Origin of the sequence: Paenibacillus sp. MMS20-IR301 (genome assembly GCF_032302195.1) — a bacterium.
Classification (GTDB): domain Bacteria; phylum Bacillota; class Bacilli; order Paenibacillales; family Paenibacillaceae; genus Paenibacillus_AQ.
Genome location: NZ_CP135275.1, coordinates 2,249,189 through 2,306,859 on the forward strand (window position 1 = coordinate 2,249,189; position 57,671 = coordinate 2,306,859).

Annotated in this window: 48 protein-coding genes and 1 pseudogene (2 of these 49 running past the window's edge); 21 read left to right on the top strand and 28 right to left on the bottom strand. The window is 51.9% G+C overall.

What is annotated here, in order from left to right:
* Positions 1-545: the 3' portion of an ABC transporter ATP-binding protein gene (locus tag LOS79_RS09960; RefSeq protein WP_315418850.1), read on the top strand. 163 nt of this gene lie to the left of the window's left edge; only the last 545 of its 708 coding nucleotides appear in the window; the start codon falls outside the window, past its left edge; its stop codon occupies positions 543-545.
* Between the two features lie 99 nt (positions 546-644).
* Positions 645-2,933 (top strand): preprotein translocase subunit SecA, encoded by a 2,289-nt coding sequence (locus LOS79_RS09965; protein WP_315418853.1) that lies wholly within the window; start codon positions 645-647, stop codon positions 2,931-2,933.
* A gap of 62 nt (positions 2,934-2,995) precedes the next feature.
* Here the strand turns inward: LOS79_RS09965 and LOS79_RS09970 are convergent, their stop codons facing one another.
* Entirely contained in the window at positions 2,996-4,972 is a 1,977-nt protein-coding gene (locus LOS79_RS09970) for a methyl-accepting chemotaxis protein (RefSeq protein WP_315418856.1), read from the bottom strand.
* Positions 4,973-5,197: 225 nt separating this feature from the next.
* Here LOS79_RS09970 and LOS79_RS09975 point away from each other — a divergent pair, with 225 nt between their 5' ends.
* Positions 5,198-6,583: a cryptochrome/photolyase family protein gene (locus LOS79_RS09975; RefSeq protein ID WP_315418861.1), complete on the top strand. Its 1,386-nt coding sequence runs from the start codon at positions 5,198-5,200 to the stop codon at positions 6,581-6,583.
* A gap of 62 nt (positions 6,584-6,645) precedes the next feature.
* Here LOS79_RS09975 and mnhG read toward each other — a convergent pair whose 3' ends face one another.
* The 8 genes from mnhG to LOS79_RS10015 form a co-directional block, all read right to left on the bottom strand.
* Positions 6,646-7,053: a monovalent cation/H(+) antiporter subunit G gene (mnhG, locus tag LOS79_RS09980; RefSeq protein ID WP_315422123.1), complete on the bottom strand. Its 408-nt coding sequence runs from the start codon at positions 7,051-7,053 to the stop codon at positions 6,646-6,648.
* Positions 7,028-7,321, bottom strand: coding sequence for a Na(+)/H(+) antiporter subunit F1 (locus tag LOS79_RS09985; RefSeq protein ID WP_315418864.1), 294 nt, complete (start codon positions 7,319-7,321; stop codon positions 7,028-7,030). Before LOS79_RS09985 ends, mnhG begins: the two co-directional genes overlap by 26 nt.
* Complete coding sequence (locus LOS79_RS09990) at positions 7,318-7,797, bottom strand: Na+/H+ antiporter subunit E (RefSeq protein WP_315418867.1); 480 nt, start codon at positions 7,795-7,797, stop codon at positions 7,318-7,320. The genes LOS79_RS09985 and LOS79_RS09990 overlap by 4 nt, the downstream gene beginning before the upstream one ends.
* A 5-nt stretch (positions 7,798-7,802) precedes the next feature.
* Entirely contained in the window at positions 7,803-9,281 is a 1,479-nt protein-coding gene (locus LOS79_RS09995) for a Na+/H+ antiporter subunit D (RefSeq protein ID WP_315418871.1), read from the bottom strand.
* Positions 9,278-9,613, bottom strand: coding sequence for a Na(+)/H(+) antiporter subunit C (locus tag LOS79_RS10000; protein WP_315418873.1), 336 nt, complete (start codon positions 9,611-9,613; stop codon positions 9,278-9,280). The genes LOS79_RS09995 and LOS79_RS10000 overlap by 4 nt, the downstream gene beginning before the upstream one ends.
* On the bottom strand, positions 9,613-12,483 hold the full coding sequence (locus LOS79_RS10005) for a Na+/H+ antiporter subunit A (RefSeq protein ID WP_315418876.1): 2,871 nt from the start codon (positions 12,481-12,483) through the stop codon (positions 9,613-9,615). Before LOS79_RS10005 ends, LOS79_RS10000 begins: the two co-directional genes overlap by 1 nt.
* Positions 12,484-12,550: 67 nt before the next feature.
* A complete protein-coding gene (locus LOS79_RS10010; RefSeq protein ID WP_315418879.1) occupies positions 12,551-13,186 on the bottom strand; it encodes a universal stress protein in 636 nt (211 codons plus the stop codon).
* A 169-nt stretch (positions 13,187-13,355) separates the two neighbouring features.
* On the bottom strand, positions 13,356-14,468 hold the full coding sequence (locus tag LOS79_RS10015) for a metallophosphoesterase (RefSeq protein ID WP_315418882.1): 1,113 nt from the start codon (positions 14,466-14,468) through the stop codon (positions 13,356-13,358).
* Between the two features lie 142 nt (positions 14,469-14,610).
* On the opposite strand from LOS79_RS10015, the gene LOS79_RS10020 reads away from it, so the two are divergent.
* The gene (locus LOS79_RS10020) at positions 14,611-16,206 is read left to right on the top strand and encodes a hypothetical protein (RefSeq protein WP_315418884.1); all 1,596 of its coding nucleotides are present in this window, start codon (positions 14,611-14,613) and stop codon (positions 16,204-16,206) included.
* 71 nt (positions 16,207-16,277) lie between these two features.
* Here the strand turns inward: LOS79_RS10020 and LOS79_RS10025 are convergent, their stop codons facing one another.
* Positions 16,278-18,182 carry an FAD-dependent oxidoreductase gene (locus LOS79_RS10025; protein ID WP_315418886.1) on the bottom strand — a complete coding sequence of 635 codons (1,905 nt, stop codon included), beginning with the start codon at positions 18,180-18,182 and terminating at the stop codon, positions 16,278-16,280.
* Positions 18,183-18,307: 125 nt separating this feature from the next.
* Here LOS79_RS10025 and LOS79_RS10030 point away from each other — a divergent pair, with 125 nt between their 5' ends.
* Complete coding sequence (locus tag LOS79_RS10030; protein ID WP_315418889.1) at positions 18,308-19,228, top strand: LysR family transcriptional regulator; 921 nt, start codon at positions 18,308-18,310, stop codon at positions 19,226-19,228.
* 169 nt (positions 19,229-19,397) lie between these two features.
* Here the strand turns inward: LOS79_RS10030 and LOS79_RS10035 are convergent, their stop codons facing one another.
* Both LOS79_RS10035 and LOS79_RS10040 read right to left on the bottom strand, forming a co-directional pair.
* Positions 19,398-19,901, bottom strand: coding sequence for an ABC-2 transporter permease (locus LOS79_RS10035; protein WP_315418891.1), 504 nt, complete (start codon positions 19,899-19,901; stop codon positions 19,398-19,400).
* Between the two features lie 234 nt (positions 19,902-20,135).
* Positions 20,136-20,416 (bottom strand): annotated as a pseudogene (locus LOS79_RS10040) (GntR family transcriptional regulator); the annotation flags it as partial.
* Positions 20,417-20,528: 112 nt separating this feature from the next.
* Between LOS79_RS10040 and LOS79_RS10045 the strand changes: the two are divergent.
* Positions 20,529-21,788 carry an MFS transporter gene (locus tag LOS79_RS10045; RefSeq protein WP_315418895.1) on the top strand — a complete coding sequence of 420 codons (1,260 nt, stop codon included), beginning with the start codon at positions 20,529-20,531 and terminating at the stop codon, positions 21,786-21,788.
* Positions 21,789-21,867: 79 nt separating this feature from the next.
* Here LOS79_RS10045 and LOS79_RS10050 read toward each other — a convergent pair whose 3' ends face one another.
* A complete protein-coding gene (locus LOS79_RS10050) occupies positions 21,868-23,823 on the bottom strand; it encodes a helix-turn-helix domain-containing protein (protein WP_315418898.1) in 1,956 nt (651 codons plus the stop codon).
* A 221-nt stretch (positions 23,824-24,044) separates the two neighbouring features.
* On the opposite strand from LOS79_RS10050, the gene gdhA reads away from it, so the two are divergent.
* Positions 24,045-25,430: an NADP-specific glutamate dehydrogenase gene (gene gdhA / locus LOS79_RS10055; protein WP_315418901.1), complete on the top strand. Its 1,386-nt coding sequence runs from the start codon at positions 24,045-24,047 to the stop codon at positions 25,428-25,430.
* Positions 25,431-25,620: 190 nt separating this feature from the next.
* On the opposite strand, the gene LOS79_RS10060 is transcribed toward gdhA, so the two are convergent.
* Entirely contained in the window at positions 25,621-26,604 is a 984-nt protein-coding gene (locus tag LOS79_RS10060) for a diaminopimelate dehydrogenase (protein ID WP_315418904.1), read from the bottom strand.
* A 213-nt stretch (positions 26,605-26,817) separates the two neighbouring features.
* Between LOS79_RS10060 and LOS79_RS10065 the strand changes: the two genes are divergently transcribed.
* Positions 26,818-27,681: an alpha/beta fold hydrolase gene (locus tag LOS79_RS10065; RefSeq protein WP_315418907.1), complete on the top strand. Its 864-nt coding sequence runs from the start codon at positions 26,818-26,820 to the stop codon at positions 27,679-27,681.
* 7 nt (positions 27,682-27,688) lie between these two features.
* Here the strand turns inward: LOS79_RS10065 and LOS79_RS10070 are convergent, their stop codons facing one another.
* Complete coding sequence (locus tag LOS79_RS10070) at positions 27,689-30,073, bottom strand: polyprenyl synthetase family protein (RefSeq protein ID WP_315418910.1); 2,385 nt, start codon at positions 30,071-30,073, stop codon at positions 27,689-27,691.
* Between the two features lie 219 nt (positions 30,074-30,292).
* Here LOS79_RS10070 and LOS79_RS10075 point away from each other — a divergent pair, with 219 nt between their 5' ends.
* The 3 genes from LOS79_RS10075 to LOS79_RS10085 all read left to right on the top strand — a co-directional run bounded on the left by LOS79_RS10075 (position 30,293) and on the right by LOS79_RS10085 (position 33,400).
* The gene (locus LOS79_RS10075; protein WP_315418912.1) at positions 30,293-31,264 is read left to right on the top strand and encodes an iron-hydroxamate ABC transporter substrate-binding protein; all 972 of its coding nucleotides are present in this window, start codon (positions 30,293-30,295) and stop codon (positions 31,262-31,264) included.
* A 103-nt stretch (positions 31,265-31,367) separates the two neighbouring features.
* Entirely contained in the window at positions 31,368-32,390 is a 1,023-nt protein-coding gene (locus tag LOS79_RS10080; protein WP_315418915.1) for a FecCD family ABC transporter permease, read from the top strand.
* A complete protein-coding gene (locus tag LOS79_RS10085; RefSeq protein ID WP_315418918.1) occupies positions 32,387-33,400 on the top strand; it encodes a FecCD family ABC transporter permease in 1,014 nt (337 codons plus the stop codon). Before LOS79_RS10080 ends, LOS79_RS10085 begins: the two co-directional genes overlap by 4 nt.
* Before the next feature lie 62 nt (positions 33,401-33,462).
* Here LOS79_RS10085 and LOS79_RS10090 read toward each other — a convergent pair whose 3' ends face one another.
* From LOS79_RS10090 to LOS79_RS10110, 5 genes are all read right to left on the bottom strand, one after another.
* Positions 33,463-33,834 (bottom strand): hypothetical protein, encoded by a 372-nt coding sequence (locus LOS79_RS10090; RefSeq protein ID WP_315418920.1) that lies wholly within the window; start codon positions 33,832-33,834, stop codon positions 33,463-33,465.
* 222 nt (positions 33,835-34,056) lie between these two features.
* Complete coding sequence (locus LOS79_RS10095) at positions 34,057-35,646, bottom strand: ABC transporter substrate-binding protein (RefSeq protein WP_315418923.1); 1,590 nt, start codon at positions 35,644-35,646, stop codon at positions 34,057-34,059.
* A 251-nt stretch (positions 35,647-35,897) separates the two neighbouring features.
* Positions 35,898-36,197, bottom strand: a complete 300-nt coding sequence (locus tag LOS79_RS10100) for an iron-sulfur cluster assembly accessory protein (RefSeq protein WP_315418926.1) — start codon at positions 36,195-36,197, stop codon at positions 35,898-35,900.
* 85 nt (positions 36,198-36,282) lie between these two features.
* Positions 36,283-37,668: an MDR family MFS transporter gene (locus LOS79_RS10105; protein ID WP_315418929.1), complete on the bottom strand. Its 1,386-nt coding sequence runs from the start codon at positions 37,666-37,668 to the stop codon at positions 36,283-36,285.
* Positions 37,669-37,887: 219 nt separating this feature from the next.
* Positions 37,888-38,586 (bottom strand): Crp/Fnr family transcriptional regulator, encoded by a 699-nt coding sequence (locus tag LOS79_RS10110; RefSeq protein ID WP_315418931.1) that lies wholly within the window; start codon positions 38,584-38,586, stop codon positions 37,888-37,890.
* Between the two features lie 136 nt (positions 38,587-38,722).
* Between LOS79_RS10110 and LOS79_RS10115 the strand changes: the two genes are divergently transcribed.
* Genes LOS79_RS10115 through LOS79_RS10125 form a run of 3 tightly spaced genes read left to right on the top strand, consistent with a single transcriptional unit; the run spans position 38,723 to position 40,194 of the window.
* A complete protein-coding gene (locus tag LOS79_RS10115; RefSeq protein WP_315418934.1) occupies positions 38,723-39,061 on the top strand; it encodes a cupin domain-containing protein in 339 nt (112 codons plus the stop codon).
* Positions 39,062-39,077: 16 nt separating this feature from the next.
* Positions 39,078-39,461, top strand: coding sequence for a cupin domain-containing protein (locus LOS79_RS10120; RefSeq protein WP_315418937.1), 384 nt, complete (start codon positions 39,078-39,080; stop codon positions 39,459-39,461).
* Positions 39,439-40,194, top strand: a complete 756-nt coding sequence (locus tag LOS79_RS10125; RefSeq protein WP_397386788.1) for a class I SAM-dependent methyltransferase — start codon at positions 39,439-39,441, stop codon at positions 40,192-40,194. Before LOS79_RS10120 ends, LOS79_RS10125 begins: the two co-directional genes overlap by 23 nt.
* A gap of 58 nt (positions 40,195-40,252) precedes the next feature.
* On the opposite strand, the gene LOS79_RS10130 is transcribed toward LOS79_RS10125, so the two are convergent.
* The 8 genes from LOS79_RS10130 to LOS79_RS10165 form a co-directional block, all read right to left on the bottom strand.
* Positions 40,253-40,573, bottom strand: coding sequence for a hypothetical protein (locus tag LOS79_RS10130; protein ID WP_315418941.1), 321 nt, complete (start codon positions 40,571-40,573; stop codon positions 40,253-40,255).
* Positions 40,574-40,609: 36 nt separating this feature from the next.
* Entirely contained in the window at positions 40,610-41,143 is a 534-nt protein-coding gene (locus tag LOS79_RS10135) for a metalloprotease family protein (RefSeq protein WP_315418944.1), read from the bottom strand.
* Positions 41,144-41,161: 18 nt separating this feature from the next.
* Complete coding sequence (locus tag LOS79_RS10140; RefSeq protein WP_315418946.1) at positions 41,162-42,208, bottom strand: tetratricopeptide repeat protein; 1,047 nt, start codon at positions 42,206-42,208, stop codon at positions 41,162-41,164.
* Positions 42,209-42,408: 200 nt separating this feature from the next.
* Positions 42,409-43,866 carry a glycoside hydrolase family 1 protein gene (locus LOS79_RS10145; protein WP_315418948.1) on the bottom strand — a complete coding sequence of 486 codons (1,458 nt, stop codon included), beginning with the start codon at positions 43,864-43,866 and terminating at the stop codon, positions 42,409-42,411.
* 40 nt (positions 43,867-43,906) lie between these two features.
* Positions 43,907-45,805 carry a beta-glucoside-specific PTS transporter subunit IIABC gene (locus tag LOS79_RS10150; protein ID WP_315418950.1) on the bottom strand — a complete coding sequence of 633 codons (1,899 nt, stop codon included), beginning with the start codon at positions 45,803-45,805 and terminating at the stop codon, positions 43,907-43,909.
* Positions 45,806-45,922: 117 nt separating this feature from the next.
* A complete protein-coding gene (licT, locus tag LOS79_RS10155; RefSeq protein WP_315418952.1) occupies positions 45,923-46,756 on the bottom strand; it encodes a BglG family transcription antiterminator LicT in 834 nt (277 codons plus the stop codon).
* 861 nt (positions 46,757-47,617) lie between these two features.
* Positions 47,618-48,571: an EamA family transporter gene (locus LOS79_RS10160; RefSeq protein WP_315422125.1), complete on the bottom strand. Its 954-nt coding sequence runs from the start codon at positions 48,569-48,571 to the stop codon at positions 47,618-47,620.
* 271 nt (positions 48,572-48,842) lie between these two features.
* Positions 48,843-50,057: a hypothetical protein gene (locus LOS79_RS10165; protein ID WP_315418955.1), complete on the bottom strand. Its 1,215-nt coding sequence runs from the start codon at positions 50,055-50,057 to the stop codon at positions 48,843-48,845.
* Between the two features lie 148 nt (positions 50,058-50,205).
* Here LOS79_RS10165 and LOS79_RS10170 point away from each other — a divergent pair, with 148 nt between their 5' ends.
* The 7 genes from LOS79_RS10170 to LOS79_RS10200 all read left to right on the top strand — a co-directional run.
* Positions 50,206-50,958, top strand: a complete 753-nt coding sequence (locus LOS79_RS10170; protein ID WP_315418958.1) for a hypothetical protein — start codon at positions 50,206-50,208, stop codon at positions 50,956-50,958.
* A 14-nt stretch (positions 50,959-50,972) separates the two neighbouring features.
* Entirely contained in the window at positions 50,973-52,661 is a 1,689-nt protein-coding gene (locus tag LOS79_RS10175; RefSeq protein WP_315418960.1) for a vWA domain-containing protein, read from the top strand.
* Between the two features lie 32 nt (positions 52,662-52,693).
* The gene (locus tag LOS79_RS10180) at positions 52,694-53,833 is read left to right on the top strand and encodes a toxic anion resistance protein (protein ID WP_315418963.1); all 1,140 of its coding nucleotides are present in this window, start codon (positions 52,694-52,696) and stop codon (positions 53,831-53,833) included.
* Between the two features lie 166 nt (positions 53,834-53,999).
* Complete coding sequence (locus LOS79_RS10185) at positions 54,000-54,716, top strand: L,D-transpeptidase family protein (RefSeq protein ID WP_315418965.1); 717 nt, start codon at positions 54,000-54,002, stop codon at positions 54,714-54,716.
* A gap of 108 nt (positions 54,717-54,824) precedes the next feature.
* Positions 54,825-55,670, top strand: a complete 846-nt coding sequence (locus LOS79_RS10190) for an ornithine carbamoyltransferase (protein WP_315418969.1) — start codon at positions 54,825-54,827, stop codon at positions 55,668-55,670.
* Positions 55,671-55,832: 162 nt separating this feature from the next.
* The gene (locus LOS79_RS10195) at positions 55,833-56,414 is read left to right on the top strand and encodes an RNA polymerase sigma factor (RefSeq protein ID WP_315418971.1); all 582 of its coding nucleotides are present in this window, start codon (positions 55,833-55,835) and stop codon (positions 56,412-56,414) included.
* Positions 56,383-57,671, top strand: partial view of a DUF4179 domain-containing protein gene (locus LOS79_RS10200; protein WP_315418973.1) — the 5' portion only. 298 nt of this gene lie beyond the right edge of the window; 1,289 of the gene's 1,587 nt are visible here — the first part of the coding sequence; it begins with the start codon at positions 56,383-56,385; the stop codon falls past the right edge of the window. Before LOS79_RS10195 ends, LOS79_RS10200 begins: the two co-directional genes overlap by 32 nt.

Consider the following 57,671-nt stretch of genomic DNA (forward strand, 5'->3'; position numbering starts at 1 on the left):
ATACCGGCGGGGTTATAACGGGGCCGGGGCTGAAGCTTTCCTATGTGTTTCAGGAGGATTGTTTACTTCCGTGGTTTACAGTGAGTGAGAATATCGGTTTTGTTAAGGAAAATGAAGCAGGCGCAGCAGCGGAAATTGCCGGATTCCTGGAAGATGTCGGTCTCTCCGCTTATGGTGATCATTATCCCCATCAGTTGTCTGGCGGGATGCGCCAGCGCTGCTCGATTGCCCGGGCATTCTATCATGGCGGCAATGTGCTGCTGATGGATGAGCCGTTTCATTCCCTCGATTACCATCTGCGGTTTGATCTGGTCAAGAAGCTGATTATGCTCTGGGAGCGTAAGCTATGTGCTGTAGTTTTTGTAACCCATGATATTGATGAGGCGCTGCTGCTGGGCGATGAGATTGTCATTCTGGCCCGGCATCCGGGCAGGATTGTAAAGCGGATCGGGCTTAACACCCCGCAGCGCAGCAGGTCCCTGAAGGACCCGGAGCTGACTATGATCCGCGCGGATATTCTTGATCAGCTGCTAAGTGTACAATAGGTGAACGAGCATCAGTGAAATGCGGTAGTTCATTTACTTTTGGCTGCAAAGCAGTTACAATCTTTCCCAACATGACCAGTGAGGGGAGAGCAAAGTCCGATGAAACTAGCCACGAACCTGATCCATAGATTCCAAAATTACGATAATCAGAATAAGCTGAACATCTATCAGGATAAAGTGAGACTGATCCGGCAACGGAATTTGGAAGCTTGGACGGATGCGCAGCTCCAGACGGAATCCCGGCGGCTGCAGCAGCAGGCCCAGTCAGGCATACCGCTGAATGAACTGCTGGCTGATGCTTATGCGTTAGTCTGTGAAGCAGCGAAGAGAACGCTCGGACTGTGTCCTTACGATGTTCAGATCATAGCAGGTATCGCCCTGCATGAGCGGCACTTAATTGAGCAGCAGACCGGTGAAGGCAAAACACTCTCTGCAGTTATGCCTGCCTATCTGAATGCGCTGGCCGGTGAAAGCGTTCATGTGCTGACATTTAATGATTATTTGGCGAGGCGTGATGCCGAGTGGATGGGTCCGGTCTACCGGTTTCTCGGATTAACGGCCGGCTTTGTCCAGGCAGGCATGAGCCTGCCCGCGAAACGGGAGGCTTATGCAAGCGACATTACTTATGTTACTGCCAAAGAAGCCGGATTCGATTACTTGCGGGATACCATTGCCCTCAACGAAGCGGACACCGTGCACCGCCCTTTCCATTATGTCATCGTCGATGAGGCTGATTCACTGCTGCTCGACGAAGCACGGGTGCCGCTGGTCATCAGCGGGGAGCCGGGTACTGTTAATCATGACAGCTTGCTGTATGCTGAGGTAGCCCGGCAGCTGCAGCAGTTGGAGCATTACGACTTCGACGAATTCCAGCGGAATATATATCTGAATGAAGCAGGTGCTGCACAGGCGGAATCCATCCTGGGCTGCGGCAATTTGTACGAAATGCATAACAGTCAATTATTATCGTCCCTCAACTGTGCGCTGCATGCGGAAGCGTTATTGCACAAAGACATTGACTACATCGTCCGTGACGGCAAAATCGAGCTGATCGAAGAATATACCGGGCGTGTGGCGGATAACAGATATTTGCCGGACAGGCTGCAAGCCGCACTTGCAGCCAAGGAAGGGCTGCATTCCTATACCGGCGGGAAAATCCTCGGGACGATCACGCTGCAGCACTTTATCAGCCTGTACCCGGGAATTTGCGGAATGACAGCCACGGCTTATGCTTCTGCAACAGAATTTGAAGATATCTATGCACTGCAGGTGGTGCAGATTCCGCCGTGCCGGCCGAACATACGGATAGATCACCCGTACCGGATTTACAGCCACAAAGAAGCCAAGCTTAAAGCACTTGTACAGGAGATCTCATCCGTCCATGCAGCGGGCCGTCCGGTCCTCATTGGCACAGCAAGCGTTGAGGAGTCTGATCAGCTGGCGCAAGCGCTGGCGGATGCCGGTGTGCCCTGCCACGTTCTGAATGCGAAGAATGATGCAGAAGAAGCCGAAATTATTGCCAAAGCCGGGATATATGGTGCTGTAACAGTGTCAACGAATATGGCGGGCCGCGGTGTTGATATCCGCTTAGGCGGCGGTGACCCGGTGCAGGCCGAAGCTGTCGCACGGCTTGGCGGATTATACGTCATTGGTACGCATGTGAACGAAAGCGTGCGGATCGACCATCAGCTGCGCGGGCGATCCGGCCGTCAGGGCGACCCGGGTGCTTCTGTAATATATGTAAGTCTGGAGGACGATCTAATGCTCCAGTTCGGCTTCAATAAGATCTTTCGTGCCCCCTGGCAGAAAGAAGCGCTCGATGAGCCTGCACTGCGCGGCCGGATCGCGCATATACAGCGTGTTGCAATGAGCCAGAATTTAGAGCTTCATAAAGAACTGAATTGTTATTCGGATATGGTGGAGGACCAGAGACGGATCCTGTACGCGGAGCGGCTTCGGATTCTGAATGGCAGACAGCCGATGAGCCCTGCGGAGCAGCGGGTGCGTCTGTTCTATATCGACGAGCTCTGGGCAGAACATCTGGCCTATGTTTCTTACCTTCGCGAAAGCATCCACCTGGAGGGCATTGCCAGCCGCAATCCGGCCGATGAATTTCATCTGCAAATTACCCGGGCTTATGAACAGATCCCGGCCGCAGTCAACAGAGAGTCGGCATTGATGCTTGCCAGGCTTGGAGGATCCAACGATCCGGCCGAGTGGGAACGGCTGGGTCTGAAGAGCCCTGCCTCCACCCGGACTTATATTATCAGTGATCAGTATCTTGAGAATAAACGCAGTTCATGGACCGGAACAACCGTATTTGCGTATTGGGGCCGGAAGTTGTTCAGGCGGATCTTATGGCCGGTGTACAAGCTGCCTGAATACTGACAGCTTGAACTTAAAAGGAGCTGAACCCGGAAAACGGGCACAGCTCCTTCTTGTGCTGGGACTTAAGCTTGTGTTTTGAACATGTTTATTTCCTGCAGCAGTTGTGCTGCGCTCTCGGCAAGCTGCTTGGCAGCATCAGATATACCGCCGATGGTTGCAGACTGCTCCATCGTAGAAGAGGCGGCTTCTTCCGTGGATGCAGCGCTTTGCTCAGCAACCGCCGCAAGTCCGGTAATGACATCAGACACCTGGACCGAACCTGCTTTTATCTCCGTCATGCCATTAGTTACATATTCGATCTTGGCAATAATATCATCAACGGATTGGCGGATCCGGTTAAATGCCCCCGAGGTCTCTTCCATCGAGCTTTGTTGTGCCGTACTGTTCATTTGAAGCTGCTCCAGTTCAGCGGCGCTTTGCTGCCCTGCCTCATGCAGTTCCTTCAGAAGCTGGTCAATTCCTGTCACAGAATGCGAGGACTGCTCCGCCAGCTTACGGACTTCACCTGCAACTACGGCGAAGCCCCGGCCATTCTCCCCGGCACGTGCTGCCTCAATAGAAGCATTCAGTGCAAGCAGATTGGTCTGGGAGGCAATGGACTGAATGCTTCCGGTAATCTGTGAAATCTCGTTAATCTTATCTAGCAGCAGCTGATTAGCCGCTTCGACCCGGTCCGCATTCTGCTGTCCGGCCTGTGCCAGCTCGCCCTGGCGGCTGACTGCCCCTATACCGCTCGACATAGCCTGATTGGCATCCATAATATTGGCCGATGTATTCCTGGCTATATCCGTAATTTGATCAATTACCTCATTGATTCCGGCAACCATTTCCGCTCCCGCCTGGATAGACTCAGCCTGCTCCGATGCACCTTTTGCAATATCGTCGATTACCGCCGAGATTTGTCCCGCAATCTCATTGCTGCCCAGCGCATCCCGGTACATAATCTTAGAGGCTCCTTGCACAACCTCTGCTGATTGATTCACGCCGGTAATCAGCTTACGCAGCGAACCTGCCATCGCATTGAATGAATCGCCGAGCCGGGCGATCTCATCTTTGCCTTTCACCTGTACATGAACTGTCAGATCACCGGCTGCGAGCTTCTCTGCACTTTGCCTCATACTTAACAAAGGCTTTAGCGCCTTCAGGGCAAACAGATACGCCCCTACTGCCAGCGCCAGGGTAAATAGCACAATGAAAGTAACAAACAGCTTCTGGGTCGATGCAAGTCCGGCAAACGCCGCTTTTTGGGACACAGAGGTTGCAATGACCCAGCCGGTACCCGGTATTTGTTCAAAATACAGCAATTGATCATCATTATTGTATGTATACTCTGCATGCCCCGAAGGCTGTCCCAGCAGCTGTACCATCAGATCAGCATAATCCGCTTGTTCCGCCAGCGGCTTATTCAGCAGCTCCTGATCCGGATGAGACAGAACTACTCCCTTACGGTCCACCAGGAAGGTAAAGCCGTCAGCTGTCTCTATGGAACTAATCCGCTGCTTAATCGAGTCCAGTGAGATATTCTCTGATATGGCTCCCTGAAATCCCCCGTTCTGATCATGCAGCGGGACCCCGATGTATATAGACTGCACGCCTGCCTTCGTTATGTATGCATCGCTGAAGTATAGCTTGTCCGCCTCCTTGATCGCCAGATACCAGGGACGTTCGCGCGCATCAAATGAAGCATCCGGGATAAAACCTGCGCCGTCCAAATATGTACCATCCTCCAGGCCAAAATAGATCGTTGCGATGTCCTGTTTATTCTCCGGCAGCTGAAACGCCTGCAGATGCTCCATTCCAATCTGTTTTAGCGGTACAGTGCTCTCGATAACCGTGCCTAGAGTTTCAATCACCTTTGCCTTTATCTGGGCCCATCCGTCTACTTCCGCGACCGCTTGCTGCACCGTGCTTTCAAGCTGTTCATTGATTGCGTCAATCGATTGATTATGAATCACATACAATGAGAAATAGCTAAGCGGTCCTGCGAGTAAAATACAAATTGCTGCTACTAGAATAATTACTTTGACTTTAAGATTCACATGACTGCCTCTTTTCTAAGTGATATACCGCACTTAATATATCGTCAATTTCGACAATAATGTTACAGAAACATTCATGAAAATTTTCTTTATACTCTGAAAAGATACTTTTCTGCTAAAACTCTATATACCGGATACGGAGCCGGTTAGTTGTAGCTGAATAGCCTTTTGGTCCGAAACAAGCTAATATCATCTATGACACTTACATCCGAAAGGAACTAAACTATGATTTTGTTCATTCACCGCAAAGATTTGCGGACAACCGATCTCCCGGCCTTTGACGCCATTTGCTCCAGCCGGGATAGCTCCCTGCATGTACTGATTCTGGAGCCCTTTCTGCTGCGGAATGAGCGTTATCTTGAACATAGCGGCCAGAATTTCCTTATCCATCTATCCAGCCTGCAGCAGGAATACAAGCGCCAGGGTAAGCTTCTCCATATTCTATACGGGGAGGCAGATCAGATCCTGATGGCGCTGGCCGGACTTCATCCGATCCATGAGGTTAGAATCCATGCCGACTATACCCCATATGCCCTGAAAAGAGACCGGCTGCTGCGTGATACAGCCAGCGCGCTGAACATCCGGTTTCATGCACATCATGACAGCATGCTCTGTGACATGGACGACTTCATGGAATGGTCCGGGCGGAAAGAGCCCTATAAAGTCTTCACCCCCTTTTACCGCCGCTGGCGGAGCTTCCTCGCTGAACGTTTCCGGCCGCCCTACTCCACCGGTATCCAGGAGCTGCAAACCGCGGATCTTCATCCGCAAATTACAGCCAGTTTCCCGGTGCCCGATGCCATTGCCCGGCAGCTCACGTTACTGGCCCAGCCTGCGCGGGCTATGAGTCCAAGGCAGGCACTTGAGGATTTCTTGCAAAGCGCCCTGCAGCAGTATCCGGTTAACCGAGATCAGTATGCGCTGGACGGGACAAGCCGGATCAGCAGGCATCTCAATACGGGAGCGATTTCTGTAAGAACAGTTTATAGCCGGCTTACCGATCATAAGAATATGGGAGAAGAGTGGGTGAGGCAGCTGGCCTGGAGGGATTTCTATCAATATCAGGCGCGGCTGGATCCGGATTTTTTCAATTATGAGAATATATTTGATCTGTCTGCTCTGGGGACGCATAATTTCGGGGCATGGTCCAGCGGCACAACCGGAATTCCGGTAATCGATGCTGCCATGCGCCAGCTGAATGAGACCGGGTGGATGCCAAACCGGCTGCGGATGATTACTGCGATGTTCCTGACCAAGAATCTGGGCTGTCCGTTTATTTACGGTGAGCGTTACTTCCGGCTGAAGCTTAGTGATTACGATAATATTCTGAACCGCGGCGGCTGGCTGTGGAGCTCTTCGCTTGGATTCGACGCCTCCCCTTACTTCAGGGTGATGAATCCGGTCACGCAGTCTCAGACCCACAATCCAAGCGGCAGCTATATCCGTACCTGGATACCCGAACTGGCAGAGAAGTCTGACAAAGCCATTCATCTGCCCCGCGCTGACGCCATTGTCGACCTGAAGCGGTCACGGGCGCTGGCGCTAGAACTATACAAGGATATATTGCGGAGCAAGGGATTGGCACCTCAGGAGTCGATGCCTTGGGGCTGAACCTGACAAAAAAGCACCGGAACCTGGCTGCTCAGCCTGAATTCCGGTGCTATTATCTTATGTCATTTATCCGATACTCCTGTCTCAGCAGAGGAGGAAGTGTCCGGTGTCAGCCGCTCCTTCTCCAGCACCGGCTTCAAATCATCCTGAATCCGCCGGTTCCACAGCGGAACCCCGGTGCGGTAAGCCGCCCGGCCGGTCAGATGGGCCGACAGCGGTGAAGTCATGAAGACGAAGACAATTCCAAGCAGCAGCTTTGCACTGATGTAATCAAGAAAGAAGGCAAAGTAGAGAAATGCGCCGCTAAGCACGCAGAGGACGCCAAGGGTGGCGCTTTTGGCCGCGGCATGTGACCGCAGATACACATCAGGCAGACGGATCAGCCCGAATGAGCTGACGGCACTCAGCAGCGCACCTGTAAGAATCAGAAGGGCAAACAGCAATTCAGCTCCGGTCTTGATCACTTCCATGTTCAAACACCACTCTCCTTTCGATATATCTGGCAAAGGCCATCGTCCCGATGAACGAGAGAATTCCGATCAGCAGAATATATTCGATAAAGGACTGGGTCTTATACAGAACTGAGAGGACCGCTACCATCGCCAGCAGGTTAATGCCGATCGTGTCCAGCGCAGCGACCCGGTCAGGCAGTGACGGTCCCTTGACCAGCCTCCAGGCACAGATGGCGATGGAGATGACCATAATGGACAACGACAGCATAAGTATAAAGTTAATCATGAACGGGACACCTCCAGAATCGCACGTTCGAACGTGTTGCGGATATTATCCCGGAACTGCTCGGCATCCTTGATATCCATTGCATGGATATATAAAGTGCGGTTATCCCGGGATACCTCAAGCACCACCGAGCCCGGAGTCAGACAGAGCAGCGTGATCAGTACGGCTACCTCCCAGTCCGCCTCCAGCTCCGTGTGATACATAAGAATTGCCGGACGGATGTCGAGCTTCGGGCGGAGCACCGCCTTCACCACGACATAGCTGGATACGACCAGCTCCCGCAAGAGCAGCATGGCCAGCTTGATCACAGCCCACCCCCTGCCCAGGTACAGACGCCCGTCGAAGAAGCGGCGCAGGCCGAACAGAACGGCAATGCCGAGAACATACCCGACAATGAAGCCGGAGGCCGCCCAGTCATTATTCAGGAACATCCACAGGAATGCTATCATGAAATTCAATAATATTTGAAAGGCCATCTGTATCACTCCTTCATGACAGCGTTAATGTATTCTGCCGGATCCGCCAGAACCGTACCCGCCTGAAGAACCAACCCGTTCACTGTCTCAGCACCAATACCCAGCAGGATGATGAGGACAAACAGCACAGCCGCCGGTGCCATCATGGCTTTATAACGCAGCGGTTGAATCTCCTCTTCGCTCCGCTCACCGCCCCAGAACACTTCCTGGAACACCTTAATCAGCGAGTACAGCACAACGAAGCTTGATGCCAGGGCAATCAGGGCAAGCGCCGTATGCCCGCCGCCGAAGCCGCTGCGGATCATCATTACTTTGCCGGCGAACCCGCTAAGCGGCGGTACACCTACCAGTGCAAGCGCCAGAATAAAGAACATCCAGCCGGTCCACGGATAACGCCGGATCAAGCCGCCCATCTGCTTCAGCTGCTCCGTGCCCGAAGCTGCTACAATCATTCCGCCGAGGAAGAACAGCAGCGCCTTGGCAATCATGTCATGCATCAGATAGAACACGACACCGCTTAAGGAATCCTGGGTTAAGACCGATATGCCAAAGGCAATGAAGCCGACACTGATGACAATATTATAGTTGAAAATCCGGCTTAAATCATTGTACGCCAAGGCCCCTATCGCCCCCAGAATCATGGTGGCCCCGGCCATCCAGCCCATCAGCGAATGCGTCAGGCCCAGGTCGTGAACAAAGATAAGCGTGAATGTCCGCGTGATGGCGTACAGTCCGACTTTGGTCAGCAGTGCCCCGAACAACGCTCTTACCGCTATTGGAGGAGCACTGTAGGAATCCGGGAGCCAGAAGAACAGCAGCAGACCCGCTTTGAGCGAGAATACCAGCAGCAGCAGTACGGCAATCACATTCATGACTCCGCCCTGTCCGGCTTCCGCCACACGAACCGCCAGATGCGCCATATTCAGCGTACCGGTTGCTGCGTACAGATAAGCGATAGCTGCTACGAACAAGCTGGAGGAGACTACATTGACCAGGATATATTTTAACGTCTCCCGCAGCTGCACCTTCGTTCCGCCGAGCACAATCATCGCATAGGAGGCTACCAGAAGCACCTCGAAGCAGACGAACAGGTTGAACAGGTCCCCCGTAAGGAAAGATCCGAACACCCCGGTCAGCAGGAAATGGAAGAATGTATAGTAGTAGAACCGCTCCCGCTGCTCCCCGATACTTGCGAAGGAGAAGAACAGGCAAGCCGCTCCTACAACTGCAGCTGTCAGGACAAGCAGCGCCGCAAACATATCTGCTACAAATACGATACCGTACGGAGGCAGCCAGCCGCCCATATACAGCGTTTGAATTCCATCCGTGCTTACCTGATAGACTATTGCTGCAGCAACGGCAATATTCAAAAACGCGCTGACTGCGCTGAGGATACGCTGCAGGCCGATTCTGTCTTTCAGAAAAATTAGGATTACGGCCGTAAAGGCCGGTATCAGCAAAGGCATAACCAGGAGGTTGTTCATTCCTTCTCCCCCCTGCGGCCTTCGACATCATCCATCCCCGCTGAGCGGTATGCCCGGTAAGCCAGCACGATGAAGAAGGCTGACACCCCGAAGCTGATCACGATGGAAGTAAGGATTAGCGCCTGCGGCAGCGGATCGACATACGCTTCCGCCTTCTCTCCGAGCAGCGGCGAAGCCCCTGTCTTCAGGCCTGCCATCGTCAGCAGCAGCAGATGCACCCCGTGGGTTAAGAGCGTCGTTCCCAGCAGAATGCGGAGCAGGCTTTTGGACAGGACCAGATATACGCCTACTGTAAACAAGACACCGATCGCCAGGGCAATAAGGAGCTCCATCAGTTATCCCTCCCGATCGTAAAGATAATATTCATCGTGACTCCGATTACCGCCAGATAGACTCCCAGATCAAACAGCATAGCTGTAGTCAGCTCCGTCTTGCCCATGACCGGCAGCTCGAAGTAACCGAACGCCTGGGTCAGGAAAGGAACACCGAAGAAGAAGGAGCCTATCCCGGTAAGGAAAGCTAATAATATGCCGACCGCAATCAGTTTGCGGTAATCGACCGGCAGCACCTTCTCTACAAACTCCATCCCGAAAGCAATCGCCAGCAGCACCAGTGCCGCCGCAGCCATCAGTGCCCCGATGAAGCCGCCGCCCGGATTGTTATGGCCGGCAAAGAAAAGGTACAGGGAGAATGTAATAATAATCACGAAGGCCACTTTAGCTACAGACTGCAGCAGGACATCATTGCTGCGGGAATAGCGCGGCTTCTCGTCGCCGGGCATTATTTTGACCATTGCAGGCTTATTGTCCGGCTCAAGCGTCAGCTTGATCATTGAATAGATCGCCAGCGAGGCCAGCCCTAGCACTGTGATTTCGAACATCGTATCGAAGCCGCGGAAATCGACCAGGAGCACATTCACGATATTTTTGCCGCCGCCCAGCTTGTAGCTGTTCTCCACATAGAAGCTGGAGATGGACTCAAACGGGCTGCTGCCGAGCGCCGCCAGGGCAACGAGCGTCATGGTCGCGCCGAAGGCGACAGATATGATCAGCCTAGGTACCTTCACCCGGAATTTGGCCTTCTCGCGAGTAAGCCGGGGTAAATGCCGGAAGCAGAGCAGGAACAGCGTGACTGACACCACTTCGACAATCATCTGGGTAAGTGCGAGATCAGGAGCCCGGAAAAGTACAAACAGCAAGGTGACCATATAGCCAACCATCCCTGTGAGCAGAATTGCCGAGATTCTCGACTTCGCGAACGGAATGGCGAGCGCACCGGTCAGCATGACCAGCACAGCTGCTGCTTCAAAGAAGGAGACCGGGGCATATGCCCCCTGGCCAAACGTAATGCCGTCTGTATAGAGCAGCGTACCGCCCACTATAACGATAAGCAGAGTGAAGATATACATCAGATAATGACGCATCGAGCCGGTCATATAGAGTCCGGTCAATGAACGGGATGCCCGTTCTACAAACCGCAGGCTGCCGTCATACACCTGATTCAGGGTGATTCCCCGCCCTCTTCCCCACTCTCTGTCAACGAGGCTGAGCCGGCCATAAAGACGGTACACGATAATTCCCAGCACGATAACGCCCAGCGTCATCCAGATCTCGGCAGTGAAGCCGTGCCAGAAATAAATGTTCACATAAAAGGGATGACTGGCAGCAAGCTGCGGATGAATGGCATTCATCCCGGGTACAATCAAAGTCTTAGACAGGATATTCGGGAACAATCCGGTCACCACGGCCAGCGCTGCCAGCAGCATTGGAGGAAGCAGGAGGCCAAAAGGTGCCTCATGCGGCTTCTTATCCAGCTTCTCCGGCTGATATTTGCCGAAGAAGGTATGGAATACCATAATCATGCTGTAGGCAAAGGTAAAGATGCTCGCCAGCCAGGCCAGGACCGGGAATAGGGTGAAGAATGACTCCCGGCTGAGAATATCCAGCTCCCTGATATTCAGCACGGCTGTGAAGAACATCTCCTTGCTCAGGAAGCCGGCAAACGGCGGCAGCCCCGCCATCGAGAAGCTGCCAATCAGCGCAATGGAGAAGGTTACCGGCATCAGTGACACCAGTCCTCCCAGCTTGCGGAGATCGCGCGTATTCGTCTCATGGTCGACAATCCCGACCACCATAAACAGCGAGCCTTTGAATACGGCATGATTAATCAGATGAAAAAGTGCTGCTGTAGTTGCGGCGGTAAAGAATACAGCTTCTTCGCCTGTGTAGAACGAAGCTGCCGATCCCATACCAAGCAGTCCCATAATCAGTCCAAGCTGACTGATTGTAGAATAGGCTAACAGAGCCTTCAGGTCCGTCTGCTTCATCGCCTGGATCGATCCATAGATCAAGGTGATCAGGCCGACACCCGACACAATCCAAAACCACTCATGTTGCCCCGCAAATACCGGGCTGAAACGTGCGACCAGATAGAGGCCCGCTTTGACCATTGTTGCCGAATGCAGGTATGCACTGACCGGAGTCGGTGCTTCCATCGCATCCGGCAGCCAGATATGAAACGGAAACTGGGCTGACTTGGTAAAGGCCCCCAGCAGAATCAGAAGCATCGCCGGTACGAATAGCGTCTGTCCGCTGATATCACCGACCTGGCTCCAGATCTCGCGGATACTGAAGGTACCGGTCATGACATACAGCATCAGGAAGCCTGCGAACATCGCCAGCCCGCCGAAGACGGTAATCAGCATGGACTTCTGCGCACCGTAGCGTGACTTCTGTCTGCGGTGCCAATAAGCGATCAGAAGGAAGGAGGATACACTGGTGAGCTCCCAGAAGCCGTACAAGACCATGAGATTGTCAGACATGACTACACCAAGCATCGCACCCATAAAGATTTGGAGATAGACATAGAACGGGGTCAGCTCTTCTTTGCGTTTATCCAGATAATAAATGGAATAGAAGATGACAAGTGTCCCCATGCCCGTAATTAGCAGTGCGAACAGCAAACTTAATCCATCGAGATGGAACACCAGATCAATGCCAAGGGACGGAATCCATGATACAGTCTCATACCCGGAATCCCCTCCCTTGATGACCGGAATCCGGGTCAAGAAATAAATGAACAACGCCAGCGGTCCGGCTAGTACAAACCATCCTCTATGAAGCCTGGCCATCCTCCCGCGTAGAAGCGCTATCATCAAGGCCAGCAGAAACGGAACAAGTACGGTTATATGCAGCAAAGGCAAGCCTCCTTTTCCACTCTACATTTTTAAGTTGTGAACACTGGTACTTACAGCTGGAAGCAAACGGCCGTTACAATGGGTCGGTTAATGTACCCTCGCAGATATGCAAATATCTCGCTTTACCATCTTGCTCAATTCTGAACAAGCCATTCTCAAATTCCGTGTGCAATTCGTGAAAAAATTTCCCTTTGATGAAGTCTGTCCCTTCCGGCTCATCGCTGAGCTGATAGGCCCCATCCGTCTTGACCAGGTAGGAGATTACGCCTTCCTCATGTGTTTCCTCAAGACCGGCGCGCATCCGCTGAACGGCTACCACATGAAGATCCATCATCTTCATCTTGCTGATAAGCTCATTTACGAAGTTGCGCTTGGTCAGCTCCTGCCAGAGCGTCTGGGCCGACTGCCCGATAATAATCTGCGTGACCTCCTTCTCTTCTGCAGCTTCAACGATAACATCCGTTGTCTTCCGGCCCCGGCGTTTGCGGACCATGAACTCCGCCCCGGCCTCCTCGGCCAGACGCTTCCAGACAGCCATAAACATCTCTTTGCTCTGATTGTATTCATCCGTATCCGAGCTATCCACATTGAGCACATACAGCGGTGCCCCAATCAGTTCAGACAGCTGGACACCACGGCGGATTAAGCGCTCCCCGTGCGGACCATAATGAACACATACCATAATCTTTTCCTTGTGAATGACCTTCACCCTCCTGTTAACACGGGCAAGAAATACAAAAGGAGCCTACTGGCGTTAGGCCCCTTTCGATTGTTCTAAACCCTTAAATGTTATATTAAAATTATATCTATTAAGGTGCTGTTTGTAAAGTTTACGGACAAGCAATACACATACTAAATACTTCCGTACACGCCTTAAGTCAGCTTTCCGCATCAGAAAACTGCACATGAACCGAGACAATCTCAGAACGCGACCCGATCCGGATTGGCGGCCCCCAGAAGCCGTAACCGGAGGATACAATAGAATGCAGCTGCCCTTTTTGCAGATAACCCCAGTCATTCTCGAACAGCCTGGACGTAATAAGATTAGCCGGTGCGATCTGACCGTAATGCGTGTGGCCGGACAACATCAGATCAATCCCCTGCTCCTGTGCGGTATCCAGTTCAACCGGCTGATGCTCCAGCATCACCACCGGCTTCGTGCGGTCCAGGCCTGCAGTCAGCTCCGCCAGCGGCGCCCGTTCTTTGTCACTGTAATCCTTCCGTCCGATCAGTGTCAGCCAGTCTCCAATTTCCAGTACTTCATCATATAGAACCTGAATGCCGCTTTCCTCCAAAAGTGTGATGATCTCCTCTGTCCCGCCCTTGAACCGGTCATGATTGCCCAAGGATGCGTAGACACCCATGGGGGCCTTCAGCTCCGCTAATATCTTCCCGATCCCCTTGTCCTGATAAGGCACAATATCATCATCCACCACATCACCGGGCAGCAGCACGATATCCGGCTTCAGCGCATTGATCTCCTTGACCATCCGCTCCGCATGCTTCTTCCCGGATAAATAGCCGAAATGCATGTCCGACGCCATTACAATGTGCAGCTCACCATTCTCCGGGCCGGCCTTGCCGATCTCCAGCGAATACGAACGCGTGACCGGACTGTAAGCATTGAAGCTCCCCAGCCCAAGCAGAACAGCCAGCACTGCTAAAGTGATGATTCCAGACCACTTCTGCACGGTATGGCGCGGCAGCCGGCTCAGCTTCGTCAACCAGACCATGAGATGCACCAGCGGCAGCAGCATGATCAGCAGGCTGAACAAGGCCAGCCAGTAGCTGCCAATCACGCTCAATACTGCTGATCCGGCGACAAGCCGGGAGAGAATAAGCGAGCTGGCCAGAAAGATGAGTACAACAATATAGAGCAAGCGGAACCTGCCCGATACTACAGGCTTAATCCAGCTCCAGCCGCTCCAGCCGATGTAGAAGATAATCAGGCCGTATACCATTATAAAAAGCAAACCAAGAATGATGTACATTGCAACCACCTTATCGTATGTAATGTTATCCAGTCTACATACGTTCAGGCGCCGCTGCAACTTTTCCCCGGCCGCTCAGTTTCTTCCAGATTATGCCGATAAAATAAATTGTACATAGCTCTCATTACAAGGAGGAAATATTTTGAAGAAACCTGATCGCTCACGTTTGACCAACCAGCTGTACAGGATACTGCTTTTCCTTTTCATAGCAGCAGGTTGTGCAGGACTTTCCCCGGATTCAGCAGCCCATGCGGCGCAGACTGGTGAGATAACACCGGTAGTAAAATTGTTTCCTGCCCTGGAACGGGTGCGTACTGAAGTTAAGTTTACCTTATCGTACCCGGATAATAATTTCCATATCAATGTTGCTGTGAAGCAGACCAGTTTTGATACCGGAGAGGTTATAATGAACTTCTATGATTATGATGATCCTGCATTGAAATCAAAATATAAGTTAAGCGAAACGGAAATGAGAGCAATTTCATACCTAACGCCTGCCGGGCCCAAAAGCTATATCGCTGTAGAAGCGTGGGAGAGTAGCAATTATCTCGGCTCCACAATCTATGAATTTGATCTCGGCTCCAAACAGCTTAAGAAAATCACCGACATCAGCAATAAATTCAGGGTTCAGGTATACGGTTCTTTAGGTGTATATGAGACCATACATAATGAGCTGACAACTGCTTATAACGGCATTGATAAGCACCAGCTATACTCTCTCCAGACGAACAAACCTGTTCTGCCGCAAGGGAAGTATGGACTTATCGAAAGGATGACTCTTCAAAAAAATGCCGGTGCAAAATCATTAGAAACCACAGATTATGTGCTTCGTGAACAGGCTCTAACCGGTAAAGGGGCCATTAAAATTTATCTGCTCGCATACGGCGGGAAGCTTACCCAAGTTCCGGCGATATACAATAAGTTTACTTACGACCAGAATAAAGATATCTCCAATCTGGTGCTGGCTAACGGAAACGGACAGCTTCAATTAAAGCGGAGTTTGAAGTCAGGGCAGGAATATTCCAAGCTCACCTTAATCAAAGGGAATACCACAAAGGTATTGCTCGATGTGCCGGGATATATTAATGAGAGCAGTATGCCATCCTTCTCACCCAGCAACCGCTATATGATTATTACCAGTCAGATCAGAGGTGCACATCTGGCATTTGCAGATGCAACTTATTATATCTTTGATCTCAAAACTATGACTGTTATCCATAAGCTTAAACCGCATTATAAATTGTATGAAATTGGAATAGAATGGTTCACTGATGAGTTATTTCTAATTACTTATGATACCTCCAGACCCAATACGTATAAGCCGGTTTACTATCATGTCCCCACCCAGACATCTATTCCGGACGAAGAATTGATTGAGTATAATTCATATATACATAATTTCACCTATGATGGATTACTGTCATTGAATGCGCCGATTCCGCTCCAGGTGGATCAGCAGTATATCCGCTACAGCGGCAACGGACCCTTAATGGACAAGGAGACCTACTACATCCCTCTGGCTGATTTTGCAGAACAGCAGGGAATAACGGTCAATATCACAGCATCCGGGTTACAGTTAAGCAAGGGAGACAGTCAGATCTCAATTGGAGTCAAAGACGCCCTCAAGCTTGGAAGCACCTGGTATGTGCCGCTAAAAAAACTGGTTCCGTTAGGTTATACGATTTCCTGGGCCGGCTCAGATGGCATAATAATGAATACGGCAGCGGGTACAAATTGAACCAAACTGCACTACTAATACAAGCCCGCGCTCAGCGCGGGCTTGTAAACTGCAGACTGTATTTTACATACTTATTTCAGCTTGCTGACAACCTCTTCTGCCGACAGCTTGCCGGAGGTCAGCGCCCAGGCATTATTCGCACCGGACGGTGAATCGTCACCCATCACCCCGCCGACAACCTCGCCGGCAGCATACAATCCGGAGATGACCTGATCACTTGTATTCAGCACTTCAAAGTCTGCGTTGACTACCAGTCCGCCCATGGTTGTCGCAAAGCGCGGCTTCTGCTCCACCAGATAGTACGGCCCTGTACCGATTTGCTCGGTCAGATACTCCGCCGGACGCCCGAAGTCTGCATCCTTGCCTGCCTTGATGAAGCCGTTGTAACGGTTAACCGTCTCCTGGAGCGCGGCTGAATCCATACCTGCTGCTGCAGCCAGCGCCTCCACTGTATCTGCATGGAAGAAATACGGCGCTATCGAGCCGTTATTCTTCAGCCAACTGTCAATATCCGCTTGGGAAATCCCCGCTTCACTCACTCCGGGCTGGAAAATATCAAAGGTCGCCTGATCCATCAGCAGGTAGAGCATTTGCTCCGGCTGGGCCAATTCAACTTCCAGAATACTGCGGTTGCTTGACTTCTCATTAACCACCCGCTTCCCGGCTGTATTAATAAGAATCCCGCTTTTTTTGAATGCAGAGATGTTGCCTACAATCGTAGACTTGGCGATCCCTTCAGACACTTCAACACCATTCGGATAACGTTTCCCGTACTCCATCAGACGGGTGCCTGCATCGATGCCTTCTGCCGTTGCCATCACGATACCGTCCCCGGTTGATGAGGTTGGCCCGTAATACAGGGCGGCCTTCAAATCAGCAGAGAGCAGCTCCTTGTTATTCCCGTAGCCGCCGGTTGCCATGATTACAGCTTTGGCTGTAATATTATATGTTTTGCCTGTGCTGTCCTTCGCCACAACGCCTGTAACAGCACCTTTATCATCTGTAATCAGCTTCTCCGCCCTGGTCTCCAGGTGCAGGTCCACCCCGGATTCTTCCACCTTCTGGCGGGCTTGCTTGGCAAAACCCGGGCCTCCTGCTTCATAAGCCAGCTCACGGTTATGGCTGTACTCTGCTAATTTGTGCAGTCCGCCGGCCATGTCATACTGGATGCCGACGTACTGATTCAGCCAATCTGTAGTCTGGCCTACATTTTCAGCGAACAGGTTCAAGAGCTCTGTAACGTTCTTATTGCCGCCGTTAGCCTGGAAATCCTGTACGATGCTGTCAGCACTATCATCAGTAACCCCAGCTTCTTGCTGCAGCTTGGACAATCCCACCACCTGGTTGCCGCCGCTGATTGAGATCGCCCCGCCGATATAGGTCATTTTCTCCAGCAGAATTGTCTTCAGCCCCAGCTCATCTGCCCGCAGTGAAGCCGACATCCCGGCTGCGCCGCCGCCGATGACAACTACATCCGCAGTCAGCTCTTCAACCTCTGTCGAGACTTTCTTCATCACCTCTTGATTCAGAGCCAGCGGATCTGCACCCGCTTGTGTTACACAGTCACTTACTGCAGCGAGTATAGCATCACTGGTAACAGTCGCCCCGGAGATTGCATCTATGTTCAAAGACTGGTTCGCTACGATAGCCTCGGGAATTTTCACAACAGAAGCATCACTTACACCCTCAGTTTCGTTAAAATGGATGACCTTGACCGATTCGATCTTATGCTCGGAGAACGTCACCTCTACCTGGACTGTACCATTTTTTCCGTCGGCAGAGCCTGTGTAAGTTCCGGATTTAAATGTAATTTTCTCGGTATTATCAGCTGTTTCATTACTGCTTGTGTTTATATTTGCACCTGAATTTGTACCTGTGTTTGTATTTGCGCCTTCTCCTGAGCAGCCTGCCAGTGATAAGACCAGCACCAGCATAAGCAGAACCGGCAATAGTTTTGTTGAGATGTTAGTCCGCATTCGTTTCCCCTTGTTATATCTGTATTTGTGAAGCAGAAATATGTAGTGCCCGAATGATATTTGTCACTGTAATCATTTGTTAAAATGAATGTAACCTTCTACTAACTTTAGACAGGATGACCGCGATGAACATTGTACAGCTGCAGTATTTTTTGACCATTCAGAGCTATATGAGCTTCTCCAGTGCAGCCGGTGAGTTGTGCATCACCCAGTCCGCGCTGTCCAAGCAGATCAAATCTCTGGAGAGTGAACTCAACACGCTACTGTTTAACCGCAATAAACGATCCATCAGCCTTACTCCAGCCGGCGAGGAATTTGCCGTGTACGCGAACAAGCTGCTGGCAAATTACAATGAGATGATATCCAATATGAAGAAGCATGAGCTGCTGGAGAAGGGCTATCTGTCGATTGCCACGATTCCGGTTATGTCCCAATACGGGATGACTTCCAAAATTGCCGGCTTTGCCGCGATGTATCCGGAAATCAAGCTCGATCTGGCCGAGAAGGAAAATGATATCATAGTATCGATGCTCCGCAACGGCGAGGTCGATGTGGCCTTCATGCGCACAAATTATCTGCCTGAAGGACTTGCCGATGTCTATCCTCTCGCTGAAGATTACCTTGTGCTTGTGGTTGCAGAGGATCATCCGCTCTCACCGCTGAAGGCTGTGGATCTGGCACAGGTCCAATCCCAGAAATTCATCTTTCTGAACTCAACGTCCGGGATCTACACCACCTGCATGGAGGAGTGCGAAAAGGCCGGCTTCACACCTGATGTATTGTTCACTAACAGCCGGATTGAGACGATTATGGAGCTAGTAGCCGAGAAGCTTGGTGTAACCCTGCTGATGAATCAGGTCGCCCGCTATTTCGATTATCCGCAGCTGCGGATTGTACCGCTCACCCATCCGGTGACTAGTACCCTGGCGGTTGTCAAACCGAAGAATAAACAGACTACCGAAAGCATCAAAACCTTTATGAATTATATGCTGAACTCAATTGTGATCTATTTCACTTTCTCCTTCACATGGCATGAATTCCTTTAGCGCTAAGGGATGATTCTATCATAGACTCAGCATAGCCGCTGAACAATTCCAATCCAGACAGCACCTATTCCAAATGAGCAACTGTCTATTTTACACCCGGCGGGAGGTAAAGTGAGTAGCGGATAGCCACTTATAGCCCTTTCACACTATTATTCTGTGCGTTCTAAGCTTAAAACTGCTTGTTCTTGTGAATCCTTACCGACAGCAGATAAGAACCGGCAAACATCACTACAGCAACAGCAAGGGAAGCTATCCCGACCTCACTGCTGTTAAAATTCACATTCTCCCGGAACATTCCCAGCAGCGCCCACACGACAATCCGGATTACAATAGAAGAGCCTGCCGCTACAAAAATCATCATCTCGCTTTTCTCCACGCCGAATTTCAGGACCGCCGGATAGACGATAGCAATGGTCGAGACGGACAGCGAGAAGCCCAGGGTATATCCAGGTGACAGGTCCAGGGACCGGAAGGCCGCATTATCTCTTAAAAAGGATATTAATGTAGTCACTCCGCTGAAGACAGCGCCCGTTACAATCAGCGTTATGAAGGAGAGGTATTTGCTGCGGATAACCGTTTTTCTTTGGACCGGAAAAGTGATCTCCAGCTTGCTCCATTTCGAAGCCTCATCCACCTGCAGCGAATAATAATTATTGAGAAGCAGTCCCCGCATTCTATCGTTCCCCCTTTACCAGCAGCAGCAGCATTTCATCAATCGATACATGGTCGACAATAATGCCGGCGTATTTCCGCTCAAACTCCCGCTTATCAGCAACAAGCACATCGGTTTGTAAGCCCTTAACCCGGCAGGCGATCCGGTCACCGTTATCGATACGCCTGAACTGCTCCGTGTTGCAGCGGGCAACACCATACCTGTAGATCAGCTCATCTTTGCTCTCGGTCAGACTAATCCGGCTGCATTCCTTAAATGCTCTTCAATAGCCTTCAGCTGCTCCTCCTGAAATATATCCTTGTTGGCTGCCGATACGAAGCTTCCGCGTCCTACCGTGGTTTCGATAAATCCCTCCCGTGGAGGTCTTCATACGCCTTTTGTACGGTAATTACACTGACCTGAACCGATTTAGCCAAGGAGCGCATGGAAGGAATCGGGTCTCCCTCCTGCAGCTTTCCGCTCATAATCATTGCTTTGATCTGAGAGGTGATCTGTTCATAAATAGTCTTGCGCATTTCTCACGCCAAATAAGATTGCTACTATCCGGGACGCCAGTGATTATTCTATAATTGTCTTTTATAAGCTTGAGGCTATATACTCTCTTACGACAACCCGGAGGTTACGTTAATGGCACGTTCTTTCTTCCCGAGACTGCAGGGCAACAGCCGCGGCTGCCTGGCCTTTGAGCCCTTCTTTCTCATCCCCTTCAGCATGTTCTCGACCTATGCTACGCTGTATATGTACGAGCTTGGGCTGACCGAAGTGAATATCGGCTGGATTACGACCATCGGGCTGATAGTACAGGTACTCTCCTCACTGGTCAGCGGATATTTAACAGACCGGATGGGACGCAAACGGGCGATCCTGTATTTTGACCTGCTGAGCTGGAGCCTGGCGACACTGCTATGGGCATTTTCCCAGAACCTGTGGTTTTTTGTGGCCGCTGCGGTGATTAACGGATTCCAGCGTGTTCCGCATATCGCTTTCTACTGTCTGATTGTTGAAGATACCCGGCCCGCCGACCGGACCTATGTGTTCACCCTGCTGCAGATCATCAGTGTAATCGGCGGTTTGTTCGCTCCGCTCGGAGGCCTGCTGGTCAATCAGTATGGCATGGTCCAAGGGATGCGGATCATGTACGTGCTGGCCTTTCTGTTCATGACCTTCCAGTTCACCGGCCGGCATCTGACAACCCGTGAGACGGAAGCAGGCATTAAGAAACGGCAGGAGACGCGCGAGCTGGGGCTCCGGCAGAGCCTGGCCGAATATGGCGGCGCTTTCCGTGAGCTGTGGGCGGAGCGCAATCTGCTGCTGATCTTCGCCGTGTACATCCTGTTTAACTTCCAGGCGACGCTGAAGACCACCTATCTTCCTCTCTATCTGGCGGACTATCTGAAGCTGAACAGCGGGATTCTCTCCTTGTTCCCGGCCGTTTCTTCGGTCATCATGCTGCTGACCCTGTGGCTGCTTATGCCCAAAATTCCCGACCAGAGCGCAAACCGTTCCATGATGGCCGGATTCGGGCTCTCCGCTCTATCGAATATAATGCTCGTGCTGTACCCCTCGTCCAGCCTGCTGTGGATCGGCCTCAGTACTATATTGGCCGCAGTGGGTCTCATGATCAGCTCCCCTTATCTGGAAGCGGCGGTCCAGAATGCCATTGATGATGAGAAACGGGCCAAAGTCTTCTCGACGCTGTCCGTGCTGATCCTGCTGTTCACGGCACCTGCCGGCATCATCGGGGGCTGGGCATACAAGCTGGACCCGCGGATTCCTGTATGGCTGGTTACAGCAGCCTTTGCCGGCTCCTGCCTCCTGCTGTATGTGTACCGCAAGCGGACGGGCCGGATGGACCAGACTACGCATCAGGCCGGAGCCGGTGTTTAATCAACTGGCCGTTTATCTTCAAAAAAAACAGGGCTATCCAAGGCAGCCATTGCATGGCGTGTCAGGATAGCCCTTATTATCATTTGCCCAGCAGCTTGGGGAATTGATCCAGCAGCAGATTGCTTGTCAGCATATCGTCATAATTCCATTTTGACTCAATGAATGTGACCTTCCCGTTTTGTACAGAAGGCAGCTTTTGCCACAAAGCTGTATTCAACAGTTCGTTGAACGACTCTTCAGCATCAGGATTCTCAGGGAAGATTACGAACAGGCGGTCACCAATCAGCATCTGATGCATCAGCTCGGGTGACACTTCGATGAACGGTGTACCCGGCGCTGCTTCAATCTCCTTAACCTGCTCGGACATCTTATAGCCCTTCGGCTGATAAACCAGGTTAGAGACACCGCCCGACTTCATCAGATACATCGTCTTGTCCCAGTAATAAATCAGGATTACAGCTGTTTCGCCTTCCGTGAGATTTCCCTGCTTATGCAGTTCATCCCACATAACTTCAGCCTTCGCCTGATAATCTGCCAGCAGTTGTTCAGCCTCAGCCTGTTTGCCGACAATCTCCCCGATTACAGGAAGACGTTCACTGAGCGGCTTACTCTGATCAAACACAACCGCCGGTGAAATTTTGGCAATCTCATCATACTCCTTATCCAGCACATACCCAAGCAGCGTGAGGTCTGGTTCAAGAGCGAGCAGCTTCTCCAGATTAGTCGGGAAGCCGATATCCTCAGCCGGGGTTTGTTCATACTCTGAATAAGCCGAACCTTCAATGAATCTGCGGTCTACGCCGACAGGCTCTATACCAAGCGCAAGCAGATCTCCGATCGAGTTCCCTTGAAGAATTACCCGCCGCGGCTGAACAGGTATACTGACTTCATGTCCCTGGCTGTCTGTAAATGACCTTACTGAGGATTCTTGGCCGGCAGTTTGCGCTGCTGCTGTTGCCTCAACGGCCCGGTCTGGAACCAGATTCACATTTCCCGCAGCAGGGGTGCAGGCGCTGAGCATGATTGACAGGCACAGCAGCATCACTGCACCGAGCGTTAATCTGGTATTTCTGTACATAGGTAAGTCGTCCCCCCGTTTATATTGATAATGATTCTCAAGCACACCACCAATATAACCTTCACGCTTACCTTCTGCATCAGACAATCTCAGCTTATCCGTAGGACAATCTGCTCCTGCTGCCAGGCTGGCCGCTCCGGCCCTGAACTGCCCCGGCGTTTCACCGGCCGTCTTCTTAAAGATGCGGATGAAATAAGACAAGTCCGGATACCCCACACTAGCAGCTACCTCCTGCAGTGATAAGTCCGTTTGCCGGAGCAGCCGGCAAGCCTTATCGACCCGGACCCGGATCAGATAATCAATCAGACTGCTGCCGGTCCTGCTTTTAAACTGCTTCGCCAAATAAGATACGCTATAATTAAGCCGCCCGGCGACAGATGACAGGCTGACGGGCTCGTGGTAGAACTCATTGATGTACCGGATGGCCTGAGTTACTAGATCCTCCTTATCCTGAGAGCCCGCAGCCCGCTGAAGCTGCTTCTCTACTTCATAGATGAACTGATACAACCGGGATTTACCCTGAATCCGTTGCAGCGCTTCCGGGTCCAGCCATAAGCGCCGCAGCTCCTGCAGCTGCAGCAGCAGCTGGGCCGGATCATCCGGGGCAAACGCATATTGCCGCTGAAACGGACTGCCGCTCTCATAACGCCTGCGGATACCCGCTGCGGCCGTGCCGGACAACGAGGCTTTATACAATACAAGATAATACTCCAGCTCCTCATGCACCGGACGAATATCAAGCCTGGCCCCTTTACCGCTGTGAATAATATGAAAGCGTTCGGCCGTATATTCCCTGCTATCAAGGCGTATACCGGCTCCGCCGCGGACAATGCAGAGGTAACCTGATGCCGGAAACCGGTAGGAGACAGGTTTGTCTCCTGCATGCAGCCATTTATGGCGGATATCCATCAATTGAATGTTGGCATAATCCCATAACACTAGATGATCTTCATTCAAAATAGTTCCCGCCTTTCTATAGCAGTATAGTTGATAATCATTATCATTCACAACAGTTTTTCCGGAAATATTTCACGTTATGTAAGGTTCATAGAAATTCTTAATGGCCTGACCAAAAATAATTGATTGGCAAAATGATGTAAGGTTTTATAAAATTCTTTTAAATTCAAAATACCTCAGGGTAGCCTAAATAAAAAAATAAGACAGGGAGTGTTAGCTAAGTGTCCACAGTTACTTCAGTTACTGCAGAAACCACTACTCAGGCTGTACAGTATGTACAGCGAATCTATGCGGAGGTTCAGCAGCGTGACCCGCAAGAGCTTGAATTCCACCAAGCCGTAAAAGAATTTCTGGATTGTCTCGTGCCCGTGCTGGCCCGGCATCCGCAATACATGAAGCAGGGTATCCTTGAACGCCTCGTCGAGCCGGAGCGCACCATCACCTTCCGCGTTCCATGGGTTGATGATTCCGGTATTACCCGGGTCAACCGCGGCTTCCGTGTACAGTTTAACAGTGCCATCGGACCTTACAAAGGCGGGCTCCGTTTCCACCCGTCCGTATACCTTGGCATCATCAAGTTCCTGGGCTTCGAGCAGATTTTCAAGAATTCTCTGACCGGCCTGCCCATGGGCGGCGGCAAGGGCGGCAGCGACTTTGATCCCAAGGACAAATCCGATCAGGAGGTTATGCGGTTCACCCAGAGCTTCATGACCGAGCTGTACCGCCACATCGGAGCAGATACGGATGTTCCTGCCGGAGATATCGGAGTCGGTGCACGCGAAATCGGTTATATGTTCGGACAATATAAGCGGATTCACGGCGGGCATGCAGCAGGCGTCCTGACCGGTAAAGGACTTCTGTACGGCGGCAGCCTGGCGCGTAAGGAAGCCACCGGATACGGCTGTGTATACTTTGTACAGGAAATGCTGTCCTCCCTGCGCGGTACGGGCTTCCAGGGCAGCCGGGTAGTCGTCTCCGGTTCGGGGAACGTCTCCATCTACGCCATCGAGAAAGCTCAGCAGCTCGGCGCACTGGTAGTTGCGTGCAGTGATTCGAACGGTTATATCTATGATCCGGAGGGCATTAATCTGGATACGGTCAAAAAATTAAAAGAAACGAATCGCCTGCGGATCAGCGAATATGTGAAAGAGCATCCGCATGCGGTATATACGGAGGGCTGCCGCGGAATCTGGAGTATCCCTTGCGATATTGCCTTGCCTTGTGCAACCCAGAATGAGCTGGACAAAGCTTCCGCTCAGCAGCTGATACTTGGCGGAGTCCAGGCGATTGGTGAAGGTGCCAATATGCCTTCAACAATTGAAGCTATGGAGCTGTTCCTGGCCAATAATGTACTATTCGCTCCCGGCAAGGCGGCCAATGCAGGCGGTGTGGCTGTATCCGGACTTGAGATGAGCCAGAACAGCATGCGGCTCTCCTGGAGCTTTGAAGAGGTAGATGCCAAGCTGCACGAGATTATGAGCAATATCTTCAGCAGAACTGTACAGGCAGCTGAAGAATACGGGGTTCCGGGCAATCTTGTCGCCGGAGCCAACATTGCCGGCTTCCTGAAGGTAGCCGACACCATGATCGCTCAAGGCATTGTCTAACTGATTCTTCTAATCCCCCCGCAAAGCGGAGCTTTGGCCCGGTGCTGATTCAGGTACTTTGCGGGGACCCTAATGATTAACTTATCAACAAAGAGACCCGCGGGGAGAGCAGCACCTGTTCATCACAGGCACCGCTTCCCCGCGGGTCTTCTTGGTTTCATAGCTTGTCTTTAGTAGCGCAGTTAAGGTCCTACAGCAGCTCGCGGCGCAGCGTCTCCGCCGATTTCGGCGACAGATGACCAAGCGGGATATCAAATACCGTCTTGGCCCCTGTGCTGCCTTCTGCCTTCAGTCTGACAGCTGCACGGGCATAGGCAACCAGCACGCTGGCCGTGAATTCAGGATTGCTGTCCAGCTTCAGCCCGAATTCGGCAATCTGCTTGCTGCCCTCTCCGGTAACACCGCTGCGGATGACAAAGCCGCCGTGCGGCATGCCGGAATGGTTAGCTGCCAGCTCTTCGGAGGTGATGAAATTTACTGTAGTGTCATAATCGGCGAAATAATTCGGCATTTCTACGATGAGCCGGGTAATCTCTGCATGATCCGCCCCTTCTTCTGCTACCACGTAGCATTCCCGGTGATGCTTCTCACGGGTGGACAGCTGCGGTGTTTCTCCGCTACGGATGCGGTCAATAACGTCCTGGACAGGTACCGTGTACTGAACACCGGCCTTCACGCCCGGAACGCGGCGGATGGCATCGGAATGGCCCTGGCTGACCCCGGTGCCCCAGAAGGTATAGTCTTCGCCTTCCGGCAGAATGGACTGCATCAGCAGCCGGTTCATCGAGAACATACCCGGGTCCCAGCCTGTGGAAATCACGCTTACCGTGCCCCCTGCAAGCGCCGCCTGATCGACCTCTGAGAAGAATTCAGGAATTTTGGCATGGGTATCGAAGCTGTCAACGGTATTAAACAGTCTGGCGAGCTGCGGTGTCTGCTCCGGTAGGTCTGTGGCCGATCCGCCGCACAGAATCATGACATCAATCTTATCTGTATATTGCTCGGCGGCGGAGATATGCTCAGTGGCAGCCCCCGTGATCTCTGCTAGCTGCTGCGGATCTCTGCGGGTAAAGATGGCTGTCAGCTCCATATCCGGATTTTGCCGGATCGCCTGCTGCACCCCTTTGCCCAGATTCCCATAGCCGACAATCCCTACTCTGATTAATGAACTCAACTTATGTATCCTCCCTTTGCCGGTTAGACCGGAAATATGTTTTCTTTAAATTATAAGTATATATACATTACACAAAATGTAAACATTTAAGTTTGCTGACGGCCCCTATTGGAGCTTATTTCCTGGCTGCCTGCAGTTCGGGGATTGTCCAATCGCTGCTCTTCACTTACAATACTAATGATAAACATTCTCAATTGATAGGTGGAAAAGATCATGCCGGACACTAGTGCCCACACGCTTGGGAACAGCCATTATGCTACAACCGCAGACGGACGCAAGCTGCATTACATGGAGAACGGCTCAGGTCCGGTAACTGTCGTATTCGAATCCGGCATGGGCATGTCCCGTTCTGCCTGGGGGCTGGTGCAGCCGCTTGTCGCCGCGCATACACGCGCTGTTGTCTATGACCGGGCAGGCAGCGGCCGCAGCACGCCCGACCCCGCATCAAGAACATTAGCCCGGATGGCCGATGATCTGGAGTGCCTGCTCAGCCGCCTGGGCGATGGTCCCTTCATCCTCGTTGGCCACAGCTGGGGCGGACCTGTCATCCGCACCGCTGCTGCGCGCCGCCCCTCTATCCTCCGGGGACTCGTGCTGATTGACCCGACAGATGAGCATTGCGGGGAGTATTTCACCGAGGACTCCGTGAAGCATTTCGCGAAGATGAACACGCTGCTGCCGCTGCTGGCCGGAAGCGGCCTTTACCGGCTGATAGGCGCAAGACCCGGCAGGGTGCTGCCGGCCGATGTATACAGGGAGCAGCGCCGGGAGGATTTCACGCGCCGGGCTGCGAAGACAATGGTCGCTGAAGGTGCAGCCTTCCTTGAGGATCTAAGAGGCCTTCGCAATGATCCAAACCAGCTGGACGGCATCGACATAGCCGTAATCTCAGGTACGCTGATCACCCGGATGGAGCAGAAATTCCGGCCGGCGCTGCACGAAGCCCACTGCAAGTCGGCGGCCTCCTTCGCCCGCGGCCGCCTGATTGAAGCCCGGAAATCAGGCCACATGATTATGTACACCGAACCGCAGCTCATCGCAGATGAGATTGTACGCATGCTGCCGGCAGCGCACTGAACCGGCATCAGCGCTCCCTGTTCACCACATAATTCATCAGATGCTTCAGGAATGGAACCGTACTGGGAATACCGCTTAGTGCATCAGTCGCCTGGCAATAATGCTCCCACATGGCCCGGCTGGCCCCATCCGTTCCCAGGACTGAAGCGAAATTCGATTTGTTGTTCGCAGCATCATTACCTACAGGTTTGCCGAGAAGCTGCATATCTCCTTCAACATCGAGCAGATCATCCTTTATCTGAAAGGCAATTCCCATATGATAAGCAAATGTCTTCAGCGCTGACAGTTCCGTTTCACCGGCTCCGGCAAGCATAGCAGGCATAACCAGACAAGCTTCAAAGGCTACCCCTGTCTTGAAAAAGCATATCTGATTCAGCTGCTCAAGGCTGAGCTCTTTGCCTACAGCATCCAAGTCCATCACCTGGCCGGTGCACATCTCTTCTGCCTTCAGTGCCGAGTAGCGGATCAGGGCCAGAACCGTCTCCGGGAGGAAGCGGTGAAGTGAAGCCTGCTCGCCGATCGCCTTCTGAATGAGATACAAGCCGGTTAACTCGGCAACCGCGCTGCTCTGTGCCTCATGCAGGGTCATCCGCCCTCTGCGGGTAGCCGCATTATCCTGGGAAGGCAGATCATCAAAGATCAGCGAAGCGGTATGCATGTATTCCAGCGAGCGGAGAAGCGGCAGAAGCGCTGCACTTTCAAGGTTATATACCTTGACTCCCATGACCCAGGCCAGAATCGGCCGCATCCGTTTCGCATCTCCCTCAAGGCTGTAGTTCGCCGTATCCGTCAGCTGCCCAACTTTGGCAGGCTGTCCCTGCCTCCTGGTGAATAACAGCTCATTGTTAATCAGGCTGCGGGCATGCTGGAAGGTGGCGGAGAATTCCTCCTGCTGCTGCGCATCCCTGCGCAAATGCTCAACCATCCGGTCCCGCAGCAGCTTATCGAAGAAATCCACTTCATCCGCTTTGCGTACCAGAGTCTGAACCAGCCGGTTAAGCTCTGGTATACCTGCGGTAAATATCCGCATCGTTTCATTATATTTATCTGCCCCAGCCCGTTCCTTGAACCGCTTAAGGCCGTTGATCGCCCGGTCCAGCATAACCTCCCGCACCTTGCTGCTGGAATTGTATACGCCATGTATCAGATTGGCAATGACCGCCCAGTAGAGCTCGAAAGGATTGATCAGCTCCGGACGCTCCCGGTGATATTGTAAATAATACGTATAAGGGGTGACCGCTCCGTCTTTCATATCCTGGTCCATGTCCGCGAAATCATCGGCAAGCTGATTGTAGATACCGAAAAAGAATGTCCGGTCCGCAAAGCCTTCATCCTCCGGAGCGCCTAGTACAGAGCGGGCAACCAGCCGTGAGGAGGACGATTTCAGAATGACCGGAATGTACAGCTCTTCGTTAGTGTAGTCAGCCTTATCCAGCCTCTTGACGCGGTCGGTATCCTGGGCCTGAAAAAACACATACGACTGCCCAAAGAAACTGCTCTGTGCCTCGGGGTTCTGGGCAGCCTTAATATATTCAAATGCCTCTGACAGCTCCGTGTGGATATATTGGATCAGCCGCATATTTCCGCCCTGCCAGCCGCCCAGCTGAGGCACATTACCGGTAAGGAGTGCTGTGCGGATCAGCTCTGAATACTGCGTTTTCTCCACAGCCGTCAGAATCTGCGAATCCAGTAAATCATCAACAAAAGGATAAGTCAGCCCGTAGGAATAACCGAGCCGGAGCGCCTGATCCAGCCTGCGTGAACGCTCCGCAGCCGTAATCCCCTCATCCATCTCTTCCGTTACATGGAGAACTACGCCAACGATAATTTTAATCAGCTTGCGCTGGGCATGCTCGGCATTCATTCCTTCCGGAATATGTGCAGCAACGGCCCTTAGTTTGGCGAACAGCCAGATCACCGCCGGCTCTATCCCTTCCTTCTGTGCCCAGCGGTACACGCCGGCCGGATTCATGAAATCCGGCTCCCCGCCTTTGCCCGGGCTGACACTTTTCATCAGGTATTTGTCCAGATCTTCAATGGTTCTCCTGATCCGCCGCTCAGTGTCCGGGGAGTCCAGTGCCCGGCCGAGATCCCGCAAATAAATATACGAGACACTCCGGTCCAGATAGTCCTCTAGTCTGCCTGTGTAACGGAGCCACTGGATATAGCGGTAATAATCGCGGGGTTCCGGCCTTTTTGTCCGCTGCGTCAGGAAGGACAGATCTGCAAAGCGGCGGAGATGCTTTTTTTTCCACTTATGAAAATCCCCGGTCAGCGCGGACACATACGATCGGTCCATAACCTGCCTGCAAAGTGCCGTGTAATACCCGAGCGCCTTCTGCTCGGCCTGCTGATACATGGCCCCGGGATGATCTCCCATTGATATATTCATATTATGCACAACCTCAGCTTCATATTGGGTAATCATGATGTGATTCATTCCTTGCGGATACTTTGCGGATCATGCTTGTTAACCTAATACGAATGAAGTGCAGTTTGGTTACGGAATCAAGATTAGGATTGACAAACGGCCTGTAAACCTTTAAAGTTTTAACAGCTAGTTTACTGATAATGATTATCAATTTCATATTTGAAAGGGAGATTATCTGAAATGAAAAAAGCTTTGCTGCCTCTACTAGTTCTGACCCTCCTGCTTCTAAGTGCCTGCGGCAACAATGGAAGTAACTCTGCAGGCAACAACGCCGGCACAGCAAGTCCCGCTCCGGAAGCAACTGCAAGTGCAGCTGCTGATGCGGAGGGCAGCAACTCGGGTACTATTACCTACCAGTCTGAGAACGGTCCGCTCGAAGTCCCTGCCCAGCCTCAGCGTGTTATTGCCCTGGCCGGATACGCCGGTAACCTGCTGGCGCTGGATGTTCCCCTTGTCGGTGTGGATACCTATGTCAAGGCAAATCCTAAATTCCAGGAGCAATTAAAGGATATTCCTGAAGTCTCCGACGAGAATTTGGAAAGCATTCTAAATCTCAAACCTGACCTGATCATCGCTTCATCTGATACTAAGAACTTAGATAAATTGAAGCAAATTGCCCCGGTAGTCACCTATACATACAACAAAGTCGATTATCTGAATCAGATTCTGGAAATCGGCAAAGCCGTGAACCAGGAGCAGAAGGCGGCAGACTGGATTGCCAGCTTCACTGAACGCGCCAAAGCGGCAGGCGAAGAAATCAAAGCCAAAATCGGTGCCGAGAGTACGATTACTGTCATCGAAGGTGACGCCAAAGCGCTCTATACTTTCGGCAGCGGCTGGGGACGCGGTACAGAAATCATCTATCAGGCTATGGGCCTGAAAATGCAGGATAAGGTAAAAGAAATGACAGCTAAAGACGGATATTACGACTTGTCGCTCGAAGTTCTGCCGGATTATATGGGGGACTATGTAATCTACAGTAAAGATCCCGCCGGGGACGCCTCCTTCCAGGAGACTTCAACCTATAAGGAAATCCCTGCTGTCAAGAATGGCCATGTCTATGAAATAGATGCTACCACCTTCTATTTCAATGATGCCCTCTCACTTGATTATCAGCTTGATTTCATCAGCAAATCCCTGCTGGGAAATTAATCATTCAGCATATGAAGCCAGAGCCCCACTTTGTGGGGTTTATTTTTCGATATTACAATGTATACAGTCTCGTGCAAACTGCTAATAGAAACGGATGATCGAAATGAAAACACAAGCCCGGCGCAAGCCCCTAAATTATTCTTATACGCTTAAGCTGCTTATCAGTATGATTATATTTGTGGCCATGTTTGCAGTGGCGATCAGACTCGGCGCGAAAAATGTCTCCCTCTCCGATATTTGGAGCGCGGTATTCCAGCCGGAGCAGGCCGGCGGGGATATTTCCATCATCCGCGAGCTCCGGTTGCCCCGCGAGGTTGGCGCTGTTCTCGTAGGAGCCGCCCTGGCTGTGGCCGGGGCGATTATGCAGGGACTGACCCGTAATCCGCTCGCAGACCCCGGACTGCTCGGCCTTACTGCGGGGGCCAATGCGGCGCTGGCGGTCAGCTTTGCTTTTATACCTGCGATCGGCTATTTCGGCATCATGCTCGCCTGCTTCATCGGCGCGGCCTGCGGGGTTATGCTGGTGTTCGGCATTGCCGCTCTGCGCAGGCAGAACCTGTCCCCCTTGCGGATGGTACTGGCCGGTTCGGCCGTGTCCGCCCTGCTGACCGCTGTGGCTGAAGGAATCAGCCTGCAGTTCAAGATCTCCAAGAATGTATCCATGTGGACATCCGGCGGACTGGTCGGGACCACCTGGGGGCAAATCCAGTTTATCACTCCTGTAATTGCAATAAGCCTTATATTCGCGTTTGGTTTATCGCGCCAGCTGACCATTCTCAGCCTCAACGAAGGCACTGCGGTGGGTCTAGGGCTTAAGACAACCCAGATCAAGCTCATCCTTTATGTATTAATTACTCTGCTGGCCGGAGCCTCAGTTGCCCTTGTGGGCAATGTGGCATTCATCGGTCTGATGATTCCCCATCTTGTACGGCTGTTTGCCGGAACCGATTACCGGGCTATTCTGCCGTTAGCAGCAGTTACCGGTGCAACCTTTATGTTATTCGCCGATACGTTCGGCCGGATGATCAATGTTCCGTTTGAAACCCCGGTCGTCGCTATTGTAGCTATGCTGGGCTTGCCTTTCTTCCTGTTTATTGTCCGTAAAGGAGTGCGGTCCTTCTCATGAAAACTTCCCGCAAGTATACAAAACAACCGTTGATCCTCCTGCTCCTTATGCTGCTTATTCTGGCAACTATTATTATCGGGATCGGCATCGGTTCTTCCCCTGTCTCCTACAGCAGGCTGCTTCCGACCATCCTCGGCCATGGACAATTTGAAGACAATTTCGTGCTCTTCTCCATCCGCCTCCCGCGGATTCTGATTACTCTGCTTGCGGGAATGGCCCTGGCCTTATCCGGTGCTATCCTGCAGGGGATAACCCGCAATGAGCTGGCTGATCCGGGAATCATCGGCCTGAATGCCGGTGCCGGGGTCGGAGTTACCGTATTCTTCATCTTTGCACCGATTGACACTGGCTCCTTCGTCTATATGATACCGCTGATGGCCTTTGCGGGAGCCTTGATTACAGCACTGCTAATCTATGTATTCTCATATACCCGGAGTGACGGGGTGCAGCCGGTCAGGCTGGTTATTACCGGTGTCGGCTTCTCCATGGCTCTCTCCGGCGTTATGATTGTGCTGATCTCCTCTGTCGACCGGACCAAGGTGGATTTCATCGCCAAATGGCTGGCCGGAACCGTATGGGGAACCGATTGGCCCTTCGTGCTGGCACTGCTGCCCTGGCTGATTCTCTTGATCCCTTATGCGTTATATAAGTCCCGGGCGCTGAACCTGCTCGCCTTGAATGAGCCTACTGCTGTAGGTGCGGGAGTCGCCGTATCCCGAGACCGGATTCTGCTTATGCTGGCCGCAGTTGCCCTGGCCGCTTCAGCCGTGTCCATGACCGGTGGCATCGCCTTTATCGGCCTGATGGCCCCGCATATTGCAAGAAGCCTGGTCGGGCCAAGACATCAGCAGTTTGTGCCGGTATCCATCCTGATCGGCGGCTGGCTGCTGCTGCTGGCTGATACCATTGGGCGTAACCTGTCCCAGCCGGCCGGCATTGCTGCCGGAATTATGGTTGCATTTATCGGTGCTCCTTATTTCCTGTATTTATTATTGAAGAAAGAAGGGTAGAGCTCCTACGCATAATAGGAGCGCTCTCCTGTGCCGGCAAGTCTATTCTAATTCTTAAGCTACTATATCAGACGATATCCTGCAGGAAGCTTGCCGGTACGCTGAATAGCACGTACCTGTGCCGCGGTCAGCCGCTGATTGGTTGCTATAAGGGATTCAACATCCCCTTTCCGCAGTATATCATCCAGTTCGCTGATGCTGCGGTTGCCGCGCAGAATAACAAAGTTATCCCGGAAACGGGAACGGTCAAATAAAACAAGCGTCGCATCCGGACTGGTAGAGAAGAATTTCAAGCTCTCTATACCGGTAAGCACAGAGTCCACATCCGGCATGCCAAGGTTGCCGCGGTAGGTTCTGCGCAGCCCCCGGAAATCCTCCTCACTGAACACTCTTAATCTCGGATATACGGCAGCTGCCGCTTTAGCTGTAATCATCCTGTACCCCTCCCTGCTAATTGGCGTCGTCCCTGACAGGAAACCGCCTGCTGTAACATATGCAGCCAGCAGAGAAGCTGCTAAGGCCCAAGTCTATCGCAGTATTTACCAGCTAATAGCAGGCCAGGCGGATTACAGCCTCTTCAGTACTTGCTGTAAAACGCAGCGAAAAAATCCCATGCGCCGCAGATGTGGCTGCATGGGATTTTTTTAATACTCTGATTACTGGCCGGAATTAGCCAGGAATTCATCAATCTGACGTTGAACCTCTGCGATAATAGTGTCGATACCGGCCGCCTTCACCTGAGCTTGAAGCTTAGCCAGCCCGGCGTCTACATCCTTCACTGACCCGTATTCCAGCGGAATACCATATTGCAGCATCACATTGCCTACATTCGCTACCTCTGTCTTTACCTTGCTGTTATCGAACACAAAGGTTTCCAGCGGGTAATGATACACCTCGCCTTCCCATTTCTTGGTCAGCGCATTCCCTTCATCCGGGAACGCAGAGTTATCACGGTTCAGCGGGGAATTAAAGCCCCAATTGGAGAATCCGGTATAATTGGCGTTTTTCTCGGCATTGGTAAATTTATCGTCGCCAACCGGATTGTAATGTACAGCCGTAATCCCATTCATAATAAGATCATGGAGTTCCTTATCATTCTGCAGCAAATCTACTACCATGAGCGAACGCTCCGGATACTTGGATGTCGCATGGATGGCTACCCCGTTCTGCGTAGATACGGCAACCGACTTCTTCTTGTCCGGTGTAACATCGGCCAAAGCCAGCTCATATGGTGAATTCTTCTCCCGCAGATCGGTCATCAGGATCCCAAGCGTACCCAGGTTGTGAGAGATAGATGCGGTCTTTCCGGCACGGAACTCCTGCTGGTGATCCAGCTTGCTGTTCAGCGCACTCTTCGACCAGGCATTGTGATCTGCCAGATCTTTGTAATAATAGACAAGCTCCTTGAATTCCGGAGTTTCATATACATTGAATACCTTGCCTGCCGGATCATCCAGCTTGAAGCCGATCGGCAAATCAAAGTCGAACATATTCCATTCATTCTGCTGCTTCAGCAGGACCCGGTCCAGATTGTGCAGCTTCCAGTCCCCCGTCTCCGGTACAAAAGGTGTAACCCCCTGCTCCTTCTCGGCCACAGTCTTCAGATAGTTTGCATAAGCTTCCGGGCTGTTGATTTCCGGGAGGTTATATTTCTTACGCAGATCCTCGCGGTACAGGATCAGCTTCTCTACCGTTTCCCCGCGGTTTTGCGGAACCATATAGAGCTTGCCGTTTACTTTGGCCTGCCCCCAGCCTACCTCGGGCATCGCTTCCCAGGTCTGCGGCGCATACTTCTGCAGCATCTCGTCGGTCAGCTCCAGAAAACCTCCCTTAAGTGCCTGATCATTATAGCCGGCCCAGTTGGCGGCATAGATCAGATCGAAGTCCTCATTGGCTGCCAGCTTGAGCGGATATTTCTGCGCCCAGTCTGACCAGTCCAGGAACTCTCCTTCAAGGGTAGCATTGATTTTCTCCTTGAGTTTCTTGTTAATCTCTCCGAATACCAGGTCATAATCAACAGGTTTCGGTCCTACAAAAATCATCTTCAGGGTTACTGGCTGGGATGTGTCTACGGTGCCGGAATCTCCCGCTGGCTGGGCATTAGCCCCGCCGGCATCTGCCGTTGCTGCGGGAGCCTGCGTCTCCGCCGCATTTCCTCCGCTATTGCCGTTTCCCCCGCCGCATGCTGCAAGCAAAGAAACCATCAGAATTCCAGACATGAGTGATAATCTTTTCTTCTTGTTCACTTGTTCTTCCCCCCAGCAGATGTTGTGTAATCGCTTACAAGTACAGTATATATAATATTTCTTGTCATTCTAATATAGGCGATCAACGATAATGCATACTTTTGCAACGACTTTCAGGGAAGCTAGAAAGAAAAAACGGCAGCTGTACAAACAGCCATTAGTAGGCTGAATTGACAGTGCCGCTTCCTATAAACCTGTTGTTCTATTATCACAGTCCGGTAACCGGACGTTAATGCTGCTTACATAGCTGCTTATTTCTCCAGGAATCCGGTAGAAGGGTTGGTGATAAAGAAACCTGGCTGGGGAACATGGAAATATTGAATCCAGACCCCGTCGAGCAGCGGCTCGCGTGAATCCAGCAATACGTCGATATCCTTGTCCGTAGCTACAATCTCGTCATGCTCAGCAGGAGTATCCAGGATTACATCATAATGTCCATGGTTGCCGTGATTTTGAGTGATGACTACACGGATCTTTTTTCCTTCTGCTTCCGGACTGTTCAGCATTTCCTTTAACACTTTGGCTGCATTGCGGTTAATTTTAAGTTTCATCTTCCAGCGACCTCTATTCTGCTTAATTTACAATAAGACATTCATTATAACATAAACTAAGCAGCTATATATAATTCAGCCGGATTCAATTCGTATTTCTGGCAGCTAATCCCTTAACATTGAACGATAGTCCTAAACCGATAATAGCGAATATGCCGAGACTCCAAAAGGCAGCCTGAAATCCCTGCAGCGCATTCACCGGATAAACAGCAGAACTGGAATTCATAAAAAATGTCATAATGGCTATAAACAGTACGCCCCCCATAGAACTGGCTAAGGAGCGGATGGATATGGTCAGCGGCGATGCATGCGCAATGCTCCGGGGCGGCACACTGGCCATTGCATAGGCAGTAACCGGAGTCATAGTAAAACCGATTCCTGCCATTATTAATGCATAGCTAACAGCAAGCACAGCTGTTGGAGTATTCAGCGTTATCAGGAAGGCGAGCAATACGGTGATCCCGCCAATCATGCTGAAGCCGGTGCGCAGCACCATTCTGACCCCGTAACGGTCATACAATCTGCCGGAAATTACACTGGCCACACCAAGTAACAGCGCGCCGGGTAACAGCATTATTCCTGATTCCCTCGGTGTCAGTCCACGGACATTCTGTACGTACAGCGGAAGCAGCAGCTCAGCACCGACCACGACAACGAACATCAACACACCGATAATTGAAGCCAGAGTGAAGCTGCGGTTGCGGAACAAATTGAAATCCAGCAAAGGCGCAGCCAGCTTCAGCTGACGCCGGATAAACAGTACAATGAACAGGATTCCGGTAAGGATGAATGCTGCGGCCAACACCATAGAGGCACCTTGCTCCCCGGCCAGATTAACACCATACAGCAGGCCTGCGAAGCCAATGGATGAATAGAGCACCGAACTGCGGTCCAGCTTCTCCTGATGGCGCTCTCCCACATTCTTCAGGGTGAAACCTGCAAGGAACAGATTAGCAATTACAACCGGCAGCAGCGCGTAGAACAGAATCCGCCAGGAATGCTCCTGAACCACGAGCCCGGCTATGGCCGGGCCCAGCGCCGGTGCAAGCCCCATGACCAGTCCGATTAACCCCATAGCGGAGCCGATCTTTTCTTTCGGGAAGACGCGCAGAATCGTTGTCTGGAACAGCGGCATCAGCAGTCCCGCACCTAAGCCCTGAATGATCCGCCCGCATACAATGAAGCTGAATTCCGCTGAGCTTCCGGCAATAAGCGTACCTGCAGCAAAGGCGCCAACTGATGTAAAGAACAGGCCTCTCGTCGTGAATCTCCCGATCAAAAACCCTGCGACCGGCACTGTTATGCCGGCCATCAGATAATATACAGTAATCAGCCACTGTGCCTTACTTTCGTTAATATGGATATCCTGCATCATTCTTGGCAAGGCTGTATTCAGCATTGTCTGCATCAGCTGCCCCAGAAAATTCGCTACAACCAGCGAGGATACAATTAAGCCCGGCCTGTTCTTCATTATTCTCCACCTGTCTTTCCGTCTATCAAGTATATTATAGATATTCTAAGTCTTTGATAGCCGTAAAAAAGTCCATCCTGCAATTTCGCGGAGGTCTGGAACCTCAGAAGACAGCCGTCCAGTTCTCCGGCTGAACAGCTGCTCAGGCAGGATGGAGTAATTTTCCTAACATAATTCAAAGACTTAATGTATCTACAATATATCCAATTAATTGTGGTGTCAATCCTTAAATCTTAGAGCATTCACCTGATCCCCTTCACCCAGCAGCTCGAACTGGTTCCGGTTGAACGCAATCAGCCCGTCCTGTGCCATCCGCTGCAGCTCCCTGGATAAGGCGCTCCGGTCAACGGTCAGATAATCGGCCAGGTCGTTCCGGCTGAACGGAATTTCGAAGCTGGGTGAATTATTTTTCTTGGCCTGCAAATGCAAATAATACAGAATCCGCTCCCGCAATGATTTGTGGGAGACCAGATCCAGCTTCTGATAGACCGACCGGTTGTTCTCCAGCAGCAGGGTCAGCATATTCTCGATAATCCGCCCCCTTAAATGGCAGGTGGCCTGGCCGGGACGCACGATCTGCTTGATCTTGATGAACAGAATACGGCACCCGGCACCGGCAACCGCTTCATAGCCGCTCGGCTCCTGCTGCAGGCGGAGCGCTGTCTCACCGAGGATCTCTCCGCTTGTCAGCTCGGAGAAGATGAACCGCATCCCTGCACTATTGTCCTTGCACAGCAGGACACTGCCTTCCAGAATAATGCCGGCTGAATCCAGATATTCATCCGGCTTAAAGATCGTCTCCTTCTTGGCATAATCCCTGATCGTCCCCTGAAGGCAGCCCAGAGCCTGTTGCACTTCATTATTCCCGAAGCCCTTGAAAAGGACTGTATTTTGAATTTTGTCCATATATTCCTGCAATTTATCACCCTCCTGTTGCCATGGCAACAGAGTCATGGTAAAAACTCTGCTACAATTTAATGAATGAGAACGATTCTCACCAATATTTACATTATAGCAGATGCCAGAAATCATTCAACATATACAGGAGGACGACATGAGTGGAATTACCGCAGGAACTGTATTTCATCTGCAGGATTTAATTAATATCCGCCCCTTCCAGATCTCGAGCCGCACCTTGTCCCTGAACCATCTGGCCGGCAGCTCCGGTGAAGCCCCTGAATGGGTGCTCTATGCCATGGCTGCAGGAGAGACAATTAGTTCCGAGACAGCTCCCAGATCCAAGATTATTCATGTTCTGGAGGGTGAGCTGCATATGCTTGTGGCGGAGCTGCCCTGCCATTTAACCTCAGGAGCGTCGGTCATCGTTACCGCAGATACCTGGCATGAATTCGCTGCGCACAGCAGCTGCAAATTTATACAAATCAGCCTATAACACGGAGGTAACCCTTATGGAACAAGAGAACTATATCAAACGATTGCCGCAGGCCGAAGTTATGGATCTGCGCAAGATCATCACGGTCGAGGAGCAGCAGGTGTCCAGCATCACCCTGGTACAGCGGCCGAGTCTGGCAATGACACTGATCTCACTGGATAAAGGGTCATCGATCGGTGGACATTCCTCCCCCGGTGATGCCATGGTCAACCTGCTCTCCGGAGAAGCCCGGATTACTATTGCCGACAAGGAATACACCGTTTTGTCTGGAGAAAGCATTATTTTGCCGGCTAATATTCCCCATGCCCTATACGCTAACGAAGCTTTCCAAATGCTGCTGATCGTAGTGAAGCCTGAGAAGAAGGAGCTGAGACATGTTGAAAAAGGAAGTCGGTCATAATTTCCTGGCAAGACTGGGCAAGAAACGGCTGCGCCCCGGCGGTGTCGCAGCGACGAACTGGTTGATAGAGCATGCGAAGCTGAGCAACAACAGCAAAGTACTGGAAGTGGCGTGCAATATGTGTACTACGTCCATCCAGCTTGCCCGGGAATATAAATGTCAGATTACAGGGATTGATATGGACCCGCGGGCACTGGAGAAGGCAACGAAGAATATCAAGGATGCCAATCTGGAAGGGTATATCCAGGTCAGACAGGCAAATGCAATGAAGCTTCCGTTCGAGGATAACAGCTTTGATGTAGTCATTAATGAAGCCATGCTGACCATGCTGAATCAGGCAGCGAAGCAGAAGGCGGTCGCTGAATACTTCCGTGTGCTGAAGCCGGGTGGCGTTCTGCTTACACATGACATCACCTTTGCCAAAGAGAATATGGCCGAAGAGCTGGCGGAGCTGCGCAAGACGATTCACATCAACGTAGAGCCGCTGCCGGTAGCCAGCTGGGAAGGCCTCTTCTACTCCGCCGGATTCAAGCAGGTAGACCATGCTAACGGCACCATGTCGCTGATGAGCATCAAGGGGATGATCCGTGATGAAGGTCTGCTGGGTACGCTGCGGATCTTCAAGAATGCAATGAAGCGGGAGAACCGTGAACAGTTCAAGAAGATGTACAGCTTCTTCAATACTACCGGCAAGGATTTGAATTATATCGCCGTATGCAGCAGCAAGTCTTAATTATGTAAGCAAATAAAGAGGTCCCGGGCAGCAGTCACTGCTCCGGGACCTTATTTGCTTACGCGCTTTGCTCCGTAATGGACGCCATGACCTCTGCCGTTACATCTTTTCCGCCCCTCAGGTTCGTAATGAGCGCACCTATCGTATAGATCGGCCCCCAGGGAATCCCCCACCAGCCGACAATAGCGCTGAGCAGCGTGAACTTAAGCCCCGCAGTAACGGCATTCCCGTCCGCCCTGATGAAGTAGATGTCCGAGCTGCGTCTGAACGTCATCAGGATGATTGAAATGCAATAGGTGTAAATGACGAATCTGCCGCCCTGCTGCACCTGGCTCTCTATACTTCTGTAATCCATATTCTCGATCCCTTTAATATTCATCCGGCTTCCCCTTACTTATTATAGTAACTTCTGCAATCATGCTAATAGATTAATGAGCAAATACGGAATACCTGTCGCCACAGCGAAACCATAAATAAGATCCAGCCACAGAACAGAGCCGAATGAAAAGAGATAGATGAGACCGACAATGGGGGTCATTACTATTTTCACCAGCCAGGAGGTCTGCTTGTCCTTGACACTGTTCCATATATTCTTCGCGTCGCCGGTGCTTGGAATCGAATGCATGGCAATGGATACACCAAGCCAGATCAGGATGTAATCGACAATTGTCGGGCTTCCGAACCGCATAACCGGAATAGCTGCAGGTAAAGCGATTAAGGCGCCTATAAGCGAGTTGATGAAGAACGGGCCAAGGCCGATCCAGATTTGGTGCGAGTTCTTCCTCGGGTGCTCATGCACCACATACCCTGACGGATTGCCGACCCGGAAATAGCAGACATCCAGAACGGAGGTGCGGAAGAGCCGGCAGAACAGCTGATGGGCGAATTCATGAACAATCACACCCGGAAACGTAATTATGCTAATGATAAATCCCGGAATAAAAAACATCGATACCCTCGCCTCCGATTAGTCCCGCCACGCGGTTGTCTCATTAAAGACCGAATTCAGCTTATCCAGCTCCTGCTGGCTGTAATCCTCCCGGCCCGGCAGCAGGCCCGCCAGGCGGTCACGTTCATCCAGGCGCTGATTATAATGATTGGCTAGCGCCAGATTCGCGATATATGCCCCGCTGTCCGGATTCAGCTGATAGGCCTTCTCTGCATCGCGCAGCCCCTGCTCATCCTTATGCTGCTTCAGCTCAATCCGGCTCAAGGCAAATAAGGCACGGTCACTCTCTACGTTCCTCGCAAGCACAGACTCTGTTATACCGGTAGCCTGGTCGTATTGCTTCAACTCCCGGTAAGCGGCGGCAAGCAGCAGCTCCGCATCATCGAACCCCGGCTCCGTCTCCTGCAGCTTCAAGATTACTTCTTCAACCTTAGCAAACTGCTCCGCATCGAAATAACTGTCCGCCAAATAATAGCGCCCGGAGGCGCTCTCCGGATGGTCCGCTATGTATTTCTCCAGATTCGCAATCCGCAGGCTTAGATCCGCTTCCGCATAAATACCCTGCAGCTCATCATCTGAATAATAACGGCGGTCCAGCTCATCAATCGCATTGTTGATTTCATCGGCTATCACTGCATTCTCGGCTTTTTCCCCGCCGATCTTACTGAACACCTGAACCGCTTCGTTAATTCCGCCTGCATGATAGTAAGCCAGGAACAGCCGGGCAGTTATCTTGGTTGAATCGGGATACCGCTCTGCCGCCTGTTCGAACTCATGCACTGCCGTCCAGTTCTTATGCCCGGCATAGGCTTCTTTCCCCCGCTGGTAGTGAATTCCGGCAGCCAGTGAAGACGGGAATAACGTCAGCGCATAGATAAGCAATAGGGCGACTCCTGCCGCAGTCCCCTTGATCCACAGCGGCACCGGCCGTTTCGCCAGCTGTGTCCGGCATTCATGGCATAAGGGTAACTGGTACTCCGCTTCAACATCCCATCTTCCGCAGCTCTGACATCTGTTTTCTTCAAACTCTTGTTGAACCCGGTCCTCTGAAGACATGGATCCCATGCAAGGCTTCAACCCTTTCTGTAGCGAATGTGTACTGCTTCAACACGCCTTAGCATAATATGTATTTTCCGGGACTAATTGTACAGTCTGCACAGGTCCGGCAACAATGATAAATCTCCCTTAAAATAATAAAAAAAGCAGCCCTGCGAGCATTTGCTCTGCCTGGCTGCTTTTTGTATATTTACAGATGATTATCACAGTTAATCCAGCTGGGCTCCGCCACTCGCAATTACTTTTTTGTACCAGTAGAAGCTGTCTTTGCGTGCTCTGGCCAGTGTACCGTTCCCCTCATTATCCTTGTCAACGTAGATGAAGCCGTAGCGCTTCTTCATTTCCCCTGTGCCGGCACTGACCAGGTCGATACAGCCCCATGGAGTATAGCCGATCAGCTCTACACCATCCGCCAGCGCCTCTCCCATCGCTTTAATATGCTCCCGCAGATACTCAATCCGGTAATCGTCTTTGATGCTTCCATCCGCTTCAACGTTATCTACGGCCCCAAGGCCATTCTCTACAACCATCATCGGGATGCCGTAGCGGTTGTAAATATGATTCAGCGACCATCTCAGCCCCTGCGGGTCGATCTGCCATTCCCATGCGCTGGCCTTTAGGTAGGGATTCTTCAAGCCCATCGACAGGTTGCCGCCGATCGCTTCCCGGTCCGGATCAGCACTGACACAGGTGGATGAATAATAGCTGAAGGTATAGAAGTCTACCCGGCCGTCCTTCAGAATCTGCTCATCCCCCTCCTGCAGCTGAAGCACGATGTTGTTCTCCTCGAAATACCGTTTGGCAAAGCCCGGATACGCGCCTCTGACCTGAACATCGGAGCAGAGGAAGTTGCTGAGATTATCCTTCTGCTGCGCGAGCAGCACATCCTCCGGGTTACAGGTCAGCGGGTAGGAGCACATGTATGCAATCATGCAACCGATGCGGAAACCGGGATTAACGGCATGCCCCAGCTTCACCGCTTTGGCACTGGCAATGAACTGGTGATGCAGCGCCTGATACCGCAGCTGTTCGTTATCGCCGGCCGCCGAGGTGCCCAGCTCCGCATTACCCTGCGGCATAATGGCTCCCGCCAGGAAGGTGCCGAACGGCATCGTCAGAATATTGATCTCGTTGAAGGTCAGCCAGTACTTCACCGTATCCTTATACCGGTTGAAGATCACTTCACAATAACGGACATAGAAATCAACAGTTCGGCGGTCTCCCCATCCGTTGTAAGCTTCAGCCAGGTGGAACGGTGTTTCATAATGGGAGATTGTAACAAGCGGCTCGATATTATGCTTACGCAATTCAGCGAACACCCGGTCGTAGAATTGAAGTCCTGCTTCATTCGGCTCCGCATCATCCCCGTTCGGAAAAATCCGCGACCAGGCTATCGATAAACGGAATACCTTGAAGCCCATCTCGGCAAACAGGGCGATATCCTCCTTATAGCGGTGATAGAAATCAACAGCCTCATGGCTCGGATAATTAGCTCCGGCTTCCAGCACCGGTGTAATTCTTCTCGATACCGTATGGGTTCCGGCTGTAATTACATCTGCTGTACTCAGGCCTTTGCCCTCTGCATCGAAGCCGCCCTCCAGCTGGTTGGCAGCGGTTGCACCGCCCCACAGGAAATCCTCGGGAAATTCCGCATAAACCTTGCTCATCTATAATTCCTCCTCATAATGGCTGTTGTTTGGACTGCAATCAGATCATAACGGTCAGCAGATTCTCCTTATAATCAATGCTCTTCTGCTCCGTCTCAATCACATCAAGATAATCACCGGAATTCGAAATGATGACTGGCGTAGTCAGCGTATACCCGGCCTCTTTAATCGCCGCAACGTCAAACTCCATCAGCAGCTGGCCTTTTTTGACGGCATCGCCCTGCTTCGCCTTCGGGGTAAAGTGCTTGCCCTTCAGCTTAACGGTATCCTTGCCGACATGAATCAGAATATCTACTCCGTTGTCACTCGTGATGCCGATGGCATGACCGGAAGCGAACAGGGTGGTCAGAATACCGTCTACCGGCGAATACACCTTGCCTTCCTGCGGTTCAATGGCAATGCCTTTACCCATCGCACCGGTCGAGAAAGCTTCATCAGTCAGCTCAGACAGTGCCCGGATCTGGCCCTTCAGCGGACTGCCGACAGTCTCCTGCTTGACCAGCGTGCTGCGCGGAGAACCTGTGCTCTTGCCGTCAGCCACCTCTTCATCCTTGAAGCCGGAGAAGAACACGAGGATGAATCCGAGGATAAAGCTGATCACAATCGCTGCAATTGCACCGTAGAAGCCGTTGTCCATTCCGTCAGGACTGATATAGCTCGGAATGCCGAAAACGCCCATCCCGCCGAGAATGTAACCTTTGGTGCCCATCAGGCCGATAATCCCCCCGCCGACTGCCGCAGCAATGCAGCTAAGTACAAACGGCTTCTTGCGCGGAAGTGTAACCCCGTAAATAGCCGGCTCGGTAACTCCGAAGATCCCGGAGATGATTGCCGGAATGGACAGCGATTTGAGCTTGACGTTCTTGGTCCGCAGCAGAATGGCCAGTACCGCACCGGTCTGGGCAAACGAAGCACCGAAGGAAGCCGCCAGAATCGGATCGTACTTCAGCACAGCCATGTTGTTGAGCGCAATCGGTACAAGGCCCCAGTGCAGGCCGAAGATAACGAATACCTGCCAGAATGCGCCGACCAGCAAGCCTTCAATAACCGGGCTAAGATTGTACAGGAACAGGGTGCCTTCGCCAAGCAGCTGTCCTGCCCAGGTGGAGACCGGGCCGATAGCAATCAGAGCAAGCGGTACAGTAACCAGCAGAGTGAAGAACGGAACCAGGAAGGTACGCACCACGCTTGGAATTATCTTTTTGAAGAAGCCTTCCAGCTTGGAGCCTACATAAGTAGAGATGATAATCGGAATAACGCTGGATGTATAAGACATCAGAATAACCGGGATTCCGAGGAATGTAATATAGACCGGCGATTCAAAAATCGTTCCGCTAAACAGCGTATACAACGGCTCGGCCGTAGCCATGGTGCTGCTGAAGGTCGGGTACACCAGGGTAGCCCCGATAGCCATTCCGATGAAGATATTTGCGCCGAATTTCTTAGCAGCCGTATACCCCAGGAAGACCGGGAAGAAGTAGAACAGGCAGTCGCCCAGTGCATTCAGGATCTGATAAGTCCCTGAGGTATTGGTGATCAGCCCCATGGTGACGAACAGGGCAGTGAAGCCTTTAATCATCCCTGTGGCACACAGCACGCCAAGCGTCGGGGAGAATACGCCGGAGATCATGTCGATGAACCGGTTGAACAGGCTTGTTTTCTGGCCGGAGCCCTCTTCAGCCGCACCTTCCTGGAAGCCGCCCACAGACATAACCTGGGCATATACTTCAGGCACATGGTTGCCGATCACAACCTGATACTGGCCGCCGCTCTGAATGACGGTCACGACGCCATCCATATTTTTCAGCACATCCGTATTTGCCAGCGCTTCATTCTTCAGCTTAAAGCGCAGGCGGGTCACACAGTGGGATAAACCGTTTACATTTTCCTTGCCGCCGACATTTCTGACGATCTCTTTGGCCAGTGCATCATATTTCATAATGAGTCCTCCTAAATTCCTGATTAGTAAAAAACAGGCGAAACCATCACAGCAGTTAGTTCCCTGCCTGATTTGGTTTCGCCTGCATGACCAGTAACAATCCAAAGGTTGTTTGTATTAAGTTTGTCTTTGCGTCACACGCTGGATGTGAATCGTTAAGTACAGGATTTCCTCATCCAGCAGCTTCTCATTGAGATACTGCTCTATTTTGAGCACGCAGCTATGGGCTTTCTTGTATTTGGTCCTTACCTGCTTGAGGAGGAAATCATCCACCGCTTCACTTGGCTCCTGCTTGCGCGCCCGCTGGAAAAAGTACCGCAGATGGGTAATGAACCGTTCATAGCTGACAGACTGCTCATCAATCTCGTTGTTATAGGAATATTTAACAATATTGAGGATGTCGTCGATCTTCTGTGTCTGCCTGGCGACATCGGCAATTTTATGACCCGTGCCATTCATTTGCGCATTGATCAGGTGGAGGGCAATATTACCGGCTTCATCATCCGGCAGCCTTATCCCTGTACACTCAGCAATGATCTTCATGGCATTCAGCCCGATCCCGTATTCCTTGGGATAACAGCGCTGAATCTCCCAGACCAGAGGATTGGAATTGCGGATGCCCTGGTCCCATAGTCGGAGCGCATTGGTCAAATGATCTGTCAAGGTAACATAGATATAATCGCTTAACCTTGCTTTCAGGGACCGCTTGGCGTACTCAATAATATCGTAACATAAGGTCACATATTCAGCCGGCGCATCTGCCAGCAGCGCTTTGAATTTCTCGGACGCATCATTCTGCCTCAGTACGAAGGTCTTCTCGATGAGCGATTCATCCACCGGGTCACCGGCGTTCTTCTTGAAGCCGATTCCGCGTCCCATGACAACCAGTTCATCTTTGCCTGAATCCTTGGCAATGATGGCATTATTATTGAAAATCTTCTCGATAATCAACCATCTGCCCTCCCTTATCCCGAATTTCATCATCAATACAGGATGTAGACACCTGGCTGTAATACATTGGGCAACTTCCGTTCAGCTGTAACGGGCCGCCCGCCTTTCTGATTGATGTAGAGTGTTCAAGGAGCTCAGCAGCGTCCTGCAGGCCTTAACAACAAAGAAAGGCAAAACCCAAAACACGTGACCATGTTTTGGGTTTTGCCTTTTCAGTAACAATCCCAAATACAGAATAGCACTGAAATCCGGATTTGGCAACAAAAATGTTTACGCTTTCAATCTTGCTGTTTCAGTTGGCCGGATCTTCCCTTTTACAGAAAAATATCTGCCATAGGCTGAGTTAATTCAAGGGGCACTTCTGCCCTTAATTTCTGCTTCCCGCCCGGTTTCGGCGAATATAAGGGCACTTGTGCTCTTAATTCCTGCTTCCCGCCCACTTTCGGCGAATATAGGGGCACTTCTGCCCTTAATTTCTGCTTCCAGCCTACTTTCGGCGAATATAGGGGCACTTCTGCTCTTAATTCCTGCTTCCCGCCCGGTTTCGGCGAATATAGGGGCACTTGTGCCCTTAATTTCCGCTTCCCGCCCGGTTTCGGCGAATATAGGGGTACTTGTGCCCTTAATCTCAGCTTCCCGCCCACTTTCGGCGAATATAGGGGCACTTGTGCTCTTAATTCCTGCTTCCCGCCCGGTTTCGGCGAATATAAGGGCACTTGTGCCCTTAATTTCTGCTTCCCGCCTCAAGAAACAGAGCCGGATTCCCCACCCTTCCGGGGCGGATGAATCCGGCTCTGTGCCGCAGGGGTACATACTCTGCGGACGGATAACTATATAACCCGGCGCAGCACGCGCCTTGTCTTATTGAGAAGCTGCAACCCGGCCCTTCCCCCAGCGCAGCTTATACAGCTCAGGCAATACGACACCCAGCAGCACCAGCACAACGCCAATCCATTGCAGGCCGCTTACCTGCTCGTGCAGGACAAAGGACGAGAGCAGTACGGCAACCGGCAGCTCGGCTGCACCGAGAATCCCTGCCATGCCTCCGCCGATATGCGGAACCCCGATGGCGAACAGCACGGGCGGAATAAAGGCGCCGAACAGGCCGAGCAGGAAGCCGAACAGCAGCAGCTGCCCCCACAGCAGGCCGTTAAACAGGAAGGTTGGCGGGAACAGGATGAACAGCAGCAGCAGGCCGCCGGTAACCATCCAGGCGCTGCGGTAGGCCGGATGCGCAGACGGAACGGCCTTGCCGCTGAAGATAATGAACATCGAGTAGCTAACAGCTGACAATAACCCCAGAACCAGCCCTGTTGCATTGAATTCGGCAGCTCCCTGGTTAAGAATGCCGGCAGCGAGCAGTGTTCCGCCGAACAGCAGCAGCAGCGTCAGTACCGTGACCTTATCGGGGCGCTGGCGTTTGCTGACCGCCTGAATCAGCACGCTGATCCAGGTGAACTGGAAGAGCAGGATAATCGCCAGTGAAGCCGGTATGTACCGGAGCGACTGGTAATACAGCAAGCCTGTAACTACAGTCGGCGCACCGGCCAGCATCAGCAGCAGTCTGTGCTTCCAGGCCAGCTTCAGCGCCGGAGCCTGCCCGGAAGAAGCTGCGGCTGCATTGCGGCTGCGCTGCTTGCGGTTCTCCCTAAGCTTGGTAAACAGGGCGAGCAGCCAGGCGAGAATGCAGCCGGTAAGCAGCTGTGTTCCGACCACTTCTCCAAGCTTGTAGCCTTGCCCGTAGGCCAATACGACGATTGTAGATAAAATACCGTAGCTCATAGCGCCTACAAGCACGGAAATTAAGTATTTCATATCCTTCATTCTTATGATGCCTCCTGAATCTTCTGTGATTACTTCTGCCGCTAAACGCAAATAAACCTAACTCCGGGACAGGGACGCTGTTCATGCGGTCCTTGTCATCGTAGTTAGGAAGAGTAGGCTTCCTGTAGAAACCCTCGCCCTGATGTACCTGCCGGCTGCGAGGTTATACGAGAATACTATGTAATTAGCGGGTTAACGACTGTTCATATGTTACACGCCAAGTGAGCTGACGTCAACCCCTAATTCCTTAAAATTTGCAGATTTACGGGACATAAACCTCACTGACTGACTTCACCACAGATTCACTGACAGTTATCCTGCATGGAGGCCCCCAACTGGAAAACTGCTCATAATACGCAATAAATTCGTCTTTGCTAACACTCTTCTTCGAGCCTAAATTGTCCCGGTCGATCAGCTCATACTCCGTTTCCGCTGTAACTGTATAATGATCGTCAATCTTGTATTTATTAAGAATATAGAACCCTCCGGGCAAATCCTCCTCGGTAAGACCAAGGCCTGCAAAACGGGCGGAGTCTTCAAGTGTAAGCCACTCCACCTGATCGAAGCTCAGTTTGTCCCCCTCCCTCGCAAGGCCAGTCACATAACCTATGAGGCTGCTTACAGGCGTAACTGCGAAATCTTCAGCAGTTGCCTCATAGTTAATGACAAGCTTATCCCGGGACACAGGCAGGCCGATCTCGGTCTTGATGTATTGTACCGCTACCTGTACCGGATCAAGCAGCGCCGGCTCAGTCCCTGCATCTGCGCGTGCCTGCAGTCCGGCATAATAAGCTGCCGGACTCTCCCCCGTTTGCGGCACTGCGTAATATTCATTGCCGTTCGTATCCATCCAGCGTTCAACCGCCCAGATTCCCTGCTCTCCCCGCTTCACCGGCTGGGATAACAGCAGCTGGCTGGTATCTCCGCTCGTCAGCGGAAACTGAACCAGAATATGGCTGCCGCTGAACGTCTCATGCGGCAGCTTCCCCTGTCCTTCCAAAAACTTGCGCAGCGCCGTTTCCTGCCCGGCCGGCGTACCCAGATCATTCTCGCCGTTCCAGAGCTCCCCCAAATATTCCGGCGCGCTACTGCTGTAAGAGAACATCAGCACCGGCTTACCCATACTTCCGTCTTCCGTGATCTGGCCGTCCACAACCTGCATTCCGCCGGGCAGCATCACCTTATCCGGATCCTCTGGTGTGAGGCGGTATTCCAGGCGCCATAGCTTTACAGGTGCAGCCAGCAGATCTGAGAATTCAGCAATCTGCTCGAATTTCACAATCTTGCTGTCTTTGATGACCACCTCCGGCCATTCCCGCTGATATGACTCAATACTCTGCTTAACATACTGCTCAGCATAGTCCCGCTCCGTCAGTTCAGCAGGCTGCTGCGGATCTCCGGGCCATAACAGGACGGCAGCGGTAATTCCGCATATCCCCAGCAGTAATACGCTCCAAAACAGAGGTTTTCTAAACATATTCACTCCTCCTCATACACTTCTCTTTATCATATGGGAATAGTTTACATCTTTTGAGGCGGTCAGGTCTATGATGTAGTCCGCACACAGTATTTCTTGCAAATAACGAATCAAACAGAGCAGTAGGTAAATATACTCATTTAAGGGGGTGTTTATCCTGAATCATTCCAGACCTGCTATGCTGCTTGGCATCATTGCCGGAATTGTTGTCCTGAATATTGCCGTATTGTCACCGGGGCTCCTCGGAGTTGCCATCGGCGGAGACAGTACCCTTGAGACTGCAGCAGGTGTAACCCTTCTGATAGTCAGTCTGCTGATCGTCCTCTACGGGAGTTATACCCTGCTCTTCAACCCGCCTGTCATACACACTGCAGTCGCTCTGGAGACCCGTGAAGACTATATAACCGCGCTGAACCGCTACCGCAATGTACGTGTACTGAGTGAGGATGCAGCCCTGGCCCTGGATCAGCTGGAGCGGATTGATAAGAAGAAAAAAATACTGCTCCAGGTGCTGGACGGACGGTTTGAACGGACCGAGCTCAGCTTCAGGAAATTTAACACCGTAATTCAGGAGGTGGAGAAGCTGCTCTATCTGAATATCCGCAGTATCTTGAGCAAGCTCAGTGTATTTGACGCCGCCGAATTCGCACAGTTCACTGGTAAAAAGAACACCGGCAGATTCTCAAACGCCTTGCTTCAGAAAAAAAACACCTTGTATAACGAGTATTTTTCCTATGTTAAGAACTGCCTGGCCGCCAATGAAGAAATTCTGCTTAAGCTGGACCAGCTGCTGCTGGAGCTCTCCCGGCTTGGGAGCACAGATGCGGCTGCCGCGCTGGAAATGCCCTGTATGCAGGAATTAACGGCTCTGATCGGGCAGACGAAGCTCTATCAGCAGTAGAAAGGAAGATGACCATGGCCGGAAAAGGTAAAACCTTCATCGTGCTGGGCCTCATTGCTGTGACTGTCTTTGCACTTGTCTATTTCGGTATCAGCCTGACCTCTAATCTGGGTAAATCCAAGACAGAGATTACAGCAGAGGATGCGGATAAAGCACTGAACCGGATCTGCAGGGAGATACAAGTCAGCAGTGCGGCTCCGGTAAAAGGGCAAATTGATCTGGACCCGGTGTCAGTCAGCGATGCCCTGCCCGATATCTCCAAGTTTCCGCTTTCTGTGGACAGTAAGACGGACAGCTACGCAGAAATTTTTTCCTCGACTGAGAAATCCGGGACCGGCAACGACGGCTGGCTGAATGATGTGGCCGCTGATTTCAATTCGGCGGGGATCGTCGTGGACGGCAAGCCGGTCTCTGTCCGGGTCCGCAATATCGCTTCCGGGACGGCCGCCGATTATATCCGGTCCGGCAAGTACGTGCCTGACGCCTATTCTCCCTCGAACGAGCTCTGGGGAGAAATGGTCAAGGCCAGCGGCATCCCTGCTGAGCTCGTGGCCCAGCGGCTGGCCGGCAACGTTGCCGGAGTGGTCATGAGCAAGGCGAAATATGATGAGCTGGTAGAGAAATACGGCTCCATCAATGTCAAGACCGTTACCGACGCCATCGCGGCAGGTGAACTGGCGATGGGCTACACCGATCCTTTTGCCAGTTCAACAGGGCTGAATTTCCTGGTAACTGCGCTTACCACCTTCGACAGCAGTGATCTGCTGGGTGATAAGGCTGTTCAGGGCTTCGAGCGGTTCCAGGCGGGGATCCCCTTTATTGCCTCCACCACCCTGCAAATGCGTGAAGCTGCAAAGTCAGGCATGCTGGATGCATTTGTCCTGGAATATCAGACTTATATCAATGCCCCTGAACTGACAAGCGGTTATGTGTTCACCCCGTTCGGTGTACGGCATGACAGTCCGCTCTATGCCCTCGGCAATTTGCCGGCAGAGAAGCTTGCCATTATCCGGGAATTCGCGGACTTTGCCCTGCAGGAGAAGTACCAGAAATCTGCCGCAGCTAAAGGTTTTGGCGGTCTGAATGATTACGAGTCCGAGCTGAAGCCGGTTGACGGCATACTGCTCTCCTCTGCGCAGAAGCTGTGGAAGGAGAAGAAGAACGGCAGCACGCCGGTCGCTGCGGTATTTGTAGCCGATGTATCCGGCAGTATGGCCGGTGAGCCGCTGAACCGCCTGAAGGAATCGCTGCTGCAAGGCCAGAAGTATCTCGGCAAGGACAACAGCATCGGCTTTGTCTCCTACTCCAGTGAGGTGACTATTAATCTGCCGATTGCCAAATATGACACGAACCAGCGCTCCCTGTTCGTCGGGGCGGTCAACAGCCTGCAGGCGGCCGGGGGGACATCCACGTTTGACGGAATGGTTGTGGCCATGAAGATGCTCCAGGAGACACTCGCGCAGAACCCGGGAATGAAGCCGCTGATCTTCGTGCTCAGTGACGGGGAGACGAACGAAGGGCATTCACTGGACGAGATCAGAGGGCTGATTGAAAGCTACAAGATTCCGGTTTACACCATCGGCTATAATGCCAACATCAAGGCGCTCGAGAGCATCTCAAGCATCAATGAAGCTGCAAACATCAATGCTGATACCGATGATGTGGTCTATAAAATCGGCAATCTGCTCAACGTGCAAATGTAGAAGCAGGTTCATATTCCCGGAGGAGGTTCCCCATGTCATTTTCAATGGAAATACCCAGCAGAGAGAAGCTGAAATCCGTCATTGAAGCAGAGGTTCAGCCTGAGCCTGCCGAGGTTACGGAGCTGAAGGAGCAGGCAATCAGCAATGTCACCAGCATTCTGGAGCTTGATTTTTCCTCACTGGAGAAGCGCAAAGCGGTACTGCAGTCGATTGACAGCTTCGGAATGGGCACCATGCGCTCCTCATCGGAGACAAATGCACTGCTGCAGGTCTCTGTAGGCAATTTGTCCAAGACCGGCGACGAGGGCGGGCAGGTTGCCAAGGGGCTGACAGAGCTGCAGCTGCAGCTGAAGGATCTGGACCCGAGCGGGCTGGATTTTGCCAAAAGCGGGTTCCTGGGCAAGTTCTTCCATCCCCTGCGCAGCTATTTCGCGAAATACCAGAAGGCCGACAGCGTCATCTCGGATATTATTCTGTCCCTGGATAAGGGCAAAGCCGTTCTGAAGAATGATAATACGACACTTGAAATCGAGCAGCATAATCTGCGTGAGCTGACCAGACGGCTGCAGAAGGAAATTCAGCTCGGACTGCTGATGGATCAGGAGATTGAACGGCAGATAGAAGCCGCCGGACAGCGTAATGAAGACGCAGAGCGAATCCGGTTCATTACCGAAGAGGTACTCTTCCCGCTGCGGCAGCGGGTGATGGACCTGCAGCAGATGCTGGCCGTGAACCAGCAGGGCATTATGGCGATCGAGGTCGTCATACGCAACAACAAGGAGCTGATCCGCGGCGTTGACCGTGCGAGAAATGTTACCGTCTCAGCACTCAAAATCTCCGTTACGGTTGCCAGCGCCCTCTATAACCAGAAGATTGTGCTCAAAAAAATCGAGCTGCTGAATGAGACCACCAATAATCTGATCAGCGGCACCTCCAAAATGCTGAAGGATCAAGGCGCGGCGATCCACAAACAGTCGCTTGAGACCAGCATCTCTGCCGAAACGCTGAAGCAGGCCTTCAGTGATGTACTGTCCGCACTGGATTCCATCAGCTCCTATAAACAGGAGGCACTGCCTAAGATGCGGGAAACGATCAGCCAGTTCCGCGAGCTGGCGGACAGCGGTGAGCAGCAGATTCAGCGGCTGGAGAAAGGCAATACGCTGGGTTTATAAACTTACAACATTTATAAAAAATCCACAGAGCAGCGGCGGACTTCCCGCCCTGCTCTGTTTCTGCTTGCCGCCTGCTTGCCCGCTGACTGCTGGCGGGCGGAAAATCAGCGGCGGAGCGATTCTCCGGAGTGCTTCAGAGGTAATAAAGTTCAAAGGAGGATGAGTTATGCGCCGTCAACACTTCAAACTGCCTGCTGTCGTACTAGCCGTAATCCTAATGCCGCTACTGCTTCTGCTTGCTGTATGCTCTGCCGGAAGCTCTAAGGCCGCTGCAGCCGGGTTCTCTGAATCCTGGCCCTACAAAGCAGAAATGCTGCACAGCAGCCAGATAATCGTCGTTGAAGCGGTCTCTCCCCGTGCACAGACAGGCCGGCTGTCACTCCTGCAGAAGGTAGACGGACAATGGATATCCATTCTCCCCGGCATCCCGGTAACCTTGGGAAGCGGCGGCATCGGCAAAACCAGGGAAGGCGATAAACGGACACCTTCCGGAGTATTTCCGCTCGGTTCAAGCTTCGGATCAGCAGCAGATCCCGGCGGTCTCAAACTTCCCTATATCAGAACGACCGGGCAGGATTACTGGATCGATGATCCGCACTCCGTCCAGTACAATCAATGGGTATCCTACTCCGGTAATCCGGATCTGCACTGGCAATCATATGAACGGCTCCGGCAGCCGCTATATAAATATGCTGTGATTCTGCGGTATAACGATGCTCCGGTGGTGCCAGGCAAGGGCAGTGCCATCTTTCTGCATATCTGGAAGGCGGAAGACAAGCCGACCGCCGGCTGCATCGCCATGTCTGAGTCCAACCTGCTAAAGCTGATGCGTCTGCTCGACCCTGCCCTATCTCCGGCCATTGCCATTGGAGTATCCGGCTGACACAATTTCCTACGCAAAAGCTTGCAGAATCTGCATTGTATATCCTTCCAAAGTATTGTATATTTATACAGTTGTTATCATATACATACGATTCAGGAGGATTTATATATGCATTTTCTGAACATAGACAGTCTTACGGCCGCGCAGATTCTCGAAATCTTCGATTTAACGGACCAGCTCCGTTCCAGGACCGCCCAGCCGCTGCTCCAGGGTAAAACCATGATCCTGTTCTTTCCTGATACCAGCCTGCGGACCCGGGTCAGCTTCGAGAAAGGCATCCGGGATTTAGGCGGGGATTACATTACCTTTCCGCCCCAGACGCTGGATAAGCGGGAATCCCCCGGTGACATGATCCGCTATTTGGAGAACTGGGGTGACGCGGTCATTGTCAGGCACCCTAATATAACCAAGCTGGAGGAGCTGGCTGCTCATGCAGCGATTCCGGTAATCAACGCTATGACAGCGCATAATCATCCCTGCGAGATTCTGGCTGACCTGTATGCCTTGCGCTGCAGCCGGGAGAATTACCGCGAATTGACTTATACCTTCGCAGGACCGGCAGGCAACATCTCCCGAACCTGGATGGAAGCCGCCAAAGTATTGAACCTGAATTTCAAGCATGTCTGTACAGCAGGCCAGGAGCTGGGTACGGAGAACGCCAACTATAACTTTTATACCAGTCTGGAACAGGTACTCCCGGAGAGTGATATCCTTCTTACGGATTCATTGCCGGAAAGCTTCCTGAATGAGGAATACATCACCCGGTATCAGATTACGCTTGAGCGGATGAGACAGGCCAGGCCCGGTGCACTGCTGAACCCTTGCCCTCCGTTCTTCCGCAATGAGGAGGTCAGCGAGGATGCAATTGCTTCGCCCTATTTCGCCGGCTTCGGCTTCAAAAAAAGCCTGATCTATCTGCAGCAGGCAATTCTCGTGTATAGCTTGACACATTAATGCCGGCAGCATAGCCGGCACTCCATCCCTTCCATGCCAATGGAAGGGATTCTTTACATTCGAACGCAGCCATGAGAAAATCGCCTTGTTTTTGAAAAAAAGTGAGAAATAATATTCCTTGAGAGCGTCTTATAAGTAAATAAGTCCAACTGGAGGCAATAGATGAGGGACCAAGACAACACTGAAATGATTATTGCCGAGGTGCTGGCAGGAAACAGGGAGGCTTTCGCTGTACTGGTGGACCAGTACAAATCCGGATTATACCGTCTGCTGCTGGGGCTTGGAGCAAGCCATCAGGATGCGCAGGATCTGGCGCAGGATACCTTCATTCAGGCTTATCAGAAGCTGCGCAGCCATAACGGGCAGAGCAGCTTCTCCGCGTGGCTGTACACCATCGCCATCAACCGGTTCAAATCCCAGAAGCGCCGCAAGTCATTTTCTTTTACCGGAGGAGTGTTCCCGGAGCAGCGGGCAGAGGAGCCCACACCTGAAGAACGGTACATGATCAAGGAAAACAAGCTGGAGATGCAAAAAAAACTGGACCGGCTTCCGGAGCGTTACCGTATTGTCCTCCTGCTGCGCTACACGGGTGAGCTTACGTATGAGGAAATTTCTGCAGTTACGGGAATGAACCTCCATCAGGTGAAGAACCGCCTGCACCGCGCCCGGCTGAAGCTCAAAAAACAATGGCCCACAGCAAAGGAGGATTCCAATGAAAAAATGGGATTACCATACACAAGATAATGCTAAGCTTCCGGATATGACGGATGAGGATATGATGATGCCTCCCTTCCGGCATGATGATCAGACCATGGATGAAGATTTCACAAGCAGGGTCATGGAGCAAATCCGCAAGACGGAGATTCTGCCGGCTGCATCAGAGACAGCACCGGATTACCCGGCTGACCCTAAACGCAGAAAGCTGCCTATAGCGGCCCTGCTGGCAGGATCCGCAGCGGCTGTTATTGTTCTCACGTATCTGCTGCTAATCCCCTCCGTCACTAAGGGTCCGCCGCAGGTACAGACCGCTTCATCCCAGAGGCTGCTGCTCCTGCCTTCCGAGTGGACCGATCACCGGCTGCTGGAAGCCAAGAAGGCCGGGGTGATCAAACAGCCTGACATTGAGGTTACGGATCAGGGATACACTTTGACACTCCAGGAGGTCGTTGCCGACCCTAACCGGATGATGCTGAATCTCCGAATTACCGATGCCAGCGGGCTGCCCGCCGAAGAGATGATGGCCCGTTTCGATGTCAGCCAGCTGCAGCTTCAGAATGAGCAAGGGGAGCAGATTGGTGATTTGCAGTCCATCAATCATATGGATACGAAGCTTGCCGGGGATCAGTTCAGGCAGGAATATCTGCTGCTGACCTATTATTTCAAGAACGAGCCGCCCGGAGACACCGTGCACGTAGTCGGAATGGTTCATGAACTGATGAAGGACTCCAAGAACAATGCGCCGATTAGCGGTGACTGGAGCTTTAGTTATGCCGCAGATATGACAACCGCCAAAGCGTTGACAGAAACTACGGATCTCAATAAATTCAGTTATGCAACAAAGGACGGATTAAATATTCAGATGAACATGATCACCCATTCTCCGGCCGGCGTGAAACTCGAGTTCAGCACCACATTGACCGCCGGGCTGGCTTCCCGAGTGCCGGAGAACCGCAGAGTGAACCTCGGGGTCAAATATCATTTCGAGGATGCCAAGGGCCAGACGATTGGAGAACCTGTCAGCAGTAAATATAGCGGATATCCTGCAATAATCAGGGACAGCCAGGACCTTCAGATTCACTGGACCTACTATATGAACGAGCTGCCTTACCGGAATGAACCGGTCTACTTTGTACTCGACGGCTTCTCCATCCCGGTTAAGACAGAGGATTCATTGACCTTTCAGCCTGCACTCCTGAAGACAGCAGCTGCTGTATTTACAGCACAGGGCGACAGTCTGAACGTGAATACTATCAAGATCACAGAAACGCAGGCCATGCCGGG

What these genes read in the sequence shown, in the direction of transcription:
- LOS79_RS09965 (WP_315418853.1), top strand. Translation starts at nt 645, where the DNA reads ATGAAACTAGCCACGAACCTGATCCATAGATTCCAAAATTACGATAAT.
- LOS79_RS09975 (WP_315418861.1), top strand. Translation starts at nt 5,198, where the DNA reads ATGATTTTGTTCATTCACCGCAAAGATTTGCGGACAACCGATCTCCCG.
- mnhG (WP_315422123.1), bottom strand. Translation starts at nt 7,053, where the DNA reads ATGGAAGTGATCAAGACCGGAGCTGAATTGCTGTTTGCCCTTCTGATT.
- LOS79_RS09985 (WP_315418864.1), bottom strand. Translation starts at nt 7,321, where the DNA reads ATGATTAACTTTATACTTATGCTGTCGTTGTCCATTATGGTCATCTCC.
- LOS79_RS09990 (WP_315418867.1), bottom strand. Translation starts at nt 7,797, where the DNA reads ATGGCCTTTCAAATATTATTGAATTTCATGATAGCATTCCTGTGGATG.
- LOS79_RS09995 (WP_315418871.1), bottom strand. Translation starts at nt 9,281, where the DNA reads ATGAACAACCTCCTGGTTATGCCTTTGCTGATACCGGCCTTTACGGCC.
- LOS79_RS10000 (WP_315418873.1), bottom strand. Translation starts at nt 9,613, where the DNA reads ATGGAGCTCCTTATTGCCCTGGCGATCGGTGTCTTGTTTACAGTAGGC.
- LOS79_RS10015 (WP_315418882.1), bottom strand. Translation starts at nt 14,468, where the DNA reads ATGTACATCATTCTTGGTTTGCTTTTTATAATGGTATACGGCCTGATT.
- LOS79_RS10025 (WP_315418886.1), bottom strand. Translation starts at nt 18,182, where the DNA reads ATGCGGACTAACATCTCAACAAAACTATTGCCGGTTCTGCTTATGCTG.
- LOS79_RS10030 (WP_315418889.1), top strand. Translation starts at nt 18,308, where the DNA reads ATGAACATTGTACAGCTGCAGTATTTTTTGACCATTCAGAGCTATATG.
- LOS79_RS10035 (WP_315418891.1), bottom strand. Translation starts at nt 19,901, where the DNA reads ATGCGGGGACTGCTTCTCAATAATTATTATTCGCTGCAGGTGGATGAG.
- LOS79_RS10045 (WP_315418895.1), top strand. Translation starts at nt 20,529, where the DNA reads ATGGCACGTTCTTTCTTCCCGAGACTGCAGGGCAACAGCCGCGGCTGC.
- LOS79_RS10065 (WP_315418907.1), top strand. Translation starts at nt 26,818, where the DNA reads ATGCCGGACACTAGTGCCCACACGCTTGGGAACAGCCATTATGCTACA.
- LOS79_RS10070 (WP_315418910.1), bottom strand. Translation starts at nt 30,073, where the DNA reads ATGAATATATCAATGGGAGATCATCCCGGGGCCATGTATCAGCAGGCC.
- LOS79_RS10075 (WP_315418912.1), top strand. Translation starts at nt 30,293, where the DNA reads ATGAAAAAAGCTTTGCTGCCTCTACTAGTTCTGACCCTCCTGCTTCTA.
- LOS79_RS10080 (WP_315418915.1), top strand. Translation starts at nt 31,368, where the DNA reads ATGAAAACACAAGCCCGGCGCAAGCCCCTAAATTATTCTTATACGCTT.
- LOS79_RS10085 (WP_315418918.1), top strand. Translation starts at nt 32,387, where the DNA reads ATGAAAACTTCCCGCAAGTATACAAAACAACCGTTGATCCTCCTGCTC.
- LOS79_RS10090 (WP_315418920.1), bottom strand. Translation starts at nt 33,834, where the DNA reads ATGATTACAGCTAAAGCGGCAGCTGCCGTATATCCGAGATTAAGAGTG.
- LOS79_RS10100 (WP_315418926.1), bottom strand. Translation starts at nt 36,197, where the DNA reads ATGAAACTTAAAATTAACCGCAATGCAGCCAAAGTGTTAAAGGAAATG.
- LOS79_RS10105 (WP_315418929.1), bottom strand. Translation starts at nt 37,668, where the DNA reads ATGAAGAACAGGCCGGGCTTAATTGTATCCTCGCTGGTTGTAGCGAAT.
- LOS79_RS10115 (WP_315418934.1), top strand. Translation starts at nt 38,723, where the DNA reads ATGAGTGGAATTACCGCAGGAACTGTATTTCATCTGCAGGATTTAATT.
- LOS79_RS10120 (WP_315418937.1), top strand. Translation starts at nt 39,078, where the DNA reads ATGGAACAAGAGAACTATATCAAACGATTGCCGCAGGCCGAAGTTATG.
- LOS79_RS10130 (WP_315418941.1), bottom strand. Translation starts at nt 40,573, where the DNA reads ATGAATATTAAAGGGATCGAGAATATGGATTACAGAAGTATAGAGAGC.
- LOS79_RS10135 (WP_315418944.1), bottom strand. Translation starts at nt 41,143, where the DNA reads ATGTTTTTTATTCCGGGATTTATCATTAGCATAATTACGTTTCCGGGT.
- LOS79_RS10140 (WP_315418946.1), bottom strand. Translation starts at nt 42,208, where the DNA reads ATGGGATCCATGTCTTCAGAGGACCGGGTTCAACAAGAGTTTGAAGAA.
- LOS79_RS10145 (WP_315418948.1), bottom strand. Translation starts at nt 43,866, where the DNA reads ATGAGCAAGGTTTATGCGGAATTTCCCGAGGATTTCCTGTGGGGCGGT.
- LOS79_RS10150 (WP_315418950.1), bottom strand. Translation starts at nt 45,805, where the DNA reads ATGAAATATGATGCACTGGCCAAAGAGATCGTCAGAAATGTCGGCGGC.
- LOS79_RS10160 (WP_315422125.1), bottom strand. Translation starts at nt 48,571, where the DNA reads ATGAAATACTTAATTTCCGTGCTTGTAGGCGCTATGAGCTACGGTATT.
- LOS79_RS10165 (WP_315418955.1), bottom strand. Translation starts at nt 50,057, where the DNA reads ATGTTTAGAAAACCTCTGTTTTGGAGCGTATTACTGCTGGGGATATGC.
- LOS79_RS10175 (WP_315418960.1), top strand. Translation starts at nt 50,973, where the DNA reads ATGGCCGGAAAAGGTAAAACCTTCATCGTGCTGGGCCTCATTGCTGTG.
- LOS79_RS10180 (WP_315418963.1), top strand. Translation starts at nt 52,694, where the DNA reads ATGTCATTTTCAATGGAAATACCCAGCAGAGAGAAGCTGAAATCCGTC.
- LOS79_RS10185 (WP_315418965.1), top strand. Translation starts at nt 54,000, where the DNA reads ATGCGCCGTCAACACTTCAAACTGCCTGCTGTCGTACTAGCCGTAATC.
- LOS79_RS10190 (WP_315418969.1), top strand. Translation starts at nt 54,825, where the DNA reads ATGCATTTTCTGAACATAGACAGTCTTACGGCCGCGCAGATTCTCGAA.
- LOS79_RS10195 (WP_315418971.1), top strand. Translation starts at nt 55,833, where the DNA reads ATGAGGGACCAAGACAACACTGAAATGATTATTGCCGAGGTGCTGGCA.